We start from the raw sequence: 55,258 nt of genomic DNA on the forward strand, positions 1-55,258 counted from the left end.
CACAGATGGCGCATGGACTAAGAAATTTCACGCAGGCTGGTCGGCACATAATGGCATTATTGCAGCAAAAATGGCTCAATCCGGTTTTGAAGGGCCGACGACCATTTTCGAAGGGAAATTTGGCTTTTTTCAAGCATATGCCTCGGTTTATCACCCAGAAAAACTTACCGAAGATTTCGCATCTCCATATAAAATCATGCAAACCAATATTAAACTGCATGCTTGCTGTCGGTATATGCATGCACAAATGGATGCTGCGCTACACATACGAGAAGCACATTTGTTTGAAATAAACGACATTTGTCGTATTGATGTGACCGTCTTAACAGCTGGTGAAGCTTTAGTAGCTTCACCGATTGAAAAAAAACGAGCCCCTCAAAATCGAGTTGATGCTCAGTTTAGTTTGCCATACGGCATAGCAGCAGCATTCGTATTTGGACACACCGGCTATAATCAGTTTGAAAAACAACACACTCAACGTTCTGATATCCAATCACTTATGCAAAAAATTCACGTAACCGTCGACCCTGAGCTGGATCAACGTTATCCAACTAACTGGCCTGCTAAGCTACAAATCACGCTAGCGGACGACACGTGTTTATCTCAAGAAATCGAACATCCAGTAGGAGGTTGGCCGTCATCACTTCCGACAAACGAGCAAATCACTTCGAAGTTTACAGAGTTGACGAGCGACCTGTATGCGGAAGAAACTATAAACCAATTTACTTCTGATGCCTTTCAGTTTGAACGACTAACGTCCATTCAACAATTGCTTACTCATCTTAGAACTTCCCAGACTGTCTACTAGATTCCCCTTTATCATAAGAGACATTAACAAGTGTTCCTTATGATTTTAACGCTCTATACCTTTTCTTTGATCTACAAGATTATCATTTGCCTCTCAATCGCATCGCAGATAAGTCAAATGTAAAAGTTTTATTAAGAATTTATGAGTGAATACGGAGCGGTGCTTGATAATTGCTGTGAACCCGTGGGAAGTTGTGGGAACTGTTGCTGAATCAGCTTCTTACCACTATACTGAACAAAACATCGAAAACGTAATCCCAAAGGGGAGTAGCATAAAAGTAGCTGTCGTCATTACAGGAGAAATCCTCGGCACTACTGGCAACGAAGTTTGTTGCTTGCGAGACCTTTGTCCATTCATGGTGGGCAAAGGTCTTTTTTCTATCCTTTGCCGCCACTATTAAAGGAGCATGTCATATGAGTAAACTTATGAAACTTCTTAAGTCACAAGCGGTTCGCCAAGGGGTAAAACAAGCACAAAAACACGTTGTTCCACTTGTAAAGAAAGAACTCGCAAAACGAAAAGGACCGAAGAAAGGATAATGCCTTGTCTTGCACCTGCGTATGAGTGGTACGCTCATTCTGTAGCGTTTGAACAGATAAAATCCGGCTATCAAGTGATAACCGCTCATCCAGACTTAACCATTTGTGGCGTTGGTAGAAGTGCAATGGCGTTCAAAATTAAACATGAACCTCGTGTCATTAAAGTGTTTTACCCACCCTATGAAACGGTAGCCAAGAACGAGCAACAGAACTACACAAAAATAAAAGACGATCATCGTTACCCAACACTCTATGAAAGTGGTTCCAATTATTTAGTCATTGATTACATTGAAGGAAGAACATTTTTTCAATGTTTACAAGAAGGCATCTCCATTTTGCCAGAGTATGTTGATCAAGTTGATGAAGCCCTATCCCATGCTAGAAAAAAAGGACTAAATCCTTCCGATATTCACCTTCATAACTTGCTCGTGACGAAGGCAGGAAATGTTCGTATTATTGATATCGCCCGTTTTTCTCAAAAGAAAACATGTTATCAATGGGACGACTTAAAGGCCGGCTACTACAAACACTATCACAAACCTTATTTCCCTCCTAAAGTACCAAAGTGGCTCATGAATCTTGTCGCAAATCTCTATCATCGTTTTCATTGAGAACAAAAGCCAACCGAGAACGGTTGGCTTTTTATCATATTCCACTTTACTCAGTCGTAATATGCCACATATACGAAGCATATGGCGGTACTTTTATCGTTTGAGCGAACATGTTATCCGATTCAGTGGAAATAAGCGTTCTGCTTTGTTTTACACTTGAAACATCGACCGGTAACTCAAACTCCACTTGTTTCGCTGAGAAGTTCGACACAACCACAATCGATTCATGCTCACCTTCTCGCATGTAAGCAAATAGCTCAGGGTGTTGTTCATCAAGTCGCTTGAATGTTCCGCTCGTTAACAATTCTTCTTCTTTTCTTAGATGAATCAGCTTCTTGTAGTAATTGAAAACGGAATCCTCATCGTTTACTTGATCTTCTACATTTATCTCTGGATACCGCTCATCAACTTTTATCCACGGTTCACCTTCTGTAAAACCAGCGTGGTTTGACTGATTCCACTGCATTGGTACTCGACCGTTATCTCTGGAACGTTCTTGAATAATCTTCAGAGCTTCTTCTTTCGATTTGCCATTTTGCTGCATAATCTCAAACATGTTAAGCGACTCAATATCTTTTAGTTCGGAAATGTCATTCCAAACTGGATTTGGCATACCAATCTCTTCACCTTGATAGACGTAAGGGGTTCCTTGTAACCCGTGTAACGTTGTGGCGAGCATTTTTGCACTTTTTTCACGATATACCCCATCATCTGCAAAACGGGAGATTGCCCGCGGTTGATCGTGATTATTTAAAAATAATGCATTCCAACCACTGTTTTGATTCATTCCAATTTGCCACTCTGTCCATAACCGTTTTAGCTCTTCAAAATCGTATGGCTTGAGGGACCATTTATCTCCATTCGGATAATCTACTTTCAAATGATGAAAATTAAACGTCATCGATAGTTCTTTTTCATCAGGGTTCGAATAACGAATGCAATGCTCAAGTGTAGTAGAAGACATCTCTCCTACTGTTACGAGATTGTATGGACCAAACACTTTTGCATAAAGCTCTTTAAGATACTCGTGTACTCTCGGGCCATCGGTATAGAAGATTCGGCCGTCCCCTTTTTCATCGTTCGGGAAATTTTGATCTTTTGATATCAGATTAATGACATCTAGTCGTAAACCGGTCACACCTTTATCTGCCCAAAATTTCACAACGTCCGCTAATTCTTCTCGCACCTCTGGGTTTTCCCAATTGAGATCAGCTTGTGTTTTATCAAACAACGTTAAATAATATTGACCTGAGTTCTCATCGTACTGCCATGCCGGTCCACCAAACTTTGATTGCCAGTTATTCGGCACACCTCCATCGTCTGCAGGGTCTCTCCAAATATAATAATCTCTATACGAATTATCTTTTGATTGAATAGCCTCTTGGAACCATTTATGCTCCGTAGATGAATGATTAATCACAATATCAATCATGAGGTGCATGTCGCGTGCTTTCAATTCAGTAATCAGTTGGTCAATATCTTCCATTGTTCCATAATCGGGATTTACACTTTTGTAATCAGCCACATCATAACCATTATCTCTTTGTGGCGATTTATAAAATGGCTGTAGCCAAATAATATCAATGCCTAAGTCCTTTAAATAATCAAGCTTTTGTATGACGCCTTGTATATCACCTAACCCTGAACCAGTTGTATCGTTAAAGCTTTTTGGATATATTTGATAAACCGTTGATTTGTTCCACCAATTTGTTGGAGCCATTTTTATTCCTCCTACACGACTTGTATATACAAGTATAATAACATATCTACATGGAGAGAGCAAAAAAATGGATGTAGCCTATTTGAAACCATATTTCAGATAACAACATCAAAAATATGTAGATTTTTCGACAATATTTTTATATACTTATGAAAACGCTATCATAAAACTTACAACTAGGGGGTTATGCGGTGTATACATTTTTACTCGGTATCATTCTTCTTATTATTGGTTACTTCACTTACGGGAAAATTATTGAACGGATTTTCGGCGTCAAAGCAGCAAGACCGACTCCTGCTTATGCCAATCGTGACGACATCGATTATCTGCCAATGAGCACACCAAAGAACTCTTTAATACAGCTTTTGAATATTGCTGGCACCGGACCTGTATTCGGACCCATTATGGGTGCACTCTATGGCCCTGTTGCCTTTATCTGGATCGTGGTTGGTTGTATTTTCGCTGGTGCGGTTCATGATTATTTAACCGGCATGATTTCCATTCGAAATAAAGGAGCGCATCTTCCCCAACTAGCTAGCAAGTTTTTGGGCAAATCCATGCGTCATATTGTAAACGCATTTGCGATTCTATTACTTCTATTAGTAGGTACGGTTTTTGTTTCCACACCCGCTAGTTTGCTTCATGTTTTAATGGACGGCCGTATTGCACTTGGTATTATTATTGGAGTGATATTCTTATATTATATTCTAGCAACCCTATTACCAGTAGATAAAATCATTGGTCGCCTCTATCCATACTTTGGTGCCATTCTTATTGTTAGCTCTTTAGGTGTTGGAATCGGCATGCTCGTTACTGGCGCACCTATTCCAGAATTATCTTTAACGAATTTTCATCCTGACAATTTGCCTATTTTCCCACTAATCTTCTTTACCATTACGTGCGGGGCGTTATCAGGTTTCCATGCGACGCAAACGCCTATTATCTCGCGTACAACGCAACACGAAACCCAAGGCCGAAAGATTTTCTATGGCATGATGATCGCGGAAGGAATTATTGCGATGATTTGGGCAGCAGCCGCGATGAGCCTTGTTAACGGTTACGGAGGCTTAAACGAAATGCTTGCTGCAGGTGGACCAGGAGCTGTCGTAACAGAAGTCTCAACTTTATTACTTGGTGCAATCGGCGGAACCATTGCTGTGCTAGGCGTTGTTGTGCTACCAATAACATCTGGAGACACTGCATTTAGAAGTGCACGAATGATTATTGCCGAGTATTTTAATATTGCGCAGAAGAAATTACTAAGCCGATTATGGATTGCCCTTCCATTGTTTGCGATTTCCGTAGTTTTGACGCAGATTGATTTCAACATTCTCTGGCGTTACTTTAGCTGGGCAAACCAAGCGACCGCTGTAATTGCTTTGTTCGTCGGTGCGATGTACCTTTACATTGCGCGCAAGAATTACTGGGTCTCGCTTATTCCAGGAACCTTTATGCTTGTTATGGTCATCACCTACATTTTAAATGCTCAAATTGGCCTTAATCTACCAATGCCAATTTCATGGGTCGGGGGCGTAATTGGTGCGATTGTGTTAGTCGTTTTATTCTTTATTCAAGCGAAAAAGAACCGTGCGAACAATCTACCACTTGAAGTCGAAGTAGATTATAAGCATTCCGCTTAAGCATAAATAAAGCGTTTTACAAAAGATCAGGCGATGCTGCCTGATCTTTTTTTATGCTTCCTGCCCGCCTATTTTTCGTAAAAAATCATTTAACTCAAATTGTTTTACTTCGTACGTCATGGTTCCGGTTTCATCTAGAAGTAAATTTAGAAAGAATAAATAGAAGTAGGATTGTTTAAGCTCAGGCTTATAAACAAGGTTGAACAGCCCGAATAGATCCTTCAAACAGTCATCATATGCTCCGTCCATATATTGATCATAGTAAGAATGGTTTTGATGCACATCCAGTTCATTCCAAATAAATCTGTAGAAATCATAAAAGAAGAGGTATTCTCCTGACTCATCCCAGTCAATATACCATAACACTCGTTTATCCTTGTTTTTTTCTACTAATAGATTCTCGCTCCATAAGTCGCCATGTAGCTTTACAAACGGAAAAGCTTCATCCAATAACGAAGGATAAATGTTGTTAATAATTGTTTCAAAATCATGGCGGTGTACCGTATTTGAACTCGTTTGCAATAGCTGAGACATTGACTGCTTCGTAAATTGAGAAGATTCGATGACTGAACAAAAGTAGTTCTTGTAGTCTCGAAAGAGTGTCTTCAGTATAAATGCATCATCTTGCTGGTCATTTGGTACAAACGGAATAGCTTCTTCTTTGATGATCAAGTTGATATCGTCTTTAAAAAGTTGCTTTGGCAGCTGAAAATCATAAGAGAAGTGCTCATTATTTTCAATTTTTCTAAGATAGTTTTCTTTGTTTGCACAAAGAGTCAACACTTCAGTATTTGAGAAAATCCTTATGTCCCCACTGCTACTAAACCAAAGGATCTTACCAGCAAATTGTTTCTGTTCATCAGCAATGTTCCATACTTCGGTTGTTCCCTCAACGTTTCGACATATCGGGTGATGTTGTTTCGACTCGTGAAAAAAGATTCGAAAATCTGTGCTAAACTGATAGCTTCCCGCCGCTAAATAGGCGCTATATGCCATCACTTTCTCTACTTTTTTTTCCTTCTCTTCATTACTTATCATGGTTGCACACACTACTCTCTGGAGCCACAAGCTCCACTTTTATTCGGTCGGGGTCTTCCACATACACTGCATAGTACCCCTCTCCTCCAGCAAAAGGATGCGTAGCTTCATATAAAATGGGGACCTGCTTATGCTTAAATGCCTCGGTCATTTCATCAATATGAGCGGTTGATTTCGCATGAAACGCAAGGTGATTTAAACCAACACGTTTTCGATGATAAGGAGGGTCCAGATACTTTTCTTCCGTTTGTACAAAGACCATATAGGTATCACCAAGCTTCCAGCTCTTCCCCTCGTCCCATTCTTGATACTTCTCATAGCCTAGCGATTCTAATAACCATCCCCAAAACTCGGTACTTTTCTTTAAATCTGATACGTACAGTTCAATGTGATGCAATAATCCTACTGTCATAGTACGACTCCTCTACAATGTCGTTGGGCTAAGGTGACCTATCTTTTTTATGAATATTCTATCATAAGAACATACATTCTGTATAGCGCAAATAAAAAAACCAAGAGGGGGGTTCCCTACTTGGTTCCATTTGTTTAAACGGTTCTATAGCCCTTACTCCTTTTTACCCCCATTTACAATGAGAGCAATCGCTCCATCCCCTGTAACATTTGTGGCTGTTCCGAAGCTGTCTTGGGCAAGGTAAATTGCAATCATAAGCGCAATCGCAGCTTCATTAAATCCGAGCATGGACGAAAGAATTCCAACTGCTGCCATTACTGCTCCTCCTGGAACACCTGGTGCAGCAATCATAATGATGCCGAGCGTTAATATAACTGGAATCATTCCGATAAAACCAGGAAATTCAAGTCCTGGCATCATATACATAACTGCCGTTGCAGCTGTAAGAATCGTAATGGTGCTTCCTGACAGGTGAATATTGGCACAAAGCGGCACAACAAAATTTGCGATTGAATCTTTAATACGATTTTTCTTGACCGCATTTACGGTTACCGGAATCGTTGCTGCACTGCTCATCGTTCCAAGCGCAGTTACATAAGCCGGAATCATATTTTTCATTAAGCGAAACGGATTTTCTCCGTTGACAATACCAGCAATTGTATACTGCACAATCAGCCAGATCAGGTGCATGCTAATGGCTAAGATAAGCACAATAGCAAAGACACTTAACGTTTCGAATACGGCTCCTTCATAGGCCATTTCTGCCAATACACCCGCAATATAAAAAGGCAATAAAGGAAGAATAACCTTACGAATCACAAGTTCTACAATTTTCTGTCCTTCATCAACAACACGTTTAAACGTTATCGATTCTGTCGCCGCAATTCCAATTCCTAGGACGAAGGCTAAGACTAGCGCGGTCAATACACCAAAGATTGGTTCAAGTTCAAAATCAATCAAAGCATCTAACCCTTCAGGTGCGGTTGCTTCAGTCCCAGAAAGACCAATCATAGGAAAGATAATCATCGCTACTGTAACGGCGAACATCCCTGCTAAAATCGTTGATACATACGCAATACTAATAGTCGCCCCGAGTAACTTCCCTCCTCCTTTTCCGAGATTTGCAATTCCAGCGGCAATAAAAAAGAGAATAATAAGCGGCACCATAAAGAAAATAAAGCTACCAATTACATCACTAATTGTCACCATAAAACGTGCAATATCTTCATTTGCAACAAGTCCTATTATTATACCAAGTACTATACCGAGTAATAAACGTACAATTAACTTCATGTTCCCTCTCCCTTAATCATTCTGTATTTATACAAAGGATGTTTGTCATTATAGCACGGACAAAGTTTAAAAAGCTATTGTCTTTTTTTGTTAAGACTAGTCTTCCTTTACATTCTCTTTTTTTAACACTTCATTCCATAACAACTCTTCATTGATCTCTTCTAAAGGAATACTTAAGGCCTCTTCAAAAGGACAACCCGTTTCTTTCGCCATCTTGTTCTCTCTCTTTCGTCAGCTTCCAGTAGTCTGCAATAAGCGCTTTTATTTGTTGCTTTAGTTGTGTTGGGGTTCCTCCTGTTTGCGCTACTCTTCCTTTATGCCAGTATGACCAGTTCATATAGCTTCTCGTCGCTTCAATCGGCGTGTCGCTCACTTTCACGCCCTCTTGTTTTAAATAACGCTTCATATAATAGAGATCATTGCTTAATAATGCCATCATACGTTGAAGTCTTCTAAGATATGTCGATGTTGAAGGCGCAAGGTTCTCGTTTTGCTCTAAATCGCATAATTGTTTATGAAGAATAGCTTTAGCCATGTTTGTTAATAACAATGTCCGCACGGTAAAAACAATGTCGTCGTTTGTATCTAGATCTTGATAAAAATCGAACAAATCTATTTCCTGTTCATCCTTCATCTTTTACCCTCCAATTGCTTGTAGTATATACGAACGTACATTCTATATACTAGAGGATAATGTTTCCATTATGACAACGAGGTGAAAGAATCCTGCAAAATCTACAAATTGTGAATAGAAAGTTTGTAAAGTTCCGTTTACGCTTGTCCCTCTACTAATAGGGTTGATACAATAACAACAATTCAATTGTTCATGATCGATGACTACTACAGGCGTAGTTAAAGGAGAGGTTCAGATGGATAAATTAAGTAAACAAGTGAGTGAGCTATCTAAGTATGAAGCTGATTTAAAACGCAAAGATTTCAAAGCCATAGCAAAACAACAGCTCTATATTCAATCAAAACTTATTGAAGAGACAAAAATTTTAACGCTAAAAAACAAGTAAATCCCATATAAAAAACCACGCTCTATAGAGAAGCGTGGCATCGTCATTAAACGTTAATTGTATAATTCAGCAAAAATCCAGTCTTTGAATACATAAAACCGCTCATCGTTTAACGGTTGTGGATAAGCCATTACGTTTAATGGCATCGGCTGTCTATCTTCTCCTAGCGCAGGTTGAATGTAGCCGTACGAACTGAAGTGAAAGCCGTTGCGTTCGTAGAAGGCAACACGACGTTGCTTTAATTCGTCATCTGGTGGCTCTACTTCAATGATTACTGGCTTGTTTACTTCTTCAAGCATGTGCTTTAAAAGCTTCCCCCCTAAGCCTCCGTTACGATAGGCTTCTCTAACAGCAAAGTGTTCCAGGAAAACAAAGTCTTCTGTTTCCCACACAGCAAAAAAAGCAGCAATGTCTTGATTCTGCTCGTAAATGTATACATTGTAATTTTCTCTGTCCAATAATCCTTTTTGGACAGTATACGAGCGAAATTCGTCTTGTGGAAAACTTTCCTCAAATAGCTGATAAAGCTCATCAAACTGTTCATCTTTAAGTGTTGTTAACATGCTCGCCATAACCCTCAGTCAATGTAAGTATTTCATTCGAATGCTCGAACGATGTTATTACTAGTATATAAAAAAAGACGTAGCGTCGCAAATGAGGTTCGCTCAATCACCCAAAGAGCAGCATTAGTGGTGCTACTCTTTTTAGGCTTGAGCAATAGGGACAATTCCCATCCTCTATTATAAGTGAATAAAAGTAATAATGTAAGTTTTTATAAGCGTTTTTTTCAATCACTTAAAATCACTTAAAAAGTTTTCTTTCTTCAAAAACAATTTGTACACATGATCCAAGCACAAAAAGTGGATAAGTTACAAGTTATACACATAAAAATGTGGATGTATCCGCTTTATGTGGATAATCTCACCACATTAAATTGAGTTATCCCCAATTCATCTATTAGCCGACTCTCGTTCCATTTGCAACATTCGTCTCAGGTTGAATCAAGACTACATCGTCTTCTCCCGGCACAGCTCCGAGCACGAGAATCTCCGACGTATAGCCAGCAATTTTCATTGCAGGAAAGTTAACAACGGCTAAGACTTGTTTTCCCACTAATTCTTCAGGCTGATAACGTTTTGTGATTTGAGCTGAAGACGCTTTTATACCTAATTCCCCTAAATCCACTTGCAGTTTCATTGCAGGTTTTTGTGCTTCGGTAAATAACTCAGCTTCAACGATGGTTCCTACACGAATATCAAGTTTGTTAAAAGTATCAATTGTAGCCATAAGAACGCCTCCACTTTTTGATTGTCGTTTCATCCATCATATCACAATCGATTAAATGGTTAAGCACAGATGACATTCTTTACAAACGTTACAAAATGAATGGCTCCCCTTTCAATTACATGACACAATCGGTTATTCCTCCTTAACATTTTTCCAATATTTCCTTATAAAAGAAATGACATCTACATATCTGAGATGAAGGTATTTTTGTCGATATTCGTCTGAAATTTTCAGGGCGCCACCTTTATTCATTTTCCCAATCTAACTTCCGTTGTTTTATCAGCATAATTGGTTCAATTCGCTTATTTTTATTGGTTATTTTAGTTATTAATTCTGAAAATCACTCCCATGTTTCCCAATAAAAATGCGCCTTTATGCGTGCTATCGTAATGAACAAGCTAGCGAACACCCATTTTGAACTAGGAGGCGTTACCATTGAAAAAAAGACCACATCTTATTATCGCAGGGACAACGATCGCTATGATTGCTCTGGTAGGAACACCATCTATTTCAGAAGCAGCTGAGGACAAGAAGTCCTATCTAATCGGCTTTGAAGCAGCTGAAGAAGTCGAACAATTCACAACAGATTTAGAAAATGAAGTAGGAATTCAATCTACCGATGAAATTGATGTAACCTATGAATTTAAAGATATACCTGTTCTTGCCGTTGAAATGACTGAGGAAGAATTTAATGAATTAGAATCAGAGAATGGCATTTCTTATATTGAAGAGGATCAAGAAGTAACGACTATGGCGCAAAGCATTCCTTGGGGTATTGATCGAATCGGCGCACCAGCTGCTCAAGCTGCAGGCGTTACTGGCAGTGGCGTAAATGTCGCTGTTTTGGACACTGGAATTGATCCACATCCTGATTTAAATGTTCAGGGCGGTGTGAGTTTTGTGCCTGGAGAAAGTGGTTCCGATGACGGAAATGGGCACGGGACGCATGTGGCCGGAACGATTGCTGCATTAGATAATAACGAAGGCGTCTTAGGCGTTGCACCTGATGTTGATCTTTTTGCAGTAAAGGTATTAAGTGCATCTGGTTCAGGCTCCATTAGTTCCATTGCTCAAGGACTCGAGTGGGCAGCAGATAATGACATGGATGTAGCAAACTTAAGCCTTGGTAGCCCTTCCCCAAGTCAAACATTAGAACAAGCTGTTAACGATGCCTCAGATAGTGGTGTACTCGTGGTGGCCGCTTCAGGAAATTCTGGCACCGCTTCTCTTGGATATCCAGCACGCTACGAAAATGCAATGGCGGTAGGTGCTACGGATCAGTCTGACAATCTGGCAAGCTTTTCGCAATATGGCGAAGGTCTTGACATTGTTGCACCAGGTGTCGGAGTAGAAAGTACGTACCCAGGTGGAGGTTATGATAGCTTGAGCGGTACATCAATGGCAACGCCACATGTTGCAGGTGCTGCGGCGCTTGTCAAACAGCAAAACCCTGGCTGGACAAATGAACAAATTCGCGCACACTTAAACGATACAGCAACAGACCTTGGCGATTCATTCCGATTTGGAAGTGGCTTGTTAGATGCTGAAAATGCTTTGCAGTAATATGATTTCGCACGTAGGAACAACTTACCTGTTTCTACGTGTTTTTTTCATGAGATCCATCATACCTGGTAATGCTACACGTATCATGTAGCGGAGGCGAAAAAAATGTGTGGTCGCTTTACTTTGTTTCATTCTTCAAATGAATTAGAGAAGGTATTTGAAATCTCGTTTCCATCTATTGAACCGAACTATAATCTTGCGCCATCACAACCCATTTTAACCATTTCCAATGAAATGAACGAAGCGAAAGCTAGCTTTATGCGATGGGGCTTAATTCCTTACTGGGCAAAGCGTGAAGACGTTGGACAAAAAATGATCAATGCCCGTTCAGAAACATTGCACGAAAAGCGCAGTTTTAAAAACTTACTTGCGAACAATCGCTGCATCATTCCAGCCAGCAGTTTCTATGAATGGAAAAAAGAAAATGGAAAAAAGCAACCTTATGTCATTGAATCTACGGATCAGCAAGTCTTAGCCTTCGCTGGACTGTGGGATTCTTGGAGAAACACCAAAACCAACGAAACCATTCAATCGTGTACAATTTTAACGACAGTCGCGAGCGAGAACATCAAAACCATTCATCCTCGAATGCCTGTTGTTTTGGAAGAAGGCAATCGACAAGCATGGCTTGACCCTACCATTACGGACTATGATAAACTGTCCTTTTTATTTCAGCCTATTAGTCCTAAGCATCTTCAATCTAGAAGGGTAAGCACCTTAGTAAACAACCCAAAACATAATGGCCCTCAACTAGAGACAATAAAAAAGACAGCGCATTTGTAAAAAGCTGTCTTCCTTCATTATGTATGTATTCTCACTTTTTCATCGAAGCTTAAGATGGTTTAGGTAGCAACTCTTTTTCTTTACATTCTTCACAAAAAATTTCTGCTTGTGCTCGATTAGGTTCAAACACGACCGTTAACCAATCTTCTTCATCGACCTCCCTTTTACAATGCGTACAAAACAATTCATTATGTATCATTCTTCTTAATAACCCCCTTATTCCCATTTACCCGTTCACTGTATAATTAAACATAAAATTACATTTTTTCTAAAAACATATGTACTTCAACCAATTTTTCCCACAGTTTATAACTTGTTTTCTCAGGGTAATTTAAGACTAGAATCGATTTGAAAGGTGATGAACGATGAGCGAAAAAATCTTTATTAGTCCAAGTAAATATGTGCAAGGCCGTGACACGCTAGATAAATCTGGCGAGTATATTTCTGGTTACGGAAAAACAGCAATGGTCATTGCAGATAAAACTGTATGGGATATTGCAGCAACCCGTGTCGCTGGTAGCCTAAAAGAACATGATCTCCATGTAATTGAAGTGATGTTTGAAGGAGAAGCGTCATCAAAAGAGATTGAACGAATTAGCGAACAAGCAAATAAAGAAAACGTTGATATTATCGTTGGTGTTGGAGGCGGGAAAACACTCGATACGGCTAAAGGCGTTAGAGATTCCGTAGAGGGTGCGGCATGCGCTGTTATTCCAACAACAGCCTCTACAGATGCGCCCACAAGTGCCTTATCCGTTATTTATTCCGATAAAGGTGTTTTCGAGCGCTATCGCTTTTATACTAAGAATCCTGACCTTGTCCTTCTCGATACAGCAATCATTGCTGCAGCGCCTCCACACTTCCTCGCAGCTGGCATTGCAGATGCATTGGCAACATGGGTCGAAGCGCGAGCAAGCTTAGAAGCACGTGGGACAACAATGGCTGGCGGACAAGCAACCATTGCTTCAAAAGCTATTGCAGAGAAATGTGAGCAAACGTTATTTGAATATGGACTACTTGCATATGAATCAAATAAACGTCAAGTTGTCTCTTATGCACTTGAACAAATTGTTGAAGCGAATACGCTATTAAGTGGGTTAGGCTTTGAAAGTGCTGGACTCGCACTTGCCCATGCGGTTCATAACGGATTCACCGTCTTAGATGGCGATATCCATAAAAAGAGCCATGGTGAAAAAGTCGCGTTTGGTATTTTAACTCAACTTGCTTATGAAGCACGTGACAAGGAAGAAATCAATCGCTACATTTCACTACTTCAACAACTTCATCTGCCAACGACGTTTGAAGATCTTCATATTAAAGATCTTGATCGTGATGAATTGAAAAAAGTGGCAGAAACCGCTCTTCAAGAAGGCGAAAGCAGCCACAATATGGCAAGTGTTCCAACCGTTGATGATGTTGTCGATGCGATGATAGCTGCAGATCAGTATTCTATTGCTTATCGTGAAAACAACTAAAAAACAAACAGCGCTACCGCCGGCTCTCATTCACTTGGGAGCCGAGTTGTAGCGTTTTTTGTTGCAGGTTAAATTTCAAAACTTCTTGTTTAAAAAGGGTTGGTTCTTCTAGAAACGGATAATGATTGCTTTCTTCAAACAGTTTCAGGTGAGCACTTGGAATAAGCTCTGCCATCTCAATTGAATAATTTACCGGGCACTGAACATCATGCCGCCCACAAAGAATAAACGTAGGCGTCTGAATGCGATAGAGTTGTTTAGTTACATCAAAGATTTTTACTTCTCTACTAAAGAATGCCAATCGTCTTCTATTCAGATCTTTCCTAATTTCTCTATTGAAATATTCATGATATTTCGATGGGTAAAAAAGGGATAATTTTGTTCTCTCAACCTTACTTAACCCTCTCTCTTCAGCTGTTAACGTTACATCAGTGATTTTATTAAGGAGTTGCTGCATTTTCTTATAAGAAGGATGCTGATTATGATAAATACAATCCAATGAATTCGAAGCGTATTCACGGGCTGCCGCACCTACTAGAATTAAACAAGATAAACATTGTGAATAATGGATCCCATATAAAACACCTAGCATCCCTCCTGTTGAATGGCCCGCGAATCCCCACTTGCTTAATCCACAGGCAGTACGTATTGCTTCTAAATCATAGATCGTTTCAACCATACTTAGCTGATACGGTTCCATCATACGTTCAGAATGACCAGCCCCTCTGAGATTTATTAGAAACACCTTATAAGAAGAAGTAAACACTTCAGCAAAATAATCTCCTGATTTATTGAATGTAGAGTAGTGGTGCGTTACGCACAAAGGTGCACCCTTTCCCTTTATAAACACTTCGAATACGCCTCTTTTCGTTACGAGCATTTGTTGTTTCCACATATTGACACCGTCCATTTCGAAAATAAAACACTCCCCTTACCCTTTTCGGTAAGAGGAGCGTGAGTCCTTTATTATTGGTTAATTAACTCAAGTTCAACAGGAATAAAGTCTTCTACCTCTTCGTCATTGAGAACGGAATATGCCGCTTGGACAGCTTCCTCCCCAATAAGTGTAGGTTGTTGTGCAATCGTTCCAGCAAGTTCGCCATTTTCAACGGAAGCTACTGCATCATCGGTAGCATCGAAACCTACCACAACAATATCGTCACGACCTGCTGCTGAAATCGCTTCAAGTGCACCTAATGCCATTTCGTCGTTATGAGCAAATACACCCTCGATGTCTGGATTACTTTGAAGAATATTTTCCATAACGGTTAACCCTTCTGCACGGTCAAAATTTGCCGGCTGACTCGTTGCTATATCAAGCGATTCTTGCGCAACATTGTGAAAGCCTTCTCCTCTTTCACGAGCGGCAGATGCACCAGGAATGCCTTCTAATTCAGCAACAAGAGCTCCTTCCCCTACTAATTCTAGTAAGTACTCTCCAGCCATCTCGCCTCCTGCAACATTGTCCGAAGCGATATGCGTGACAACCTCTCCACCTTCTGCATCACGGTCAACCGTAATAACTGGAATACCCGCATCATTTGCAGATTGAATTGCTGCCGATACGGCCGATGAATCAGTTGGGTTGATCAAAATTAAATCGACTCCACGTTGAATTAAATCTTCTACGTCATTGACTTGTTTGGAACTATCGTCTTGCGCATCAACGGTTTCAATACTCATTCCCAGTTCTTCTGCTTTTTCAACAGCTCCGTCTTCTAATGTAACAAAGAATGGGTTGTTTAATGTTGACACGGATAACCCAACGGTATATTCACCGTTCTCTTCGCTGTCCCCTGAGCCGTTGCCGTTTTCTGCATCGTCTGAACCTGGTGAATCCATCGAACATGCTCCTAAAAATGCCGCTAACCCTACTGTTGCGAATGTTAATGTTACTTTTTTCATCATGATCTCTCCTCTGATTTAAATTAAGCTGTTTTTCTACGATCTAGTAAGACCGCCAGCAAAATAACGCTCCCTTTTACAACTTGTTGAAAAAATGAACTGACACCTAGTAAATTTAATCCATTATTTAAAACACCAATGATTAAAGCACCGATGAGTGTACCTACAATCCAACCTCTACCACCTGTTAAACTTGTTCCACCTAACACAACCGCAGCAATGGCATCTAGCTCATACATCGTTCCTGCTGTAGGCTGAGCAGAATTTAAACGAGATGTTAATATCACACCTGCAACCGCTGCCAAAAAACCCGTTAACGAGTAGACATAAATTTTAATTCGATCCACTTTGATTCCAGATAAGATGGATGCCTCTTCATTCCCACCTACCGCGTACACTCGACGACCAAACGTGGTTTTCTTTAAAATGAAGTAGAGGATTAGAAAACTAATCAGCATCGTAATGGCAGGCATCGGAATACCAAAGAAGTAGCCGCCGCCAATCATTTGGAATAACGTTGAGTCACCTAGACCAGAAACCGGGCGACCATCGGTGAACATTAAGGTTGCACCACGATAAATCGTCATTGTCGCAAGCGTAGCGATAAAAGGAGCTACCTTTCCTTTTGCGATAATGATGCCGTTAATAGCACCTAAAATCGCTCCAACAAGCAAGCCAACAAGAATCGCGAGGACAGTATCCACGCCTGACGCAAGCATTGTAGCTGTCACTGCACCAGAAAAAGCAAGGATGGCACCGACGGATAAATCAATTCCACCTGTTAAAATGACAAACGTCATCCCAAATGCAATGAGTGCGTTAATCGACACTTGTCTAAGGACGTTTAACAAGTTCGCCGTCGAAAGAAAGCTTGGATTTAAAATGCTAATAACAAGAATAATTAAAAATAAGCCAATAAACGGACCAAGCGTTGCAGCAAGTGCTTTAAATCTTTTATTGTCGAACATGTTTTTCTCCTCCAGTCGCTTCATGCATGATGGCTTCTTCCGTTAACTCGTGGCGATCAAGAATCTTCAGCATCTTGCCTTCAAACATGACACCAACTCGACTACTTAATCCAATGACTTCCGGTAATTCTGACGACACCATCAAAATCGCAACCCCTTGTTTTGCTAATTCGTTCATAATCGTATAAATTTCTTTCTTAGCCCCTACGTCTACGCCACGGGTAGGTTCATCCAAAATAAGAACTTTCGGTTTTATTCCAAGCCACTTTGCGATGACAACCTTTTGCTGGTTCCCTCCACTTAGAGATTTCGCTTGCTGATTCGGCCCAGACGTACGTACGCCAAGTTTCTTTACTAGCTCTTCATAGAGCTGCTGTTCTTTTGTCCGCAGCATGATGCCCGATGATGAAACCGCACTCAAATTTGTTAAGCTAATATTGTCTCGCACGGAAAAATCGACGATCAATCCTTTCGATTTACGATCCTCTGAAACGAAACCAATGCCTTTTTCAATCGCTTGAATAGGTTTTTTAAAGATTACCGGTTTGCCGTCTAATTCAACTGTGCCGCTAGCGACCTTACGGTAACCAAATAGGCTCTCAACTACTTCCGACCGACCAGCACCCATTAATCCAGCAATGCCAAAAATTTCTCCAGCTCTGACGTCAAAGGAGACGCTTTCAAATTCTCCTTCTCGAGAGATTCCCTTCACAGCTAACTTAACCTCTCCAGGCTTTAAATCGTAATCTGGAAAGCGCCCACCTAACTCACGACCAACCATGAGTCGGACAATCTCATCAAAATCTGTTTCCTTAATAACCTTTGTCGCCACATACTGACCATCTCTTAGCACCGTAATTCGCTGGCAAAGGGAAAAAATTTCTTCCATACGATGCGAAATATAGACAAATGTCACGCCTTTTGCCTGAAGACCTCTCACAACTTCAAAAAGCGTATCAATCTCTCGATCAGTTAAAGCTGCAGTAGGCTCGTCCATAATAATAACGTCCGCATCGGTCATAAGCGCTTTGGCAATTTCAATAATTTGCTGTTTGCCGACAGATAAATTCCCGGCACGTTCAGTCGCCTTTATATGAAGACCTAGTTCCGCTAATTGCTTTTCAGCTAAACGATTCATTTCCTTCGTTTTTAACCAACCAGTTTTCCAAACAGTTTGCTCATTTCCTAAAAACAAGTTCTCTGCAACTGAAAGCTCAGGCAAAATATTTAATTCTTGGTGAATTACCGTAATGCCATCACCTTCCGCGTCTTTTGGATGAGTATAAGACACATCTTTTCCTTTTACACGAACGTTGCCACCATCACGAGGATAGATTCCTGTCAAGATTTTCATCAATGTTGATTTCCCAGCGCCATTTTCCCCCATCAGTGCGTGAATTTCGCCTTTTTCCAGAGAAAAAAAGACGTTCTTTAACACTTGGTTGCCGCTAAATGCTTTATCAATGTTCTCCATTTCAACAATCAAACGCTTGTCCTCCTTTAGAATAAAACGCCTGCTCGTAAAATGACGTTAGCAAAAGGTGTAGACTCCCCAGTCCGAATAACGGCTTTCGCTTTGGCGGTTTCAACTTTCAAATCTTGATGTGGCAAGTAGTAGGTTGGCAGCCCTTTGCTTTGAATAGCGGCATGAATACACGGATTCTGTTCACTTACTTCTTCCGCCGCAATCATCGCTTCAACTTCCATATCTTCAAGCACTTCTTCCAACACATCAATAAAGGAAGGAAACCCTTTCCGAAGCGATAAATCAATACATTCAACGCCTGAAGGGATTGGAAGCCCACAATCTGCAATGACAATATGATCTGTATGACCTAGCGTTGCCAAAATCCGTGCAATATCTCGATTCAGTATGCCAGTCTTCTTCATTCTATCGCCCTCCAGCTTCCTTCAAGAATCTGTGTACGTGTTCTTCTGTCGGCATCCCCACTTGTGCACCGAACGCTTGTACAGACAACGCCGCCGCCGCATTTGCAAACGAAACGGCATTTTCTAACGGTTCCTTACGAGCGATTGCGACGGCAAGGGCGCCATTAAACGTATCGCCTGCTCCTGTTGTATCAACAACGTTTACTTGATGGCCCGCGATCCATTTTTCGATCCCCTGTTCCATCCACTTCACACCATTTGACCCTTGTGTCACGATGAGCTTATCTTTTAATTGATCATCAAGCGTTAGAAAAAGCTCGTTGTATTCACTTTCGTTTGGTGTTAAGTATGTCGCTTGCTTATACGTTTCAAGTGAAAGCGTCTGAGCCGGTGCCGGATTTAACATAACCGGCACGCCTTCCTCCTGACAGATGTTCATTGCATAGGCAACCGCATCCAGCGGAATTTCTAATTGGACAAGCACGAGGTCACTTTCTTTAATCGTTGACCGGTACGTTTCAAGGTACGCTTGATCAACAGAATGATTTGCACCTGGTGTCACAATGATACGATTATCTTTTTCTGAAAGAAGAATCGTCGCTACACCTGAGCTCTCCTTTTCCACAGCCACGACGCTCGATGTGTGGATACCTTCTTTTTGCAAGCTCTCTAAAAGGAGTTCCCCGAATGCATCTTCCCCTACACGACCGATCATCGTTACGTCCGCACCTAAACGGGCTGCAGCAACTGCTTGATTAGCGCCTTTTCCGCCGAAAGCGGTCTGAAACGCTTCGCCTATGATTGTTTCTCCTTGGTTTGGCACACGTGGCGTTGTTGTGACCATGTCCATGTTTATGCTTCCAATAACTGTGACTTTCGGTTTATTCATATGCCTTCCCTCGCTTTGTCGTCCCACGTAGTTGCAAGACAGGTGGAAACACATAGTGGTGTGTTTCTACATTCTTCTTTTCAATTTGCTCAATCAGTAACGAAATCGCTTTTTCACCGATGCGATAAATCGGTTGTTTCATCGTTGATAATGATGGACTTAACATCTCGCCATAAGCAATTCCGTCAAATCCGATAATTTGTAGATCGTCTGGGATTGCGCGCTTAAGGGTATGAGCTGCTTTCATTGCGCCTGCCGCCGTCACATCACTCCCTGCAAAAATGCCGTCTATTTCAGGCTGATGGCTTAATAAGTTACGCATTTTCGCTTCAGCAGTATGAATATTAAAGCCGGTTTCAACAATAATATGTTTGATGTTATATCGCTCGACCGTTTCTTTAAACCCTTCATACCGATCATCCGCTGTACCAAGTCCTCTTCTCCCTCGTAAATGAGCGAGATACGTACACCCTTGTTCAACAAGGTGTTCGGTCGCAATCCTAGCACCTTCTTTATTTTCGACCATGACCGTCGGCACATCTTCGCTAATATAGCGATCGAGTGCAACGATTGGGACGTTTAAATCTTTGTAATGGTCATAGCTTCCCACACCAGTAGCCGCAATAATGCCATCAACATATTTCTGTTCCAATGTATTTAAGTAATGACGTTCTTTCTCTAATTTGCTATCTGTATTGCATAAAACGACTGTATAACCAGCCTTTAAAGCAACATCTTCAATTGCACGGGCGACTTCAGGAAAGAAAGGATTTGCAATATCGGGAATCAATAGCCCAATCATCCGTGATTTCTTATTGTAAAGCGACCGGGCAACCGCATTTGGCTTATAATTTAATGCTGAGATTGCCTGTTGCACAGCCTCTTCAGCTACTTTACTCACATACCCTTTATTATTTAACACACGCGAGACTGTAGCTACAGATACATTCGCGTATTTTGCTACATCTCTAATTGTTGTCATCGTTTTACCCCTCAATGTGTAACCGGTTACACATAGTATAGTCTCGACATGGCACCTTGTCAATTTCTAAATTATGTAAAAACTCCATTGTTGTTCCTTAAGAGGAGATGGGACGAGAGGATTAAATATTCCCTGCAAATATGAAAAAGAGCGCTATCTCCATAAAAATAAATAGAAGAATGCGCTCTATGCGTTTAACACATCTGTTACTTTTTCTCTGACGGCTATAGGTAATGGTTGTTGTAGGGCGACCCGCAGCTTTTCTGGGTGCCGAACACCTTTATTCCGAAAATAGTTTTCCAGTTGACTAATTTTCCCCTTCCGATTCGGCATCAACAAATAAAACACATACCAATCTTCCAAATACATAAATGGAATCTCATTGCTGCTTATTTCCGTTTTGTCTGTTATGGATGATTGATCAAATGAAAACTCGTATACGCCATTTTCATGAGCAATCGCAAACCCAGCCATTACATCAATTTGGACATTTTCGATGCAATAACTTGAAAAAAATCTTGTTCGAAAAGGTTCTTTATGCGTAACTGGCATTTCTTTTCCTAACGCTTTCAAACAGTGCTGTACTGTCTCTACATGTGATTCAGATAAAATAAGGTCAAGATCATTCACAACATCGACTACATGATGAAAGGAAAGCAACGTCGATCCTCCAACACCAAACGAAACCCCTCTTTCTGTGAGGGCTTCTGCAACAGTGGCTAATACGTCTTTTTTATGGGCATTCATTCGCTTGAATTCACCTTTTCGGCTGACCTATTAATGCTCGCTTCACTTCTCGTACCTCTTCATTAATAATGGATAGAAAAAGACAAGTAGGTTGGCATCTTTCTCGCTTTAATTGTTCTAAAAAAGCCAACTCTTGTTCAATAAGCTTTTTTTCTTCCGCATCCAACACCTTTCTCACCTCTTTTATTTACGATTACTCTGTTTTTGGTCGTCTATGCTTGTACTGTCTAATAAATGCAAAGATGAGCGTCATGACGCCACTTGGCAGTAAAATAAAGAAATAGAATGACCCTGCCATCCCTAATCCTACTTCATTCGTTTGCGTCTCTTCTCCTATTACTAACATGATAAATAAGAGGAAGGCAAGCACAATTTTACTAATTCCCACCCACACAATTTTTGTCGGCTGATGACGAAAGATAATGGCAATTGCCCACCCAATAATGGCTATACTAATTGGTAAAAAGATACCTAAATTTAAGATGAAGTTCATAAAATGATTCCTCCTCCTCCCTCCGTACCCATGATAAAGGCTATTTAATCATTCTTTTACTAATTAGACGTTATTCCAATTTTTTCTTTTGTCACGTAATGGAAGGATTAGAAGTCTTATTTACCGGGAAAATAAACGTGGAGTAATTGACTAGACATTTATGTTTGTTAGACAGGAGCACAGAAAATGAATGCTATAACTGAATACCTTTTGATCTTTTTTGGGGCGATGATCCCATTTATTGAATTTTTATTAACGATTCCGGTGGCAATTATTTTATTTGATTTAAATCCTATCATCGCTACACTTGTTGCTACAGCAGGGAATATCCTATCACTCACACTCTTTATTGTTTTAGGTGAAAAACTAACGTCATTTTTAGCTCGATTTCAACGCGGAAAAGAAAAAGGCCCGTCTAAACGAAGTGAAACCTTGCGGAAGTATTATGATAAATTTGGTGCAGTAGGGCTTTCTTTTTTTGGGAGCTTTCTATTGAGTAGCCAGTTAACAGCAGCAGGAATGGTTCCTCTTGGTACTTCAAGACGGAAAGCTTTTGTCTGGACCAGTCTTGCCGTTGTCATCTATGCCATCACCATCGCCTTACTCTCCTTCTTTGCTGAAAACTGAATTGAAGACTGGCTCAATTTATAAGTGCTACACCATTTTGCGCATCGCGATGCCAACAATTAAATTATAGATGCAGTGGACAAGAATTGGCACAATGAGCGCACCTGTTGCCACGAAAAGATAAGCTAAAAGTAAACCAACGAAAAAGATAATGAGATGTAGAATAGGTAGCCCTCGATATTGCGGAACATGAACAAGCATAAATAAAAGCGCATTGACACCTATTAAAAGCGACACAGGAGCGATGTCTACAAATAAACCAATAAGCACACCACGGAATAAAAACTCCTCGACAATCGGTGCACCAACGACAACTGCAAATAATCCTGCTGGAGAGGATACCATCGTTCGTAAGAGATCCGTTAATTCGTTTCTAGGGAGCGTTGTTTTTGTCACCTTAAGGACACCTAGGGTGACGAAAGCAACAACCAAACCAATCACGAGTCCAGATACTACTTGAAAAAGAAAACTATACCTTTCACTAACAAACAAGGACTGTAAAAAAGGGAGCATTTCTCCAAAACGAAAAAGTAGAATTAACGCCAATCCAATGGCCACAAGAATTAAAAACCCTTGCCAAACAGCCCATTGAAGTTGTTTATCATCATCAGTCAACAAACTCGCTCCTTCATGATTATCTTGTTTCTATTGTACGCTATCTGTCTACAATTGAAAAAAATGACCCAAAGGCTAGCAAGTAAGCTAGATTTGAGTCATCAGACATCCGAGCGTTTTTTTCACATCATTTCAAACAGACGTGTATACCTTTTATCCCTTTTGAACTGCTTTTATAATTGCATCTGTAACTGCTTCCGTCGAATAACTTCCGCCTAGATCTGCTGTTAAGATACCTTGCTTTGTGACTGCTTCAATCGACGATAATAGATGTGTTCCCAGTTCAATTTCGCCAAAGTGGTCAAGCATCATTTTGGCAGTCCAGATTTGTCCAATTGGGTTCGCTAATCCTTGACCGACAATGTCAGGCGCAGATCCATGTACTGGCTCAAACATGGATGGATATTTTCCATTTACATTGATATTTGCGGCAGGAGCGATTCCAATGCTTCCCATGATGGCCGCGCCAATGTCTGTTAAAATATCTCCGAACAAATTCGATGCAACAATTACATCAAATTCAGCTGGCTTCGTCACAAAAAAAGCAGCTAGCGCATCAATGTGCTGCGAATCAGTTTTAATAGCAGGGTATGATTGACTTACCTCATGAAAGACTTGATCCCAAAACGGCATGGAATGCACAATGCCATTTGATTTGGTTGCGCTTGTTACGCGCCCACTTCGTTTGGCTGCGACTTCAAAAGCATAGTGCATCGCTCGTTCCGTCCCTTTACGTGTAAAAATGGCGTTCTGAATCGCAATTTCATCTTCGTTACTATGGATGCGCCCACCTGAAGCACTATATTCACCTTCACTATTTTCTCGAATGACAACAAGGTCAAAATCTTTCGGGTTGACTAACGGAGATTGAATTCCTGCTAATTGCTTCGCTGGTCGCATATTAATTACTTGTTCAAACTCACGTCGAATCTTGATTAGAAGCCCCCATAGAGAAATATGATCTGGAACAAGGTGCTGATTCCCTACTGCCCCTAAAAAGATCGCATCAAACGGCTTCAATTGTGCTAGCCCATCTTCAGGCATCATCACACCATGTTCTAAATAGTACTCACAACTCCATGGAAACTGTGTAAATTCAAACCGCAGTGCTCCATGTAATTCGGCAACCGCTTTCAAAACTCTTTCTGCTTGTGGGACAACCTCTTTTCCGATCCCGTCCCCTGGGATACTAGCAATATGTAACGTCTTCATTTGGCTTCCTCCATTTCTCTATCTACACCTTGCTTTTAGTGTAGCTTGTTTGGATCCATTCGTCACGAAAAGTTAATACTACTTGAGCAACATTCTTTTCTTTTCTAGAAAGGACGTTCATAATGGATATATAAAGTCCACAATAACAGCTAGGAGATGACACCGATGAAATTTTCAAACGTGATGGTAGCAGGAAGCGGCGTCTTAGGAAGTCAAATCGCTTATCAAACAGCGTATAAAGGATTTCAAGTCACTGTGTATGACATTAATGATGAAGCACTTGATAAAGCAAAAGAGCGTGTGGAAAAATTAATGACGCTTTACAAACAAGACTTTGATTTAACCGATGCTGATGTTCAACAAGGATATGAGCGCATGCGGTTTTCTGCCAATCTAAGTGAAGCCGTGCAAGATGCTGACTTAGTCATTGAAGCGGTTCCTGAAAAACTAGCCATAAAGAAAGACTTTTACACAAAATTAGGTGAGGTGGCCCCTGATAAAACGATATTCGCAACGAACACCTCCACTTTACTCCCAAGTCAGTTTGCAAAAGAAACAGGTCGTCCAGAAAAATTCTTAGCTTTACACTTTGCAAACGATATCCGTGTGAAGAACACAGCCGAGATCATGAAGCATGAAGGAACAGATGATCACGTGTTTCAGGCACTGGTTGAATTTGCGGAAGCTATCGGCATGGTGCCACTTCCTATCTACAAAGAACAACCTGGATATATCTTAAACTCACTACTCGTCCCTTTCTTAAATGCTGGACAAGAGCTTCTTGTGAATGATATCGCCGACGCTCATACGATCGATAAGACATGGATGGTCGCAACAGGTTCACCGGCTGGTCCATTTGCGATTCTTGACACAGTCGGTATTCGTACAGCCTATAACATTAGTTATGCAAAAGGAGAAGCTGGTGATGAAGCAGCACAAAAAGTAGCGACATTCCTAAAAGAAGAGATGATTGATAAAGGAAAATTAGGAACAGAATCTGGTGAAGGCTTCTATAAATACCCAAACCCTGCATATTTAGAAAAAGACTTTTTAAAGGCATAAGCAAAGAGAACTCGCTCGCACAAGCTGGCGGGTTCTTTATAAATGTTTTCGTAAAAGAATTTTTGGCTCTTCTCCCTCTTTTTTCTCCACATCGACGACGTCAAATCCAAATTGAATGTTGACGATTAGCATGTCGCGCCAGCGATTCATTGTTTTTGTCTCGATAAACGAGTAGCCAGCTTTTTTTGCTTTTAAGTGTTGCCGATTCATTAACTGTCGCGCGATACCTCTACCACGATAATCTGCATGCACACCACCTAACCAACTGTAAAAAATGGACGTTGACTGTTTGTATCCAATTTTATAACCGACAAGCGTTTGCGCATCATATGCAAGATGTATGACCAAAAAAGGCTTCTTCAGCATCTGATCATAGAGCGAGCGATTTTCAGTAAAGATCTGGTGATGCAGTTGTTCGATTTCACTCATTTTAGATTTTTTAGGCATTCCTTCAATAACGATGTACTTCATACATAACCACTTCCCCCACTTGGTATCTTTTTGGAACCTTTCTTACAAAAAAGTGCGTACTTCCGTGAAAATCTTTTACTAGGTATACTACTAAAAAAGCGAATAGGAAAAAGCAAATGAGCTTATCCTTAAGAAGAAAGTAAAAGGAGAGATTACGATGACAGATTTTTTTAAAGCAATTGAAACAAGACGTTCTTACCATACAGTCGAAAAAGAGGAAATTGTTTCAACTGAGCGCGTTCAAGAAATTGTTGAGCACGCGGTAAAATATGTTCCATCTGCGTTTAACTCACAATCAGCACGAGTGCTTGTTCTATTTGGTAAGGAACATGATACTTTCTGGGAAAAAACAACAGACATTCTTAAAGAGGTTGTTGGTGATGGCGATTTTTCATCTTCTCAAGCGAGAATGGACGGCTTTAAAGGCGGATATGGTACCGTATTATTCTTTGAAGATCAAAGCGTTGTAGAAGGTCTCCAAGAATCCTTCGCGCTGTACGCAGACAACTTCCCTGTGTGGTCAGAACAATCGTCAGGAATGCTACAATTTGCGATTTGGACTGGACTTGAGCTCGAAGGTTTAGGTGCTTCCTTACAGCACTATAACCCTCTTGTTGACGAAATGGTCGCTACTACATGGGACATCCCGAATACATGGAAACTTCGCGCACAAATGCCATTTGGTAAACCAGCTCAAACACCTGGCGAAAAAGAGTTTCAATCGCTTGAATCACGCGTGAAAATTGCAAAATAAGTTTTTAGAAAAAGAAAGGGATTTGTCCCTTTCTTTTTTTGTTTCCAACGTTCAGGTGTACATGATATCTTATAAAAAAACCTCTAAGCTCGTCCGCTTAGAGGTCAACATAGGCAAATACCCATGTATTTATGCATAATTTACAACACGCCAAACATCATTGTCTGCGATAATTAAATCTAAATTGAGTTTTTTTGCCAACAAATTTGCGGCAACAGGATCAGCAAAGGTTTTGTCCAAATAACTATTTGAGTCCTTGAAGGTCTCTGTTACCCCTTCGACAATGCGTTCTACCTTGTACATCGGGGATCAACACCTTTCGAATTAGACTAAATAAGTCTAATATCTATAGTATCTCATAGATCAGATACCAATCATAGGGGATATTCGCAATCTGTTTAACATTCACATATTCTCAGTCATTTTGTTAACAGCTTTTTTACGATTTGATTTTCTTATCCTCTTCAGCCTCCACCAACAGCGGTCAATTCTATCTTAGGAAATCGCTTCCTTAGTAAACCGTTTTTAAGAAGTACGGCACCCTCTCACTTAGTCGTCATAAACACGCTTTTTTTATCATACTTAAAAAAGGGGTTTCAAAAAATTATTGAAAGGGTATTGGTTGAAGTCATTGTTTTTTGTTATGCTTTCTAATTAAAGGGGGATCATCATGAATCATAGACAGAACCAAACAGCATTTACGCTAATTAACAAAATTCAGAATCACCTTCTTAAGAAACACAAATCATGCAAAGAGCTAGATTTATCGTACGCAGATTTAATTTACTATGTCTCTTCTTCTTATCCTGAAGAACTTGAAAAGACGCTTCACCAAAGTATTTCGATTCGAAATCGTGTCTTTCGTTCCGTGTTAATATCGTACAAGGAGCTACAAGCTGTACGTGGGCTTGCACAATCGTTAAAAGTCATCTAATTAAATGAACCAATGTCACCTTTTGAGAGCTGCATGACAGCTTGAGAATAAAAAATCGCGTAAAACGCGTGCCGCTCTCCAAACTTGACAGCTCTCTTTAATCCTTTTTGAATCGTTTCTTTTCATCCATCTCGATGGTAAGATTATTCTAACAATGATGGAAGGGATGATGATTTTGAAACAGCTTACATATACAAAGGGGATTGAAATGTAAGAGCGCACATCTTCTTTTCAATCGTATTCGATTCAATAATGAAAAGAGGAAACCAATGTCTACGGATAACGAACTTGAAATACGTCCTATAAATGAATCAGATCTTGCGACATTATGGGAACTCATCTATAAGGACGAACAACCTGAGTGGAAACAATGGGACGCTCCTTACTTCCCTCATCAATCCATGTCTTACGAATCCTTTCTCGCAAAAAAGGATTCGTGGGTGAACCAGTCTGATCGTTGGGTCATTACCGTGGACCAAGACATTTGTGGAACTGTTAGCTACTATTATGAAGACGTCCAGCAACATTGGCTTGAAATGGGCATTATTTTTTATCAAGCTCAACGTTGGGGGAAGGGTCTCGGCACACGTGCCCTACGACTATGGATCGACCACCTATTTCAGACGACAGATCATGTTCGCGTCGGTCTCACCACGTGGTCTGGCAATACTCGTATGATTCGCGCTGCGGAAAGGCTCGGCATGAAGTTAGAAGCACGAATTCGAAACGTTCGCTACTACAACGGGCATTATTACGACTCCATTCGTATGGGCTTATTGCGAGAAGAGTGGGCAGCAAACGAATAAACCTCCAACGCTCGACCTCTCAAATGAGGCGAGCGTTTTTTTACATTGATTTTTTGATGGCTCCTTGATAAAGTAAACAGAATTGAAAAAGAAAGCTGGGCGAAAGCATGAATTCGTTACTATTTTTTAAAAGACGTTCCGTATGGATCCTCGCACTTTTCTTATTGGCGATCGCTTCTGTTTTATTTGTGTTTAACAATTATTCGTTTTATGACCGCCCGATTGCAACAATACTTGAGACGACTACGTATGATGAGGAATTAGTTGTTGACCAATTTGATAATGAAGATAGGATTTACACGCAGGCTATCGTGGCTGAACTGCGAAACGGCGATCAAGAAGGAGAAATGATTGAACTTACGAACCAATACTCGGACTCAGGTGCGTACGACCACTCTTTTTCTCCTGGAAGTGATGTCTTTGTTTTTATTGAATCTGACGAAGAAGAACGTTTATCCGGATCAATCGTTGATGTCAAACGAGATCATTATCTTGTTCTTGTCGGATGGTTCTTTTTATTTATTCTAATGGCTGTCGGCAAAAAACAAGGCTTCTATTCCGCCATTTCGCTTGGAGTGAATGGTTTAATTCTGTCCTTCGCTCTAGATCTATACATTCAAACATCAAATGATTGGCTTTTGCCAATAAGTGCTGTCAGTGCGGTTTTGTTTACAGTCGTAACGTTACTTCTCGTGAATGGTGCAAATGAAAAAACGTACACCGCGATCTTGTCGACTTTAATTGTGACGGCGATTACGATGGCATTAGCCTATCTTGTGCTCACTTTATTAGATGGACGAGGGTTGCGATTTGAGGAAATGCAATTTTTAACCCGTCCTTATGATACCGTGTTTATGGCAGGTGTGTTAATCGGCATTTTAGGGGCTGTCATGGATGTCTCGATCACAATGTCGGCTTCCATTTTTGGTATGTACGAAGAAAACGAAGCGATTGACGAATCGACTTTAAAAACATCCGGCTTAGAAATAGGCCGAGATGTGATGGGCGCAATGATTAATATTATGTTTTTCGCCTATATAAGCGGCGCGATTCCAAGTATTTTATTATACTTCCGAAATCAAGCTCCACTCGATTTCATCTTATCTCTCAATCTTTCGTTAGAAATTGCTCGGGCACTTGTTGCGGGAATTGGCATTGTTTTAGCGATCCCAGTAGGTCTGTACTTGTCGATCTTTTTTGTTCGTAGAAGGAGGGCGAGAGGATGAATGTGTTAACCGTCTTAACGCTGATTCTTTTTATCCTAATGGTGGCAATTGGCGGCAAAAAAGGGGCTCGTTCTTTTGCGGTGTTGTTTTTAAATTTTATTATTTTATTTGCATCAATTGTCTTCATGACAAACCCTGATGCCAACCCACTCGTCATTACATTTTTTGCGTGTACGCTCATTGCTGCGGCAACCTTATTTATTATTAATGAATGGAGCAGTAAATCCATTACAGCTTTTGTCTCTACGATGATTACGATTAGTCTCTTACTCTTATTTATTTCATTTATGACAAGCCAAACAATGATTCAAGGTTTCGGGGAAGAAGAAATTGAAGAGTTAGGCGCCTTCTCCCTTTTAATCGGACTTGATTTCACTCAAATTGCGGCTTCTGTCATTGTGATGAGTACGATCGGCGCTATTGCAGATACCGCTATTTCCATTGCCTCTCCCATGCAGGAACTTCAGCGTCAGCATCGTGAGACTAGTATAAAGCGACTGTTTTTGTTTGGCATGAAAATCGGACGAGACATATTAGGAACCAATGCAAACACATTGTTTTTTGCTTTCTTCGGCGGCCAACTCGCTCTACTCATTTGGTTCAAAGACCTTTCCTATTCACTCGGTGATATGGTGAATGCAAAAGTGTTCGCCAATGAAATAATTACGATCTTTTGTGCTGGGATTGGCGTGGCACTCATTATTCCCATAACTGCGATTCTTACAGCCCTTCATTTAGTTCGTGACGATCGCAAAAAAAAGACCCGCAATCAATGACGATTGCGGGTTTTGCATTAGCTCGCTTCTTCAATTGCATCAATACGTAAGGAATCATTTTTGTAATCATCATGGTTTAAATCTTTCTTCACTTTTGATGTAAAGATACCAGAAATCATGCTTCCAGAAACGTTCACTGCTGTCCGTCCCATATCAATTAACGGCTCAATCGAAATTAATAAGCCTGCCAGTGCAATTGGTAAATCCATTGCGGCAAGAACGAGAATCGCTGCGAACGTCGCGCCGCCACCGACACCCGCCACACCAAATGAGCTAATAGCAATGACCACAAGAAGCATCGCAATAAACCCTGGCTCAAACGGATTTTGACCAACTGTAGGTGCAATCATGAACGCAAGCATCGCGGGATACACACCTGCGCAACCATTTTGGCCGATCGAAAGACCAAATGAGCCTGCGAAATTCGCTGTGCCTTCTGGTACACCTAATTTTTTCTGCGTTTGAATATTCATCGGCAGCGCCGCCGCACTTGTTCGAGATGTAAACGCAAATGCTAACACTGGAAATGCCTTTTTCACATATTGAACCGGGCTAAGTCCCATAAACAATAAGATGAGTAAATGAACAAGAAAAACAGCTGCTAGTGCTACATAGGACGCAATGACAAATGTTCCAAGTGTTGCCACCGCCCCTAAATCACTTTGAGCGACTGTCGCTGTCATAATCGCCAACACCCCGTATGGCGTTAAGCGTAAAATTAATGTGACGACGCGCATCACGACTGAAAAGATGGCGCCGATAATCTTTTCAAACATTTCTGCCGCTTGCGGTTCTTTGCGACGTACACCTAAGTAAGCTACCCCTAGAAACGCTGCAAAAATCACTACACCTAATGTGGATGTCGCTCGCTCTCCTGTTAAATCAGCGAACGGATTCGTTGGGATGAGCTGTACGATTTGTTGAGGAATGGTTGTGCTTTCCATCGTATCGTATCGCTCTTCCATTGAAAGCCCGCGTTCCTGTTCCGCTGAACCAACTTGAATGTCATCAGCGCTAAGATTAAAGACTGATGCAGAAGTAAATCCAATCGCTCCAGCTATAATCGTCGTTGTCACAAGTAACCCAATGACTAGACCACTAATTTTTCCGACTTCTTTGGCCGCCGTGATCCGTGTAAAAGCAGATAAAATCGCCACAAAAATAAGCGGCATCATAATCATTTGTAAAAATCGTACATAGCCGGTTCCGACTATGCCAATCCAATCCATTGCGTTTACAATGACGTTGGATGCTGGATCAAAGAAAAATTGAAAAATAAAGCCAAGCGCAATCCCTGCCCCAAGAGCGGTTAATACGCGTACTGAAAATGATAAATGTTTTCGCTGCATCCAAAACAGAACTGCAGCAACAATGAATACGGACGCAACGACCGCAATCGTTAAGCCAACTTCCATTGTGAACCCTCCCTTTCGCTCGTTAACATATGTCTATGAATTCGTTCATACTACACTTTATTCCTTTTATCCCGATTAGTCAACTAGGTTTTTAAAGTATATGCAGATTCATTCTTTTTAGTACGTGATAAGTGTAGTTCCTATAGGTTTTTTATCTAATTTTTATGAGAAAATTCTCAACTAAACACCCACATTCTTACACTAGATCCAACGATAAAATGAGGTTTTAATTCGTTTTCTAAGTGGAAAAAAAGAATAACTAGCTTAAAAGATTAAGAGGTGAAATCATGCAACGACCAATGTTTAAAGACTACAAAAATGAAGCTGAAGCTTACCAAGCCGTAGAAAAAATGAAGAAAAAATACGATCGTTCTTGTATCAACGTGATTGTGCCTTTTCCTAAAAGAAAACAAACGAAAGCATCTATGGACTATGACCTGCCAGAAGAAAACGTGACATACGATAAAGATGAATTTCACATCGACAAATCCCTTGAGGGGTGTGGATTTAACACGACCCAATCCAATATATTAAAAGAAACGATTAAAAAAGGCCAAGTATTAGTCGTCATTTGTAAAGACTCATAATAATTGTAGAAGCGATACCTGCCAAATAAATAAGCATCTTTGAAAAGAGAATGACTCACACCATAGAAAGTAGTTGTTACAAATGAAAACGACAAAAAGCCATATTGCACTCGTACTCCTTTCATTCGGTCTCGGTGGTGCAGTGATCACCGGGCTCGCTGGCATTGGCATTCTTTATCTAGTGCGAATGATTTGGGATGACCAGTTATTTGCACCAATTAGCTACCTTGGAGCGTTCTTTATAGCCGCTGTACCAGGGCTTGTTGGATCACTCTATTGGTCTTACTTTTTCATAAAAAAAGAGAGACACGAAACAAAACATTTAGATGATGGAAAATACCAAGATTAGCCGTAACGAGCAAATGTTATTCGTACGGTTCATATAAATAAAAGATAAGCCCTTAGTCAATCGCTAAGAGCTTATTTTTTAATCGATTTCACTCATAAATTCAATTGTATTTCCATCTGGATCATTGATAAAAATTTGATGAAAGCCGCTTGTGCTGAACTTTTTTTTAACAAATGGGATATCGCGTTGCTGTAAAAATTCGATTACTTGATCCACATCTTCTACGCGAAATGCAACATGTCTGCCTCGTGTTTTGATCTCGTCATTCTGTCTGCTTCCTTGTTTATCCTCAATTAAATGAAGTTGCTGTGTACCTAACGCATACCATGCACCTGCAAAATTAAATGGCGGGCGCACTAATCCACGTAGCTGTAAGGTTGCACCATAAAATGCCCGCGCGCGTTCAATATCACTCACAATGAGACTAATGTGATGAATGCCTGTTATTTTCACGGACTTGCCCCCTCTTCCTGCAGTTGTAGCAACAGATCGAGCGCATTTTCTTTCTTATCCGAATCTTGACGGATCGCAGCAATTTGCGTCACGTCATCATGCGTCTCAACATTTTCTAATAATCCGTGCCCTTCAAGCTGCAAGCCAAATAATTGTTCTGCCGATTCATCTTCTAATGCCGCATAAACATGCGCAGATGCAGGAGCTTGCTCAATGATTTCTTCATTAATCTGATCAAGTGGTACAAACATACCTCCTTCAACATACGCATAAAACGTCTCTTCATCAAACACGTACAGATCAGGACGCTCTGTTGCGAGAAGGACCGTCCCCCGTTGCTGAGCCCCGACATCAGCAAGGTTGTCCGTTTCAACCGAGTGATACGTTAATGTCGTAACAACCCGCTCCCAAGCTGGCATCATTTTTAAAATATTCTCCTCCACCAAAGCCTCAGCCTCTTCACCCGCACCAGAAAGAGGATGGAGAAACGAACCATAGAACATGATCTCCACGTTTTCTTCAGGTAATGCTGCAAGTTCTTGTCGCTCCTGGTAGTTCGAATAAATCGTACGCCCAACTGTAGCGAGTATCATGAGTCCGACAACCCCAACGAGCATATGGATTTTGTAATAATAGAAAAAATGGCTCCATTTGTCTTTAACCGTATCTTCTTTTTCTGTACCATAATCCCTAGTGTTGCGAATATATGTATACGCTTCCGTTTTTTCATCTAATGAAATCGTTGAATCCGCCTTATGCTTCCGAATCCACATCATGTATTGTCGCTCGATTTCTTCGTCGGTGGCATCTTCTGAAAGGTTTAAACGACGGTACGCTTCCTCATGGTTCATAGAAATCACCTACCCTTTACATTCTCTCTCTATTATAAAGGATGTCGTTTTGAATGATAAGCGTCGTTGAGCATCTTTTTAATTCTGTTTGTTCGGACGCAGTTCGTTTATCCGCTGCTGCTCTTCCAACTTATTTCGATATTCAAACAAACCAATACGATTTCCCCATGGATCTGAAAATGTTGTCCACTTCACAGGCACTTCATCTCGTGAAAACGCCTCTATTTCAACAATCTCTAACGTCTCTTGCATACGTCTGACTTCATCTTCTAAGTCCACAACCGCCAAACGCATTGGTCCACTCCCTTGCGTAGGTTGCCCTTCCGCCACTTGCAACCAACACCCAGGCAACATTTCCCACTCTGCAAACCCTTCATGAGGAGTAAAATCAGCCTCGCGATTAAAAAATGTCGTATACCAACGTATACCCTCTTCATAATCCAGCACCCGCACCTGATACGTCATTTCAAAAAACATAAACAGCCCCCTCTTCTTCGTTTAACCAATTCTATCATTTACGAAGAAAACAGCGGGCTTATATTCGTATAGGTCTGAAATTTCTTTCGCTCATTCTCATCTTTAAAAAAAGATAGCACGTCTAAAAACGTTTGATCCCTTAATCTACTTAAAAGGATTTGATCCATTGTGTTATCTTCTACCGCAGCTAACACCGTGACATTGCCATAAAGCCACTCAAATGCTTTTGTTTGAAAATGATAGCTTTCATTCCACTCAATGAATAAACGAACGCTGTCACTAAAAACATTCTTTTTCTTTTGTAAAAATTGGCCAACTTCTACTTGGTTCACGCCGTACTCCCCTTTATACCATCTCTTTCTCTTTAGTATAAAAGAGGCAGCGACTTGAAGCGAACGGAGATTACAGGGAAGGAAGGAAAGGTTTTACTTTCCTTCTAAGCGTTCTTCTTAGCTTTTGTAGACGTTTTTTTCTTTGCAGGCGCTTTTTTCTGTTTGGTTTTATCAAGCGATGCTTGCAACGCGGACATAATGTCGGTTACATTTGAATCGGTTTTCGCTTCTTGTGTTGTGGTTACAACCTCTTCCCCAGCCTTTTTCTTTTCAATTAACTCCATAAGCGCATGGCGATAGTCATCTTGGTATTTTTCAGGATCAAACGGAGTAGTCAGTTGTTCAATTAACATTAGAGCTGCGTCTAATTCCTTTTTTACTATTTCTTGTTCTTCAGGTACGTTTGGTACATCTTCAAATTTTCTGACCTCATCTGGAAAGTGAATGGTCTCCATCATTAACCCTGTCTGATAGACACGTACAATCGCCAATTGTTCTTTTGAACGAATCATAATTTTAGCGATTCCAATCTTTTTAGATTTCAGTAACCCTTCACGCAACAAGCCATAGGCTTTACTTCCATTAGAATCAGGGGCGATAAAGTAACTTTTCTCAAAATAAATCGGGTCAATCTCTTCTAACTTCACAAAATCAATAATTTCTACCGCTTTGTCTTCCTGTTCTTTTTTAATTTGCTCTAAGTCTTCCGCATCAAGAACGACAAATTTGTTTTTCGCATACTCATACGCTTTTACAATGTCTTCATTCTTCACTTCTTCTTCGCAATCAGGGCAAACTTTTTTGTAATTGATTGGCGTATGGCACTTTTTATGAAGTTGTCTTAGCTTAATATCTTTGTTTTCCGTTGCGGTATGCAGCTTTACAGGGATATTCACGAGACCAAAGCTAATGCTTCCTTTCCAAACCGTGTGCATGCTTTCACATCCTTTTTCCCTTAATATGTGGGGAACCCTCATATTTTATGTAGACAAGGTCAGACTAAAGGCTTGAGGTGAAAAGATGAAACCGATGTTAGCCACCACAGCATCAGAGCTTCCTGAAGGAGATCATTGGCGTTATGAAGTGAAATATGATGGGTATCGCTGCTTCCTTCATTGGGATGAAAACGGTCCTCGTTTATTTAGTCGAAATGAAAAAGAACTAACAAGCCTGTTTCCTGAAATTATTGATGCTTGTACGGAAATGAAACCAAAAATAAGTAATCATCTCCCGCTTCTATTAGATGCAGAGATCATTTTTAAGGTAAATCCCTATCAAAGTAACTTTTCCATTGTCCAACGACGCGCGAAACTTCGTACGGCGACACAGATTAAAAAATACGCACAGCGCTTGCCTGTGACGCTGATGATCTTTGATCTTTTAGTGGATAAAGGCGTTTCACTGGTAGCGCAACCCTTAAAAGATCGAAAACAAATTTTATCTTCACTTCCTTTCGATTCGCCTGTTTTGCCTATCATTGAAACGTTTCAAACTACGAGCGAGATACAATCAATTATTGAGCAATATCACGGGGAAGGCACGATAGCAAAAAAGGACACAAGCGCTTATGAAACGAAACGATCACGTCAGTGGCTGAAAGTTAAGCACTATCAATACGCTCACGTCATTTTAACCGAATACGAAAAAGGGAACGGCTATTTTCAAGGTGCTGTTTACCGAGGCAATAAGCTCGTTCCAATTGTTCATTTTTCGAATGGCTTAAAAGCTGAAGATCGCTCAATGCTTGCTACTCTTTTCGAGAGAAATGGCACACGTATGAATAAAGAAAAATGGTCCTTGCCACCTTCGATTTGTGTGAAAATTGGTTGCATTGGTTTTGATGGCGTGCACTTACGAGAGCCATTTTTCCACTCTTTTTTACTTGAAGAAGAAGCTGAGCATTGCACGTGGCAATCTCTCTTCCAGCAGATCAATCCCTTGCCTACTAAGGTCGACATTACAAGTGGAGATAAACCGATATGGCCAGCAATCAACATTGAAAAAATAGATTTTTTACAGTACTTGCATACCGTAGCACCTGCTATGCTTCCTTTTTTAACGGAACGGCTGCTCACAACAATTCGCTATCCTCACGGGTCAAACGGCGAATCATTTTTCCAAAAAAACTGTCCTGACTATGCACCTGCTTTTATTGAAACGTATCAAAAGGATGATATTGACTATGTTGTCTGTAACAGTACTGAATCATTGCTATGGCTTGGGAATCAGCTTGCATTAGAGTACCATTTGCCTTTTCAAAAGAAAGATCAGACACGGCCATCAGAATTGGTGTTTGATTTAGACCCACCTGATGTGAACCACTTTTCTTTAGCGGTCAAAGCAGCCATTGCGTTAAAAGAAGTGATCGATTCCTTTGGGTTACAGGTTTATCTTAAAACGTCTGGAAACAAAGGGTTGCAGCTTTATTTGCCTTTACCGGAGGATCAGTTCACTTATGAAGAGACAAGAGTCTTCTGTCGCTTTATAAGTACATATGTCGTGGAACAAAACCCAGACTTGTTCACGCTTGAACGGTTAAAGAAAAATCGAAAAGACCGCTTATATGTGGATTATTTACAACACGATGATGGCAAAACGATTATTGCACCTTACTCACCTCGTGGTCATGTCCGTGGATGGGTCGCCACTCCGCTTTATTGGGAAGACGTGACACCTAAACTTGAACCGTCAATGTTTACATTGCCAACCGTTTTAAAACGTCTCCAAGCAGAAGGTGACCCGTTCCGAACGTTTCGTCACAATTTAGATGAACAAGGTAAACAATTTACACAAGTCCTTCATCAGCTTAATAAACTTCTGGCACAAACGTAAAGACGATCCCTTAGGACCGTCTTTATGACTATCGTGACTCTGCTACTCTTTTTCGAGCTTCAAGTTCATCTTTTGCTTTTTCAAGTATGGTTGGATTCGTAAGGAGCTGATAGCCAATGAGCGCTAGACCTTTGGCGCCTGTTAGTAAGGCTTCATCTCCTTTTTTCGAGGCAGCGGCTTCTCGAAAAGGTACAGTATGTGCAATTAGATCACTCGACCCAATTTTAATATATGGATGAATGGTTGGTACCACTTGACTGATGTTGCCCGTATCGGTTGAACCAAGGCCATCTCTTTCTCCAGGAATAATCGTTTCGCCTAGGGAGGTAAATGTTTCTGTAAACACCTCATTTAACGTGTCATTTGGGATGAGGTTATCAACTTTATTTTGGAACTCAGCAATCTCCACTTCTGCCCCTGTTGCTAATGCAGCTCCTTGCGCAATCGCATCTACTTTCGCACGTACATCATTTGCTTTCGGGCGTGAATCAGCCCGAATGTAAAACCTTGCTCGCGCATAGTCTGGCACGATATTTGGCGCATTTCCGCCATCTGGGATGATTCCATGGATGCGAACATCGTCTGTGACATGCTGACGTAGCGCATTTATGCCGTTAAAAAGCTGAATAACTGCATCAAGTGCATTTACCCCTTTTTCAGGGGAACCAGACGCATGCGCGGAAACACCACGAAAAATATAATCAACAGGATCAACAGCAAGCGAGGCGCCTGACGGTCTTGTTTCGTTCGCTGGATGAATGATCAAGGCAGCGTCAATGCCTTCTAAATACCCTTCCCGTACAAAGCTTCCTTTCGCACTTCCGTTCGTTCCACCTTCTTCAGCAGGTGTTCCAAGCACGACAATACGCCCACCGACCTCTTCTAATTGTTCTGCTAGCGCAATCCCGGCTGCTACACTCGTGGTTCCAATGATATTATGACCACAAGCATGGCCTAATCCCGGTAAAGCGTCATATTCAGCGAGAAAAGCAATCGTTGGCCCAGCGCCTACCCGCTTTTCAGCAACAAAACCGGTTGGGTGACCAGCAATGCCTTCTTTAATGGTGAAACCCGCTTCTCTTAATAACGTTGTTAAGGTTAAAGAAGCAAACACTTCTTCATTTCCGACTTCAGGATTTTCGTGAATTGCATGACTGGTTTTAATATACGTTAAACGATGTTGAATAAAGTGTTCTTGAATCGCTTCTTGAATTTCTTTTATCGCTGTTGGCATCTTGATCACTCCTCACCATTATCTAGGGTAGCTATTTAACTCATCTAATGAAATAGCTGTCGGGATTCGAGCCCCTTTATGTTCTTCTAGAATGACATTCTCCACGTCTTCCGACTGATAAAGCTCGACAAGGCGTTGCAACACAGGATTGTCTTGATCTTTTGTTTGAGCAGCAATGATATTAATATACGGTGTAGCTGTTTCGTCTTCTCTAAAAATAGCATCCTCTGCCGGACTAAGTCCCGCATCAACAGCGAATCCATTATTAATAACCGAAGCATCAACATCTTGCATTAAACGAGGCGCATTGGCCGGTGCGATTTCTGTTAGGGTTAATTCTTTCGGATTGTCTTTAATTTGATCAAGCCCACTTGTCACACCAAAGTCATCTTCTAATTCAAGCAAGCCTGCTTCTGCCAGCAACATTAAGTTTCGAGCTTGATTTGTAATTTCGCGATCGATCGTAATTTCAGCTCCATCTGGGATGTCATCGACATTGTCATATTTATCAGAATACAACCCCATTGGCGCAAGCACCGTTGAGCCAATAGCGGCTAAATCTAAATCGTGTTCTTCTCTAAAATTGTCAAAGAAAGATACCGTTTGGAACGCGTTTATATCAATCGAACCGTCTGCTAATGCTTGATTTGGCTGAACGTAGTCACTAAATCGTACAATTTCCACGTCAATGCCTTCTTCTTCGGCTAATTTTGCAACATGATCCCACTCAGGTGAGTCAGAACCAGTAATGCCTACTTTCACATCAACAGGGTTTTCTGGACTGTAGTCGTCTCCTACATCAGCAAGGGTCGATGTGTCGTTTCCGCATGCTGCTAACGTAAATGTTGTGGCACCTGCTATCAAAAAGGCTTGATGAATTTTTTTCATAATGGATTCTCTCCTTCTCTCTCTATCGTCTTCTTACTTTTTTAGAAGCGATGTTTCCAACTGTTTGAATCACTTGAACCATCAAAATTAAAATCATTACAGTTACAAACATTGTCCCATCATCAAAACGGTTATACCCATAGGCAATCGCAACATCGCCAATTCCGCCTGCCCCAATTGCACCAGCCATAGCGGTTGCACCTACAAGTCCGATCGTAGCAGTTGTCATGCTGAGAATAAGCGAACTCATTGCTTCAGGGACGAGAAATTTAAAAACGATTTGCCATTTCGAAGCCCCCATTGAATCAGCCGCTTCTATAATGCCTGGCTCAATTTCTAACAAAGAGTTTTCGATTAACCGCGCGATATAAGGACCTGCATAAAACACAAGCGGCACAATCGCAGCTGTTGTTCCTAAAGAAGTGCCAACAAGCAAACGCGTTAACGGAATAATAGCAACAAGCAAAATAATAAATGGAATCGACCGCAAGACGTTAATAACCGGATTAATCGCATTGTAGACAACACGGTTTTCCATAATATGACCTGGCCTCGTCACGACAAGAACAATGCCAAGTACGACTCCAAGAATCGCTGAAAATAATAATGACCATGCGACCATATAAATGGTTTCAAACATTGCGTCGACTAAAATATCACTTGAAATTTGCGGGCGTATCGGTTCAGGCAACCAGTCCAGCATAGTTCGTAACCTCCTTTACTTTGATTGAAACCGATTTGAAATAACGTTCAGCCGATTGCTGAGCAGCAGCTTCTCCTTTTAAACTTAGATAAATCGATCCAAACGTCGTTCCACGAATTTCGTGCATCGAAGCATGAAGTAGTGACACACGTAAACCTTGGTGAACTAAATCGTTTAACAGTGTGGATTGATCTGTATCGTCCGTTATATCGAGTTGATAAACCCGCTCATCGCTCCCTTTATTTGCGAGATGTTGCTTCACTTTTTGTGGAAGGTCATCAGGTATAATCGATCGAACAAATTTCTTCGTTGTCTCATGTACCGGCTGTGAAAGAATTGTTTCAACCTTCTCAGTCTCAACAATGTCTCCACTCTCCATCACTGCGACTTTGTTACAGATCTCACGAACAACACCGAGTTCATGCGTAATCATCAAAATAGTAATGTTGTATTCTTTATTAATTTGCTTTAAAAGCTGCAAAATCGAGCTCGTTGTTTCCGGATCAAGCGCCGATGTTGCTTCATCACATAAGAGAATTTCAGGGTTCGATGCAAGGGCCCGAGCAATCCCTACTCGCTGCTTCTGTCCACCTGAAAGTTGATCTGGATAACGTGAAGCAAATGCCTCTAAGCCCACATAGCTTAATAGGTCATTTACACGCTTATTCACAGCCGATTTCTTTGTCTTTACTAATCGCAATGGCGTCGCAACATTTTCAAATACCGTTTTTGACTGTAGTAGATTAAAGTGTTGAAAAATCATCCCGATATTTCGCTTTGCTCTTTGAAGTTGACGAGAATTTAGCTGCATCAAATTCTCTTTATTCACAATCACTTCACCTGCTGTGGGGCGTTCGATTAAGTTAACAGTCCGAATAAGTGTGCTTTTACCCGCTCCGCTAAAACCGATGACTCCATATATATCGCCTTTTTCAACTTGTAAATCAATTTCGCGCAATGCATGGATGTCTTGCCCATTAGATGAAAATGTTTTTGAGACACCTTTGAATTCAATCACACCATTTCCTCCTATCCATATTTGTTTAATCAGATTTTTTGATAAAACGCTCCCTAATATTTTCGTCTTTCCTTTTTAAAATGTAAAAAGCCCCTCTTCCAAAAATGAAAGAGGGGCGAAAAGTCAATGAATTATCCACGCTCTTATCATCCAGGAAGTTTTCCTGCAGGCATTAGCACCTTCCACCATAGTGGGGTTGCTGAAGCGTCATCGGGCCAGTCCCTCCGCTCCTCTTAATAAGAAAAATATTTAATTAGTTGTTGAACGTAGTGTAGCAGATTTTATTTTCAAAATGCAAGAGTTTTTTTAATAATTTTTCACGAAAGCGTTTCATCATAAAGCAATTTCTTTAATTACTTAGCAATTAAAAGAGTGTCCACCATATTTGAATCGCAGACCCTAGAATAAGCAGCGCTAGCAACCATTGCAGGACTTTCGTATTCATGTTTTGACCAAATTTCGCACCAATAGGTGAAGCAATTAAACTCGCAATAATCATAACAAGCGCAGGACCATATAATATTTGGTCGGTCGCCACTTTTCCAACTGTTGAGCCGATTGAGGAGATGAATGTGACCGCAAGAGAGGTCGCAATCGTTACTCGTGTAGGTAACTTTAAAACGGTTAACATAATCGGTACGAGTAAAAATGATCCCGCTGCTCCAACAATTCCAGAAGCAATTCCTACAATAAACGATAAACTAGCCGCAAGCCCTCGATTGAAGGAAATTTGATTGGCGGGTTGTTCAGAAATTTGTTTCTTAGGCAGAAACATCAAAACGACCGCAACCGTCGCAAGAACAGCATAAACAATGTTCACCGAGCTTTCTGTGAAGAAGTTTGATGCAAACGCTCCAATAAAACTTCCGACTAGAATGCTGCTCCCCATATAGACAATCAGTGTGCGATGTAAATACCCTGTACCTCGATAAGCCCACACACCTGCTATGGTAGCGAAGAAGACTTGTATGGCACTAATGCCTGATACTTCATGTGCCGTAAAAGCCGCGAAGCCAAACATTGGTGGTATAAAGAGGAGCATTGGGTATTTTATAATTGAGCCACCAACCCCAACCATTCCCGAAACAAATGAACCAAAAAAGCCAATGATGAAAATCGTGATGATGAACAAAATGTCCATAAATGTCTCCTAACCGAGAGGGATTCCTTTCCCTTCTCTTACTCGCCCTTTTTTATATGAAAGGTGAGAACTCCATCTTCTTCTTTTGACTTAAGCAATTCGTGACCTGTTGACCTTGCCCATGCTTCGAAATCCTTTAATGCTCCTTGGTCGGTTGCTTGCACCTCTAAAATATCCCCTACGTTTAGTGTCTTCATTTCTTTTTTCGTTTTAACAATTGGCATTGGGCATGCCAATCCTTTAGCGTCTAATACCTTGTTTACATTCATCGTAGTAGTCTCCTTTTTTTGTTTATCGAACGGCACAACGGTTTGGTCCAACTTCCATTTCCCGTTGTTCTTCTTCATTTGGTTCTTTTAAACCTAAATTGGTTTCGCGGATTTCTTGATAAGCATTCGGTTGTGGCGGCAGGTTGTCCGTCACCATGGAGCGAAATGTCGTTTTATCCTTCACATTTAAACCATGGTTTTTCTCAAATAAGACGCCCAACTTTTCTCCGACACTGCCATCTTTGTTTAATTCATCCACATTCATAAAATGAGCAGGTAGTACAATTAGCTCTGACGATAAGTCTTTGTATTTGGAATAGAGAGAGTTTCTCAAATCTGCTACCCAATCATCTGCTTTCCCTGCTAAATCTGGTCTCCCAATGGAATCAATAAACAAAATATCCCCTGTTAGTAAATATGCATCGTCAATCATAAAGGACGTTGAACCGATCGTATGACCTGGCGTATACAATGCCTGGATGTCAATTCTTGTTGACCCGACTTGAATGTGAGAACCATCTTCAATTGGCTCGTAATGAAACGTTACCCCTTCTGCATCTTTTGGCGGAAGCCAGTACTTTGCATTCGTTTGTTCCGCAATCGTCCGCCCTCCAGAAATATGATCCGCATGTAGGTGCGTGTCTAAAACATGGGTAATGGATGCTCTTTTTTCGCTAGCAAGAGTTAAGTAAGCATCTGTCATCCGCGCTGAATCGATAACAACAGCTTCACTACCCGAAATCAGCATATAAGAAAGACAGCCTTTTCCAAGCCTAACAAATTGGTATAACTCGCCCCCACTGATGAGGTCAGCGATTTTGATTGGCTCTAAATGCTCACTCCAAGCCTTCATGCCACCTGATAAATAAGAAACAGACAACCCTTCATCCACTAACATTTCTCCAACCATAATCGATGAATTTTCTTTCGCACATACGACTAGTATCGGTTGATCAGACGGGAGTTTCGGTAAAATTCCTTCTACCCCATCTAATAGATCAAAATAAGGAACATTCAAATAGTCAAATTGTATACCTTCCACTTTCCAATCCTCAAATGCATCTTCATTTCGAACGTCTAGAATAAACAATGGTTCTTGCTGAATGACTTTATTTGCTAATTCTTTTGTCGTCATCGCTGTTAAACTCACCTTAATTTCCTCCCTCGGTTTTCCATTGGCTCATACCAGGAATCACATTGACTACATGCTTATAGCCATTCTTCAATAACGTGTGTGCCGCTAATTCGCTTCGATTGCCGGTACGACAAACGACATAGATGGTTTTTTCTTTGTCGACCTCTTGTATTCTCTTTTCTAATTCTCCTAATGGCATTGATTGCGCGCCTGGAATATGAAACTCCTCATATTCATTCTTTTCACGAACATCAAGAATGGTCATAGGTTCGTTATTCTGAATGGCTGTTTGTAAGCCTTCATTGTTCACAACATGAGGAAAAGAAAGTCCTTCCTCTTCATGATCTCCAGCTACACGCAAATAATGTTTAAGGATGTCTCCATCTTCAACGGTGCCAATATAGCTATGCCCAGCTTTTTGTGCCCATGCTTTTAAATCAGCTGTCGAGCCTTTATCAGTTGCTTGGATTTGAACTACACTTCCTGGCTTGATGTCTTTCATCGCTTTTTTTGTCCGTACAATGGGCATTGGGCAGGCCAACCCTTTTGCATCGACGAGTAAGTCATATTTCATTTCTTCCATTACAAACACTCCCTTGATTACATCCATTTTTAGATGAATAGATTAACGTTTCCATCTTCAGCGTCTGCTAAATAAGCAGCAACCCCAGCATATTGACTACTTTCTCGTAATTCTTCTTTTTTTAATCCTAGTAAATCCATTGTCATCGTACATGCAACTAAGTTGATGTCTTGCTCTTCTGCTAGATCAATTAAATCAGCCAAGGGCATCGCATTATGCTTTTTCATAACGTTTTTGATCAACTTCGGACCAATACCAGCAAACTGCATCTTTGATAACCCCATCTTCTCCGATCCTCGTGGCATCATTTTGCCAAACATTTTCTCCATAAAACTTTTATTCGCTTTAATCGGCTCATCTTTACGTAGCGCATTTAATCCCCAAAATGTATGGAAAATTGTTACTTCGTGGTCGTAAGCCGCCGCTCCATTGGCAATGATGTACGCCGCCATCGCTTTATCATAATCACCACTAAATAAAATAATATTGGTTGTTTTTCCTTCACTCATACTATAATCCCTCCGCTTATATACACGTACCCCTATGGGTATTAAAAAATATAAAAATTTTTTCTAAGATAGACAGACTTTCCTGTCTACCTTAGCGGCTTTTCACGAGTAAATTGACAGCTTGATCCACGTATTCTTTCGTGTCTTCGCCCTCTTCAATCGCTTTTTGAACACATTCAACGAGGTTTTCACTAACAATCACACCCATTGTGCGGTCAATCGCTGTTCGAGAAGCAGAAAGTTGAGACACAACATCACGACAATCTTCGCCCTCTTCCATCATTTTTAACACGCCACGAATCTGACCCTCAATGCGTTTTAAACGATTTTTCATCTGATCTGTATATTCCAATCCTTTCACCTCTTTCTAATAACTTGTGACCTTATCATATACCCCTATAGGTATGTTGTCAACTCTTTGACTTCTAATCTCTAATGTTTTCAATTATTACGTTTATAACATATGATATAGACAAGCACGCACGCTTAACTAATAATAACCTTAAGGGGGGATGGTCATGTCACTATATAATTACATAAAAGCCAAGACATGGAATTTAACTGAACAGTGGTATGCTAATTTGGACAAATCAAAAGAAGGTGTATATAGCTCTAACGATCCAGTTAAAATTGACCGTTTAAAGAAACAAAATCATGATTTTCATGAATTATTTTGCGAGCTTTTCCGAGATGATTACAGTACGCAACAAAATGAAGCATTCGAAAAGTGGATTCTTTCTATCGCGAAAGATCAGGCTCATTTAGCGACACCGATTCCTGAGATTATTGAAGAATTTTTAAATGTACAAGAACAATACTTAACGCTTATTAGAGGCTATATCGCTGAAAATCGCGACACCGTCACGTTCGAACAATATGATGGCTGGCACAATATTCTTTTAAAAGGATTTAGAGAAATAGTGATTGCGTTTAGTAGAAGTAACATGGAGCAAGCGGATGAACAGTTACGAGCACAACAAGAAATGATTACAGAGCTAAGCTCACCGATCATTAAACTCCGCCGCCACATTGCCCTATTGCCTTTAGTAGGCGAAATAGATACGCACCGTGCTCAAGTCATTTTCACGCAAACATTAGAAGAATGCGTCTCTAACGATATTCACTCTTTATTAATTGATCTTTCGGGCGTACCTGTTGTGGATACAATGGTTGCCAATCAACTCTTTTCTCTAATTGATGGATTAAAATTAGTAGGAACCAAGGCTTCATTATCAGGGGTTCGACCTGAAATCGCGCAAACATCCGTTACACTAGGAATTGATTTCACTACTACGAAAATCTATTCAACCATTGAACGCGCACTAGACGAACTATTGGAGCGCACGCATTCCTATTAAAAACAAAAGCAATCAATCGCTCATAGCGGCAATTGATTGCTTTTTTTGGTGCATATTGGAAATTTGGTCTTGATCAATCTTTTATTTTGCAATGCCCCATGGAGAAAAGAGGACATATGTACCGATAACGGTAACGACCACAATCGCACTAACCCAATAACGGTGCTTCCAAGGAGTCAGATCAACTTTTTGCTTGCCTGTTTCAAACACAAATGGAGTTGTATTTTTTTGCAAACGACTTACTCCCCATAGAATAAATAAATCTACAAAGAACATCACACTAAATACATATAAATAGTGAACATCTAAAAATAACTGCGTTGCTCCATAAACAACAACATGGAAAATGAATGTAAATTTCGCAGCAAACGGCGTTGCATATTTTGAATAAAATCCTAATAAAACGATGACCAATAGTGGCATGCTGTACAGTCCGTTAAATTGTTGAACAACATGGTATAAACCAGCAGGTGCAAAAGAAATGAGGGGAGCAATAATTGTCGCTGTTAACCCAACACTAATTGTAAAAATTTTACCGACACGAGCAATTTGTTTGTCGGTTTTTTCTTTACCAATTGGTTTATAAAAATCCAACGTAAGCAAAGTTGAAGCAGCATTCAATGCTCCAATAAAGGAACTTAAAATAGCCCCAAAGATAACAGCTGCAAATACCCCAAACATCCACTCCGGTAATACGGCAGATACTAGCATCGGGTAAGCGTTATCTGAATTCGATATGCCATCACCGAACAAATTAAGAGCAATAATTCCAGGAAAAACAAGGAAAAGAGCTCCGAATATTTTGAAGAAACCTACGTATAAAGCACCTTTTTGACCCTCTCGAAGATCTCTACCAGCCAATACTTTTTGCACAATCATTTGATTTGTACACCAAAAAAACAAGTTATTGAAGAACATTCCAAGAAATAACGTCGGCCAAGGTACATATGCAGAATCTACAGGCCCAATTGCATTTAGCATATCAGGGGTATTTAGACGAATCGTTTCAAAACCCGATAACAGGTTCCCGTTTCCCAGCATGATTAACCCTAAAATTGGTACAGAAAGTCCAGCAACGAGTAAACCAATTCCATAGATCGTGTCACTAAATGCCGCTAACCTTAGTCCACCTAACATTAAGTAGGCAAGGCCCACAACGCCAATTGCCCCAGCAATTAAGGCAATAGCCACAAGTGGATCGACACCAAGCATATCATCGATAGAGAAGATTTGGTTGAACACTAACGATCCTGAATAAAGCACTACAGGTAAAAATGATACAACGTATGTAAAGATGAATAAAGCAGACGCAATCTTTTTCGTTGTTTTGTCAAACCGGACTTCTATAAAATCGGTCACTGTATCTACACCGTGCTTCAAATACTTAGGTAGAAAAATTAACGCCAGTGCGACAATCGCTATTGCTGACGTTACTTCCCACGCCATTACTTCCATTCCAGCAACATAGCTTTGTCCATTCTGACCAACAATCTGTTCTGTTGATAGATTCGTACCAATCACAGTACCTGCAATGACAATGCCTGTTAAACTACGCCCACCTAAAAAGTATCCTTCAGAACTCGTATTATCGATTGTCCTACTTTTTCGATAAGCAAATACCCAAATTGCGCCAACAATGAAAAGAAACGTAGCGATCGCAAAAGCGTTCAAAGTCAATCTCCCCCTTTTTTTACGAACCTAGTTGTATGAGGACATTAAGCTTTGTCCTGTTGTAAACTAGCATTTTCAGCTGTAAATTCTTCCATAATAACTTTCTTACCTGTGCGATATGCATGTGTTGCCGCTAGTGCTATTCGTAAATTCTCTGTAGCATCTTGTTCATTGACAAGTGGTATTTCTCCGGTTTGTATACAATGGATAAAGTGTTTTAATTCCTCAATGTATGCGACACGAAATCTTGTTTGAAAATCAGGGAACACTTTGAAACTACTTCCAGATTGATTTAAGACTGTCACCTGCTGTTCTCGCAAACTCCCAACAAATAACGAACCCTCTGTACCAATAATTTCAGCACGAATATCATAACCGTAAGGAGAGTTTCGAGACACTTCCATATCGCCAATGGCGCCATTCGCAAACTCAACATACGTTAACCCCTGGTCGATATCATTCAACTTTTTCATAAAATCATGCTTCAACACATGTCCATGAGCAGAAACAGCCGTTATCTTTGTATTCAATAAGTAACGAGCGATATCATAATCATGAATGGAGCAGTCAACAAAAATACCTCCACTGTGTTTAATAAATTCTGCGGGAGGTGATCCTGGATCCCTAGTGAACGCTTTGAAATAAAGCGGTCTCCCAATTTCTCCATTCTCGATCCTTCGTTTAGCCTCTGCGTATCCTGGGTCAAACCTTCGCATAAAACCTACTTGGCAAATGATGTCTGCGTTTCTTATTGCTAAAGACACTTCTTCAGATTCTTCAAAATTTAATGTTAACGGTTTCTCTACAAAGATATGTTTCTGATACAAGGTTGCTTTTTTGATTATTTCAGCATGTGTACTTGTCGGTGTGACTATTACTACTGCTTCCACGTCTGGATGGGTAAGCGCATCGTCAACAAGTGTAGAATAATGTTTAATTCCAAACTCATTCGCAACTTCTTTAGCCCGGCCTGGCATTGGATCTACAACCATAATTAGATTTGTTCCATGAACTTCCGTTAACAGATTTTTTGTATGAGCATAACCGAGACGGCCTAGTCCCAGCACTGCAATGTTAATATGTCGTTTCATCTTTTCCCCCACCTCTTTAAGACTTTACCGTTCTGGACGTTGCTTTACGTGAGGATCCAAATTCCTTCATTTTCTGTTGGACAGTTCGTTGAACGGCTTCGATTCCCGATGCGAGTAGGGTAGCGGGCTCAAATGCATCAGGTTGTTCAATACATTGTTTTCTTACTTGATCAGACCATGCAATCATGCACTCGGTATTAATATTAATTTTCGCATGACCTAATTGGATAGCTCGTTGTATATCATGATATGAAATACCGGAAGCACCATGAAGGACAAGAGGAATATCTGTTAGCTTCGAAATCTCTCCCATTTCTTTAAAACCTAGCTTTGGTTCACCGTGATAACGACCATGGACAGAGCCTAATGCTGCAGCTAGAGCATCAATGTTTGCTTCTGTTACCAAACGTTTGCACTCATTGACATTCGCATAGGAGACTCCGCCAGTTATACCATCTTCTGTACCGCCGACTGTGCCGACCTCTGCTTCAACACTAACACCATACTTCTTTGCATATTCGGAAACCTTTTTTGTCATTGCAATATTCTCAGTAATAGAAAGATGCGATCCATCAATCATAACCGAGCTAAAGCCAGCATCAATCGCTTGAAAACACGATTCCACCTCTCGCCCATGGTCAAGGTGTAACACAATAGGAACTTTTATATTTAGTTCTTCTCTTAACGAATGAACGACTGAAACGACTGTACGATATCCTCCCAAATATTCAATCATTCGCTCAGATGCAGCTGCAATAACTGGTGATTGTTCTGCTTCTGCGGCAAGAAGAATGGCTTTCGTCCACTGCAGTCCATTGATATTAAACTGACCAATTGCGTACTGGTTCTGTTTTGCTTCTACGAGCAGCTCTTTCATTGAAGCAAACGCCATCTCATCCACTCCTCTCTTTTACAGTGCTTGTGCTTTCGTTTTTTCTTTTTTATAAAAATCAGGACAATCTGGAAGATCAATGTTCTCCCTCATATTTGAAGTCTGAGCTCTCACACACGCATCAGCTGTTACTGCAGCAATATAACCATCCCAAGCTGTCGGTCCAGATACAGTTCCTTTTTCTCGAACGGTATCAATAAACTCTTGAACTTCAACATCATAAGCATGGGCAAAACGTTTTTGCCAATCCATTCCAATATCTATCCCAATTTGACCATCTTTCCTTACTTGAATATGCGCTTCATCTGGCAAACGAATGAGTCCATCTTCACCTACAACTTCACATTGAATGTCATAGCCATACGTGCAATTAACAAAAATTTCAACATTCATGATAACCCCGCTCTTTGTTTCTAACATTACGATTTGTGGATCTTTCAAGTGGGGCAAAGCATGCTTTGTTTTTTTGGGATAGAATACTTGAGCGGATACATAATCGTCATCAATTAACCACCTTAAAACATCAATTTCATGAATCAACGTATCGTGAATCGCCATATCTGTTGAATAACGCTCAGCAACGCTAGCATTTCGATGGGCACAATGCACCATCAACGGTTCCCCAATAACATTTCCGTCAATTGCTTGTTTTAATTGTTTGTAACCGTTATCATAACGGCGCATAAAACCCACTTGCACAAGTGGGTGCCCGTGTGCGATCTCTGCCTCTACAATTCGCATACATCCATCTGCGGTTGTCGCCAAAGGTTTCTCACAGAAAATAAACTTTTTTGCTTCAATCGCTCTTAGGACACTACTCTCATGTGCTTGACCCCAGCTTGTAATAAACACCGCTTCTACATTTGGATCTTCAATTAGGTCAACATCGTCTTTATATAATGTTGCACTTAATTTAAATTCATCAAGGACAGCTTCTGCCGCTTGTTGGTTTACATCCGTGACTGCAACAATCTCCGCCCCTGCTAAACTCTTCGTCACGCGACGAATATGATCTCTTCCAATTGCGCCTGTGCCAATAACACCAATTTTTAATGCCATCTCTAACACTCCAATACTAGTAATCTTCAAACACCAATTGATCCTGTTGTTCTTTTTATTAATCTCGTATCTATATAGTTCTTTGCTCTAAGCGCATATTCTAGTGGGTGAGCAATCTCCGGGTCTTGTTCCGCCTCTACAACAATCCAACCTTGGTAACCCCCCTCTATTAAACGTGAAAAAATCGGCTCAAAATCAATACAACCATCTCCCGGCACTGTAAATATACCTTTTATAAACGACTGTCTAAACGAAAGGCCGCTTTGTTCACATGTTGACATGATTCCACTACGGACATCTTTAAAATGAACATGATTAATTCGATCGAAAAACGTTTCGAGTAGATCAATGTAATGCCCATCCCCATCTGAAATAAACGTATGACCCGTGTCGTACAATAACCCAACGCATTCCGGTTTTGTTCCTTTCATAAGTTGATCGACTTCTTGTTTCGTTTGTACGACCGTACCTAAATGGGAATGATAAGCAAGTTTCAACCCGTAGGAACGGGCAATACCACCTAATACATCCAAGCCTTTGCACAACGTTGTCCACTCTTCATCTATTAGGACAGGTTTTAATGATCTTGAAAACACATTGCTATCTTTGTTTTGAACACTATATGTTTGCTCTGAAACTATAGCAACTTCTGCATTCACTTCTTGTAAAAAAGCACAATGTTGATGAAATAATGCAGCAGTCGAGCTCAAACCATCTCGAATGAGATAACTTGAAAACCATTGCCCTGCAATCTTTAACTGACGAAGCTCAATCTCTTTTTTTAGAATAGGTGCTTCGGGAAAAAAACCACCAACCTCTGTTCCTTCAAACCCCGCAACAACAATATCACCAAGAAGGTGGGCAAGCGTATTGCCTGCTCCAATTTCCGGCATATCATCATTCCGCCAGCCAATGGGTGCAATTCCCCACCTTATCTGTTTGCCGGTCATAAGAATCTCTCCTCAATAGAGCTTTGCTGTCTTTAATTTCGAATGACGATCTTCATGCGCGCGCTGCACGGAGATTTGTGTTGATGTAGCTGCTACACCAACATTCCACCAACTTTCATAGCCATCTGTCATTGTTTTTGGTAGGACTTTTATCTCTATCAATGTCGATACATCTTGAGATTTGCTGTCTTCAACTGCTTCTTCAAGCTCTTTCACTGTGGATACACGATAAACTTTTGCGCCATATGCTTCAGCCACCTTTGCATAATCGATGTTCATAATCGCTCCTGAATGAGTACGAAACTCACAGCCAAGACTGCCGCTACCATGGTCCATTTGCAAATTGCTAATACACCCAAAGCCAGCATTATCAAACAGAACAACATTTAATTTATAGCCATGTTGTATCGCTGTAACCAGTTCTGAATGCATCATCAAGAAACTACCATCGCCTACAAGTGCGTATACTTCTTTGTTAGGCTCTGCTAATTTCGCACCAAAACCACCAGCAATTTCATAGCCCATACAAGAGTACCCATACTCTAGATGATACGTATTTGGCGTTTCGGTCTCCCATAAGCGCTGAAGATCTCCTGGCAACGACCCAGCAGCACATACAATGACAGCATCTTCAGCTATGACTTGATTCAGTGCTGTTACCGCAGTGGTTTGTGGCAATTCCGTTTTTAAAGAATCTGCATATTCATTTAATTGTTGTTGAGAAAATTGACCTTTTATTTCAGGTTCAAATTGGTCACGACTATATGAAATAGATGATAATCTCTCTCTTTCCTGTAACCATTCCGTTTTCCAATACTCAATTGAAGTATGATGACTCTCATAACCTGTTAAATGCTCAAAAAGAGCCAAAAGCGTTACTTTTGCATCTGCCACGATTTGTACAGCATCCATTTTATACGCGTGCATTCGGTTAATATTAATATTCACAAATGAAGCGCTCTCAAATGAAAAAGCCGTTTTCGATGAAGAGGTAAAATCTGTGTAGCGCGTCCCTACTCCAATGATTAAATCTGCTTCTTTTGCTGCAAAATTGGCCGCCTTGGTTCCTGTTACACCGATACCGCCTAAATTATATGGATGTTGACTTTCCACAGTAGATTTACCAGCTTGTGTTTCCACCATAGGGATTTTATACGTTTCAGAAAAAGTAATTAACGCTTCTCTTGATGCTGAATACTTTGCCCCGCCCCCGATAATGAGCAGGGGCTTTTTGCTATGACGTATGGCTTGAGCAGCCTGATCAAGCTCACGATGATTTGGTTCACGTCGATCTACATAATGAACTCTCTTTTCAAAAAAAGAGGTCGGAAAATCGTATGCCTCTCCTTCCACGTCTTGGGCGATACAAACCGTTGCAGGACCAGCTTTTGCTGGATCTGTCATGACTTCAAACGCTCGGAGTAAGCTGCTCATTAGTTGCTCCGGACGGGTAATACGATCCCAATAGCGAGAAACCGGTTTTAATGCATCATTTGTCGTAATCGCTGCACTGTGCTCTTGCTCAAACTGTTGTAAGACCGGATCAGGCTGACGCGTCGCAAACGTATCAGCCGGAAGGAGAAGAACCGGAATATTGTTTGCTAAAGCCGTTCCTGCTGCGGCTACTAAGTTCGCTGCCCCCGGTCCAACTGATGTTGTGACAGCATAGATTTTCTTTCGGAGCATTTGCTTTGAATACGCAATCGCAGCGTGCGCCATTCCTTGTTCATTTTTTCCTTGAATGACTTTAAGATGTCCAGCGTCTTGTTCAAGCGCTTGACCGATGCCAAGTACGTTGCCGTGACCGAAGATGTTAAACATCCCTTCTACAAAATGCTCTTCTTTTCCATCAACTGAGATATACTGGTTGTTTAAAAATTTCACAAGAGCTTGCCCTGTTGTTAAACGAATGGTTTCTGCCATGTTGTCTAGACCTCCTTCTCACACACGCTGCTCGTGCTTCGCCAAGAGCGCTTCAATTTCTTCCACTGTCGGCATTGCTTCAGAAGAGCTATGCTTGCTTACAACAATCGCTGCTGATGCTCCGCCAAATTGCAGCGCCTCACGAACAGATTTTTCATTGAGCAACGCATACAAGAATGCCGAGGCATAAGAATCTCCTGCACCAAATGTTTTTAATACCTTTGACGGATACGCTTTTGCGCGGGTTATCGCACCATTCTTTTCAAACGCAACCGAACCATCTACCCCATGCTTAATGACAACAAGTTCAGCTCGATAAGCAAGAAGGGATTCTGCTGTTTGCTCATCATTATTGCCTTCATGATTTTCAAGAATGTTGTACTCATCGCGCGTTCCGATGACGATGTTTGCTTGTTCAGCTGCCCATTTATAGTAAACCGACGTTTCCTCCGCTGATTGCCACGTGTATGGGCGATGATCCAATTCAAAAACGATCGGAACACCTTGTCTTTTTGCATAATCAACAGCTTGAAACACCGCCTCACGAGAAGGGCTTTGTGCTAATGCCGTTCCTGAGATAAGAAGCATTTTTGCTTGTGCAATATACCCTTCTGATACTTCTTCGGGTCGCAGGTATAAGTCCGCCACATCGGTACGATACATTAAAATGCTGCACTCTTCAGGGCTTTTAATTTCCGTAAACGTTAACCCTGACTTGCGGCCTTCTGTATCCGTTACCATTTGAGACGTGTCAACGCCGACTCGATCCATATACGATTGGATAAACCGACCGTGCTGGTCATCAGACAGTTTTCCAATAAACCCTGTTTTTAGGCCAAGTTTTGATGAACCGATCGCGATATTTGCAGGGGAACCACCTACGTATTTTGAAAACGTCATCGTTTCTTCCATCGGTCGATTGTACTCCGTTGCATTTAAATCAATACAGGCTCGCCCGACCGCAATTACGTCAAATCGTTTATCTGTTGCAAA

General features: G+C 40.8%; 64 protein-coding genes and 1 riboswitch (2 of these 65 cut by a window edge). Of the genes, 19 read left to right on the plus strand and 45 right to left on the minus strand.

Annotation, left to right across the window (positions count from 1 at the left end):
• The 3 genes from ACE1TH_RS12140 to ACE1TH_RS12150 all read left to right on the plus strand — a co-directional run.
• Positions 1-808: the 3' portion of an MmgE/PrpD family protein gene (locus ACE1TH_RS12140; protein ID WP_099302913.1), read on the plus strand. Its footprint begins 587 nt before the window's first position; 808 of the gene's 1,395 nt are visible here — the last part of the coding sequence; the start codon falls outside the window, past its left edge; the stop codon is at positions 806-808.
• Between the two features lie 413 nt (positions 809-1,221).
• On the plus strand, positions 1,222-1,347 hold the full coding sequence (locus ACE1TH_RS12145) for a hypothetical protein (protein WP_255224517.1): 126 nt from the start codon (positions 1,222-1,224) through the stop codon (positions 1,345-1,347).
• Complete coding sequence (locus ACE1TH_RS12150; protein ID WP_099302915.1) at positions 1,347-1,958, plus strand: serine/threonine protein kinase; 612 nt, start codon at positions 1,347-1,349, stop codon at positions 1,956-1,958. The genes ACE1TH_RS12145 and ACE1TH_RS12150 overlap by 1 nt, the downstream gene beginning before the upstream one ends.
• A gap of 46 nt (positions 1,959-2,004) precedes the next feature.
• On the opposite strand, the gene treC is transcribed toward ACE1TH_RS12150, so the two are convergent.
• The gene (gene treC / locus ACE1TH_RS12155; RefSeq protein ID WP_375079125.1) at positions 2,005-3,678 is read right to left on the minus strand and encodes an alpha,alpha-phosphotrehalase; all 1,674 of its coding nucleotides are present in this window, start codon (positions 3,676-3,678) and stop codon (positions 2,005-2,007) included.
• Positions 3,679-3,869: 191 nt separating this feature from the next.
• Here treC and ACE1TH_RS12160 point away from each other — a divergent pair, with 191 nt between their 5' ends.
• Positions 3,870-5,318: a carbon starvation CstA family protein gene (locus ACE1TH_RS12160; RefSeq protein ID WP_099302919.1), complete on the plus strand. Its 1,449-nt coding sequence runs from the start codon at positions 3,870-3,872 to the stop codon at positions 5,316-5,318.
• Between the two features lie 51 nt (positions 5,319-5,369).
• Here ACE1TH_RS12160 and ACE1TH_RS12165 read toward each other — a convergent pair whose 3' ends face one another.
• The 4 genes from ACE1TH_RS12165 to ACE1TH_RS12180 all read right to left on the minus strand — a co-directional run bounded on the left by ACE1TH_RS12165 (position 5,370) and on the right by ACE1TH_RS12180 (position 8,695).
• Positions 5,370-6,356 carry a phosphotransferase gene (locus ACE1TH_RS12165; protein WP_375079126.1) on the minus strand — a complete coding sequence of 329 codons (987 nt, stop codon included), beginning with the start codon at positions 6,354-6,356 and terminating at the stop codon, positions 5,370-5,372.
• Positions 6,346-6,768: a VOC family protein gene (locus tag ACE1TH_RS12170; RefSeq protein ID WP_099302923.1), complete on the minus strand. Its 423-nt coding sequence runs from the start codon at positions 6,766-6,768 to the stop codon at positions 6,346-6,348. The genes ACE1TH_RS12165 and ACE1TH_RS12170 overlap by 11 nt, the downstream gene beginning before the upstream one ends.
• A 153-nt stretch (positions 6,769-6,921) precedes the next feature.
• A complete protein-coding gene (locus ACE1TH_RS12175; protein ID WP_375079127.1) occupies positions 6,922-8,061 on the minus strand; it encodes a dicarboxylate/amino acid:cation symporter in 1,140 nt (379 codons plus the stop codon).
• A gap of 184 nt (positions 8,062-8,245) precedes the next feature.
• Complete coding sequence (locus ACE1TH_RS12180) at positions 8,246-8,695, minus strand: YhjD family protein (RefSeq protein WP_375079128.1); 450 nt, start codon at positions 8,693-8,695, stop codon at positions 8,246-8,248.
• A gap of 235 nt (positions 8,696-8,930) precedes the next feature.
• On the opposite strand from ACE1TH_RS12180, the gene ACE1TH_RS12185 reads away from it, so the two are divergent.
• Positions 8,931-9,080, plus strand: a complete 150-nt coding sequence (locus ACE1TH_RS12185) for a hypothetical protein (protein WP_375079129.1) — start codon at positions 8,931-8,933, stop codon at positions 9,078-9,080.
• A gap of 53 nt (positions 9,081-9,133) precedes the next feature.
• Here the strand turns inward: ACE1TH_RS12185 and ACE1TH_RS12190 are convergent, their stop codons facing one another.
• Together ACE1TH_RS12190 and ACE1TH_RS12195 are read right to left on the minus strand one after the other, a co-directional pair.
• Positions 9,134-9,643 (minus strand): GNAT family N-acetyltransferase, encoded by a 510-nt coding sequence (locus ACE1TH_RS12190; RefSeq protein WP_176554379.1) that lies wholly within the window; start codon positions 9,641-9,643, stop codon positions 9,134-9,136.
• Positions 9,644-10,037: 394 nt separating this feature from the next.
• Positions 10,038-10,367 carry a tRNA-binding protein gene (locus ACE1TH_RS12195; protein ID WP_099302933.1) on the minus strand — a complete coding sequence of 110 codons (330 nt, stop codon included), beginning with the start codon at positions 10,365-10,367 and terminating at the stop codon, positions 10,038-10,040.
• A gap of 480 nt (positions 10,368-10,847) precedes the next feature.
• Here ACE1TH_RS12195 and ACE1TH_RS12200 point away from each other — a divergent pair, with 480 nt between their 5' ends.
• Together ACE1TH_RS12200 and ACE1TH_RS12205 are read left to right on the plus strand one after the other, a co-directional pair.
• Complete coding sequence (locus ACE1TH_RS12200; RefSeq protein WP_375079286.1) at positions 10,848-11,930, plus strand: S8 family peptidase; 1,083 nt, start codon at positions 10,848-10,850, stop codon at positions 11,928-11,930.
• A 105-nt stretch (positions 11,931-12,035) separates the two neighbouring features.
• Positions 12,036-12,713 (plus strand): SOS response-associated peptidase, encoded by a 678-nt coding sequence (locus tag ACE1TH_RS12205; RefSeq protein ID WP_375079130.1) that lies wholly within the window; start codon positions 12,036-12,038, stop codon positions 12,711-12,713.
• Between the two features lie 49 nt (positions 12,714-12,762).
• Here ACE1TH_RS12205 and ACE1TH_RS12210 read toward each other — a convergent pair whose 3' ends face one another.
• The gene (locus tag ACE1TH_RS12210) at positions 12,763-12,912 is read right to left on the minus strand and encodes a hypothetical protein (RefSeq protein WP_176554380.1); all 150 of its coding nucleotides are present in this window, start codon (positions 12,910-12,912) and stop codon (positions 12,763-12,765) included.
• 166 nt (positions 12,913-13,078) lie between these two features.
• On the opposite strand from ACE1TH_RS12210, the gene ACE1TH_RS12215 reads away from it, so the two are divergent.
• Positions 13,079-14,188, plus strand: a complete 1,110-nt coding sequence (locus tag ACE1TH_RS12215) for a glycerol dehydrogenase (RefSeq protein WP_375079131.1) — start codon at positions 13,079-13,081, stop codon at positions 14,186-14,188.
• Positions 14,189-14,201: 13 nt separating this feature from the next.
• Here the strand turns inward: ACE1TH_RS12215 and ACE1TH_RS12220 are convergent, their stop codons facing one another.
• From ACE1TH_RS12220 to ACE1TH_RS12265, 10 genes are all read right to left on the minus strand, one after another.
• Positions 14,202-15,083 (minus strand): alpha/beta fold hydrolase, encoded by an 882-nt coding sequence (locus ACE1TH_RS12220; protein ID WP_375079132.1) that lies wholly within the window; start codon positions 15,081-15,083, stop codon positions 14,202-14,204.
• Positions 15,084-15,154: 71 nt separating this feature from the next.
• Entirely contained in the window at positions 15,155-16,093 is a 939-nt protein-coding gene (rbsB, locus tag ACE1TH_RS12225; protein WP_375079287.1) for a ribose ABC transporter substrate-binding protein RbsB, read from the minus strand.
• A 23-nt stretch (positions 16,094-16,116) separates the two neighbouring features.
• A complete protein-coding gene (locus ACE1TH_RS12230; protein ID WP_375079133.1) occupies positions 16,117-17,061 on the minus strand; it encodes an ABC transporter permease subunit in 945 nt (314 codons plus the stop codon).
• The gene (locus tag ACE1TH_RS12235) at positions 17,048-18,547 is read right to left on the minus strand and encodes a sugar ABC transporter ATP-binding protein (protein WP_375079134.1); all 1,500 of its coding nucleotides are present in this window, start codon (positions 18,545-18,547) and stop codon (positions 17,048-17,050) included. Before ACE1TH_RS12235 ends, ACE1TH_RS12230 begins: the two co-directional genes overlap by 14 nt.
• Before the next feature lie 14 nt (positions 18,548-18,561).
• Complete coding sequence (gene rbsD, locus ACE1TH_RS12240) at positions 18,562-18,951, minus strand: D-ribose pyranase (RefSeq protein WP_099302945.1); 390 nt, start codon at positions 18,949-18,951, stop codon at positions 18,562-18,564.
• A gap of 1 nt (position 18,952) precedes the next feature.
• A complete protein-coding gene (gene rbsK, locus ACE1TH_RS12245) occupies positions 18,953-19,840 on the minus strand; it encodes a ribokinase (RefSeq protein ID WP_099302947.1) in 888 nt (295 codons plus the stop codon).
• Positions 19,833-20,822, minus strand: a complete 990-nt coding sequence (locus ACE1TH_RS12250) for a LacI family DNA-binding transcriptional regulator (protein WP_375079135.1) — start codon at positions 20,820-20,822, stop codon at positions 19,833-19,835. The genes rbsK and ACE1TH_RS12250 overlap by 8 nt, the downstream gene beginning before the upstream one ends.
• Before the next feature lie 186 nt (positions 20,823-21,008).
• On the minus strand, positions 21,009-21,569 hold the full coding sequence (locus tag ACE1TH_RS12255) for a hypothetical protein (RefSeq protein ID WP_375079136.1): 561 nt from the start codon (positions 21,567-21,569) through the stop codon (positions 21,009-21,011).
• 10 nt (positions 21,570-21,579) lie between these two features.
• Positions 21,580-21,738: a hypothetical protein gene (locus ACE1TH_RS12260; RefSeq protein WP_176554381.1), complete on the minus strand. Its 159-nt coding sequence runs from the start codon at positions 21,736-21,738 to the stop codon at positions 21,580-21,582.
• Positions 21,739-21,762: 24 nt separating this feature from the next.
• Complete coding sequence (locus tag ACE1TH_RS12265; RefSeq protein ID WP_255224511.1) at positions 21,763-22,062, minus strand: hypothetical protein; 300 nt, start codon at positions 22,060-22,062, stop codon at positions 21,763-21,765.
• A 186-nt stretch (positions 22,063-22,248) separates the two neighbouring features.
• On the opposite strand from ACE1TH_RS12265, the gene ACE1TH_RS12270 reads away from it, so the two are divergent.
• Positions 22,249-22,689 carry a small multi-drug export protein gene (locus ACE1TH_RS12270; protein ID WP_375079137.1) on the plus strand — a complete coding sequence of 147 codons (441 nt, stop codon included), beginning with the start codon at positions 22,249-22,251 and terminating at the stop codon, positions 22,687-22,689.
• Between the two features lie 27 nt (positions 22,690-22,716).
• Here the strand turns inward: ACE1TH_RS12270 and ACE1TH_RS12275 are convergent, their stop codons facing one another.
• Both ACE1TH_RS12275 and ACE1TH_RS12280 read right to left on the minus strand, forming a co-directional pair.
• Entirely contained in the window at positions 22,717-23,304 is a 588-nt protein-coding gene (locus ACE1TH_RS12275) for a CPBP family intramembrane glutamic endopeptidase (RefSeq protein ID WP_099302969.1), read from the minus strand.
• A gap of 153 nt (positions 23,305-23,457) precedes the next feature.
• Complete coding sequence (locus ACE1TH_RS12280) at positions 23,458-24,516, minus strand: tartrate dehydrogenase (protein ID WP_375079138.1); 1,059 nt, start codon at positions 24,514-24,516, stop codon at positions 23,458-23,460.
• Positions 24,517-24,681: 165 nt separating this feature from the next.
• Between ACE1TH_RS12280 and ACE1TH_RS12285 the strand changes: the two genes are divergently transcribed.
• A complete protein-coding gene (locus ACE1TH_RS12285; RefSeq protein ID WP_375079139.1) occupies positions 24,682-25,578 on the plus strand; it encodes a 3-hydroxyacyl-CoA dehydrogenase in 897 nt (298 codons plus the stop codon).
• A gap of 36 nt (positions 25,579-25,614) precedes the next feature.
• Here the strand turns inward: ACE1TH_RS12285 and ACE1TH_RS12290 are convergent, their stop codons facing one another.
• Positions 25,615-26,049, minus strand: a complete 435-nt coding sequence (locus ACE1TH_RS12290) for a GNAT family N-acetyltransferase (protein WP_099302975.1) — start codon at positions 26,047-26,049, stop codon at positions 25,615-25,617.
• Positions 26,050-26,206: 157 nt separating this feature from the next.
• On the opposite strand from ACE1TH_RS12290, the gene ACE1TH_RS12295 reads away from it, so the two are divergent.
• Positions 26,207-26,803, plus strand: a complete 597-nt coding sequence (locus ACE1TH_RS12295; RefSeq protein WP_375079140.1) for a nitroreductase family protein — start codon at positions 26,207-26,209, stop codon at positions 26,801-26,803.
• 129 nt (positions 26,804-26,932) lie between these two features.
• Here the strand turns inward: ACE1TH_RS12295 and ACE1TH_RS12300 are convergent, their stop codons facing one another.
• Positions 26,933-27,106: a hypothetical protein gene (locus ACE1TH_RS12300; protein ID WP_176554382.1), complete on the minus strand. Its 174-nt coding sequence runs from the start codon at positions 27,104-27,106 to the stop codon at positions 26,933-26,935.
• Positions 27,107-27,473: 367 nt separating this feature from the next.
• Here ACE1TH_RS12300 and ACE1TH_RS12305 point away from each other — a divergent pair, with 367 nt between their 5' ends.
• From ACE1TH_RS12305 to ACE1TH_RS12320, 4 genes are all read left to right on the plus strand, one after another.
• Positions 27,474-27,737, plus strand: coding sequence for a hypothetical protein (locus ACE1TH_RS12305; RefSeq protein WP_099302979.1), 264 nt, complete (start codon positions 27,474-27,476; stop codon positions 27,735-27,737).
• 269 nt (positions 27,738-28,006) lie between these two features.
• The gene (locus tag ACE1TH_RS12310; RefSeq protein WP_375079141.1) at positions 28,007-28,543 is read left to right on the plus strand and encodes a GNAT family N-acetyltransferase; all 537 of its coding nucleotides are present in this window, start codon (positions 28,007-28,009) and stop codon (positions 28,541-28,543) included.
• Positions 28,544-28,650: 107 nt separating this feature from the next.
• A complete protein-coding gene (locus ACE1TH_RS12315; RefSeq protein WP_375079142.1) occupies positions 28,651-29,769 on the plus strand; it encodes a YibE/F family protein in 1,119 nt (372 codons plus the stop codon).
• Positions 29,766-30,545, plus strand: coding sequence for a YibE/F family protein (locus ACE1TH_RS12320; RefSeq protein WP_375079143.1), 780 nt, complete (start codon positions 29,766-29,768; stop codon positions 30,543-30,545). The genes ACE1TH_RS12315 and ACE1TH_RS12320 overlap by 4 nt, the downstream gene beginning before the upstream one ends.
• A 17-nt stretch (positions 30,546-30,562) precedes the next feature.
• Here ACE1TH_RS12320 and ACE1TH_RS12325 read toward each other — a convergent pair whose 3' ends face one another.
• Complete coding sequence (locus ACE1TH_RS12325) at positions 30,563-31,960, minus strand: L-cystine transporter (RefSeq protein WP_099302987.1); 1,398 nt, start codon at positions 31,958-31,960, stop codon at positions 30,563-30,565.
• Positions 31,961-32,247: 287 nt separating this feature from the next.
• On the opposite strand from ACE1TH_RS12325, the gene ACE1TH_RS12330 reads away from it, so the two are divergent.
• Complete coding sequence (locus tag ACE1TH_RS12330) at positions 32,248-32,547, plus strand: hypothetical protein (protein ID WP_099302989.1); 300 nt, start codon at positions 32,248-32,250, stop codon at positions 32,545-32,547.
• 82 nt (positions 32,548-32,629) lie between these two features.
• Positions 32,630-32,896 carry a hypothetical protein gene (locus tag ACE1TH_RS12335; RefSeq protein WP_099302991.1) on the plus strand — a complete coding sequence of 89 codons (267 nt, stop codon included), beginning with the start codon at positions 32,630-32,632 and terminating at the stop codon, positions 32,894-32,896.
• A gap of 78 nt (positions 32,897-32,974) precedes the next feature.
• Here ACE1TH_RS12335 and ACE1TH_RS12340 read toward each other — a convergent pair whose 3' ends face one another.
• The 5 genes from ACE1TH_RS12340 to ku all read right to left on the minus strand — a co-directional run bounded on the left by ACE1TH_RS12340 (position 32,975) and on the right by ku (position 35,944).
• Positions 32,975-33,349 carry a VOC family protein gene (locus tag ACE1TH_RS12340; RefSeq protein ID WP_099302993.1) on the minus strand — a complete coding sequence of 125 codons (375 nt, stop codon included), beginning with the start codon at positions 33,347-33,349 and terminating at the stop codon, positions 32,975-32,977.
• The gene (locus ACE1TH_RS12345; protein WP_099302995.1) at positions 33,346-34,200 is read right to left on the minus strand and encodes a hypothetical protein; all 855 of its coding nucleotides are present in this window, start codon (positions 34,198-34,200) and stop codon (positions 33,346-33,348) included. Before ACE1TH_RS12345 ends, ACE1TH_RS12340 begins: the two co-directional genes overlap by 4 nt.
• A gap of 78 nt (positions 34,201-34,278) precedes the next feature.
• Positions 34,279-34,677 carry a VOC family protein gene (locus tag ACE1TH_RS12350; protein WP_099302997.1) on the minus strand — a complete coding sequence of 133 codons (399 nt, stop codon included), beginning with the start codon at positions 34,675-34,677 and terminating at the stop codon, positions 34,279-34,281.
• Between the two features lie 38 nt (positions 34,678-34,715).
• The gene (locus ACE1TH_RS12355) at positions 34,716-35,009 is read right to left on the minus strand and encodes a hypothetical protein (protein ID WP_099302999.1); all 294 of its coding nucleotides are present in this window, start codon (positions 35,007-35,009) and stop codon (positions 34,716-34,718) included.
• A gap of 104 nt (positions 35,010-35,113) precedes the next feature.
• Positions 35,114-35,944: a non-homologous end joining protein Ku gene (gene ku / locus ACE1TH_RS12360; RefSeq protein ID WP_099303001.1), complete on the minus strand. Its 831-nt coding sequence runs from the start codon at positions 35,942-35,944 to the stop codon at positions 35,114-35,116.
• Between the two features lie 85 nt (positions 35,945-36,029).
• Here ku and ACE1TH_RS12365 point away from each other — a divergent pair, with 85 nt between their 5' ends.
• Positions 36,030-37,841 carry a DNA ligase D gene (locus ACE1TH_RS12365; RefSeq protein ID WP_375079144.1) on the plus strand — a complete coding sequence of 604 codons (1,812 nt, stop codon included), beginning with the start codon at positions 36,030-36,032 and terminating at the stop codon, positions 37,839-37,841.
• A gap of 28 nt (positions 37,842-37,869) precedes the next feature.
• On the opposite strand, the gene ACE1TH_RS12370 is transcribed toward ACE1TH_RS12365, so the two are convergent.
• The 10 genes from ACE1TH_RS12370 to ACE1TH_RS12415 form a co-directional block, all read right to left on the minus strand.
• Positions 37,870-39,075: a M20 family metallopeptidase gene (locus ACE1TH_RS12370; protein ID WP_375079145.1), complete on the minus strand. Its 1,206-nt coding sequence runs from the start codon at positions 39,073-39,075 to the stop codon at positions 37,870-37,872.
• 18 nt (positions 39,076-39,093) lie between these two features.
• A complete protein-coding gene (locus ACE1TH_RS12375) occupies positions 39,094-39,963 on the minus strand; it encodes a MetQ/NlpA family ABC transporter substrate-binding protein (RefSeq protein ID WP_099303007.1) in 870 nt (289 codons plus the stop codon).
• 22 nt (positions 39,964-39,985) lie between these two features.
• Positions 39,986-40,666 (minus strand): methionine ABC transporter permease, encoded by a 681-nt coding sequence (locus ACE1TH_RS12380; protein WP_099303009.1) that lies wholly within the window; start codon positions 40,664-40,666, stop codon positions 39,986-39,988.
• Positions 40,647-41,684 (minus strand): methionine ABC transporter ATP-binding protein, encoded by a 1,038-nt coding sequence (locus ACE1TH_RS12385; RefSeq protein ID WP_099303011.1) that lies wholly within the window; start codon positions 41,682-41,684, stop codon positions 40,647-40,649. The genes ACE1TH_RS12380 and ACE1TH_RS12385 overlap by 20 nt, the downstream gene beginning before the upstream one ends.
• A gap of 140 nt (positions 41,685-41,824) precedes the next feature.
• A riboswitch (SAM riboswitch) is annotated at positions 41,825-41,927 on the minus strand.
• 121 nt (positions 41,928-42,048) lie between these two features.
• Positions 42,049-42,825: a sulfite exporter TauE/SafE family protein gene (locus ACE1TH_RS12390; protein ID WP_099303013.1), complete on the minus strand. Its 777-nt coding sequence runs from the start codon at positions 42,823-42,825 to the stop codon at positions 42,049-42,051.
• Positions 42,826-42,863: 38 nt separating this feature from the next.
• On the minus strand, positions 42,864-43,094 hold the full coding sequence (locus ACE1TH_RS12395) for a sulfurtransferase TusA family protein (RefSeq protein WP_099303015.1): 231 nt from the start codon (positions 43,092-43,094) through the stop codon (positions 42,864-42,866).
• 22 nt (positions 43,095-43,116) lie between these two features.
• On the minus strand, positions 43,117-44,229 hold the full coding sequence (locus ACE1TH_RS12400) for an MBL fold metallo-hydrolase (RefSeq protein ID WP_099303463.1): 1,113 nt from the start codon (positions 44,227-44,229) through the stop codon (positions 43,117-43,119).
• 16 nt (positions 44,230-44,245) lie between these two features.
• A complete protein-coding gene (locus ACE1TH_RS12405; RefSeq protein WP_176554384.1) occupies positions 44,246-44,812 on the minus strand; it encodes a sulfurtransferase TusA family protein in 567 nt (188 codons plus the stop codon).
• 29 nt (positions 44,813-44,841) lie between these two features.
• The gene (locus ACE1TH_RS12410) at positions 44,842-45,321 is read right to left on the minus strand and encodes a DsrE/DsrF/DrsH-like family protein (RefSeq protein WP_255224502.1); all 480 of its coding nucleotides are present in this window, start codon (positions 45,319-45,321) and stop codon (positions 44,842-44,844) included.
• Positions 45,322-45,412: 91 nt separating this feature from the next.
• Positions 45,413-45,673: a metal-sensitive transcriptional regulator gene (locus ACE1TH_RS12415; protein ID WP_099303019.1), complete on the minus strand. Its 261-nt coding sequence runs from the start codon at positions 45,671-45,673 to the stop codon at positions 45,413-45,415.
• 166 nt (positions 45,674-45,839) lie between these two features.
• On the opposite strand from ACE1TH_RS12415, the gene ACE1TH_RS12420 reads away from it, so the two are divergent.
• Positions 45,840-46,679, plus strand: coding sequence for an STAS domain-containing protein (locus ACE1TH_RS12420; protein WP_255224501.1), 840 nt, complete (start codon positions 45,840-45,842; stop codon positions 46,677-46,679).
• 81 nt (positions 46,680-46,760) lie between these two features.
• On the opposite strand, the gene ACE1TH_RS12425 is transcribed toward ACE1TH_RS12420, so the two are convergent.
• The 7 genes in view from ACE1TH_RS12425 to iolC are tightly spaced (at most 44 nt apart) and all read right to left on the minus strand, a layout consistent with a single transcriptional unit that may run on beyond the window.
• The gene (locus ACE1TH_RS12425) at positions 46,761-48,350 is read right to left on the minus strand and encodes a solute:sodium symporter family transporter (protein WP_375079146.1); all 1,590 of its coding nucleotides are present in this window, start codon (positions 48,348-48,350) and stop codon (positions 46,761-46,763) included.
• Positions 48,351-48,394: 44 nt separating this feature from the next.
• Positions 48,395-49,441, minus strand: a complete 1,047-nt coding sequence (locus tag ACE1TH_RS12430; RefSeq protein WP_375079147.1) for a Gfo/Idh/MocA family oxidoreductase — start codon at positions 49,439-49,441, stop codon at positions 48,395-48,397.
• Positions 49,442-49,457: 16 nt separating this feature from the next.
• Positions 49,458-50,333, minus strand: coding sequence for a class II fructose-1,6-bisphosphate aldolase (gene fba, locus ACE1TH_RS12435; RefSeq protein WP_375079148.1), 876 nt, complete (start codon positions 50,331-50,333; stop codon positions 49,458-49,460).
• A gap of 18 nt (positions 50,334-50,351) precedes the next feature.
• The gene (gene iolG / locus ACE1TH_RS12440) at positions 50,352-51,392 is read right to left on the minus strand and encodes a bifunctional inositol 2-dehydrogenase/D-chiro-inositol 1-dehydrogenase (protein ID WP_375079149.1); all 1,041 of its coding nucleotides are present in this window, start codon (positions 51,390-51,392) and stop codon (positions 50,352-50,354) included.
• Between the two features lie 26 nt (positions 51,393-51,418).
• Positions 51,419-52,342, minus strand: coding sequence for a myo-inosose-2 dehydratase (iolE, locus tag ACE1TH_RS12445; RefSeq protein WP_375079150.1), 924 nt, complete (start codon positions 52,340-52,342; stop codon positions 51,419-51,421).
• A 12-nt stretch (positions 52,343-52,354) separates the two neighbouring features.
• On the minus strand, positions 52,355-54,265 hold the full coding sequence (iolD, locus tag ACE1TH_RS12450; protein ID WP_375079151.1) for a 3D-(3,5/4)-trihydroxycyclohexane-1,2-dione acylhydrolase (decyclizing): 1,911 nt from the start codon (positions 54,263-54,265) through the stop codon (positions 52,355-52,357).
• A gap of 18 nt (positions 54,266-54,283) precedes the next feature.
• A protein-coding gene (iolC, locus tag ACE1TH_RS12455) for a 5-dehydro-2-deoxygluconokinase (RefSeq protein ID WP_375079152.1) crosses the window boundary here: on the minus strand, positions 54,284-55,258 show its 3' portion. 12 nt of this gene lie beyond the right edge of the window; the window shows 975 of its 987 coding nt (coding positions 13-987); the start codon falls outside the window, past its right edge — the gene reads right to left on this strand; it ends in the stop codon at positions 54,284-54,286.

Origin of the sequence: Shouchella sp. JSM 1781072 (genome assembly GCF_041949915.1) — a bacterium.
GTDB lineage: Bacteria > Bacillota > Bacilli > Bacillales > Bacillaceae_D > Shouchella.

What these genes read in the sequence shown, in the direction of transcription:
- iolG (WP_375079149.1), bottom strand. Translation starts at nt 51,392, where the DNA reads ATGGCATTAAAAATTGGTGTTATTGGCACAGGCGCAATTGGAAGAGAT.
- ACE1TH_RS12270 (WP_375079137.1), top strand. Translation starts at nt 22,249, where the DNA reads ATGAATGCTATAACTGAATACCTTTTGATCTTTTTTGGGGCGATGATC.
- ACE1TH_RS12285 (WP_375079139.1), top strand. Translation starts at nt 24,682, where the DNA reads ATGAAATTTTCAAACGTGATGGTAGCAGGAAGCGGCGTCTTAGGAAGT.
- ACE1TH_RS12215 (WP_375079131.1), top strand. Translation starts at nt 13,079, where the DNA reads ATGAGCGAAAAAATCTTTATTAGTCCAAGTAAATATGTGCAAGGCCGT.
- ku (WP_099303001.1), bottom strand. Translation starts at nt 35,944, where the DNA reads ATGCACACGGTTTGGAAAGGAAGCATTAGCTTTGGTCTCGTGAATATC.
- fba (WP_375079148.1), bottom strand. Translation starts at nt 50,333, where the DNA reads ATGGCGTTTGCTTCAATGAAAGAGCTGCTCGTAGAAGCAAAACAGAAC.
- ACE1TH_RS12200 (WP_375079286.1), top strand. Translation starts at nt 10,848, where the DNA reads ATGATTGCTCTGGTAGGAACACCATCTATTTCAGAAGCAGCTGAGGAC.
- ACE1TH_RS12305 (WP_099302979.1), top strand. Translation starts at nt 27,474, where the DNA reads ATGAATCATAGACAGAACCAAACAGCATTTACGCTAATTAACAAAATT.
- ACE1TH_RS12325 (WP_099302987.1), bottom strand. Translation starts at nt 31,960, where the DNA reads ATGGAAGTTGGCTTAACGATTGCGGTCGTTGCGTCCGTATTCATTGTT.
- ACE1TH_RS12310 (WP_375079141.1), top strand. Translation starts at nt 28,007, where the DNA reads ATGTCTACGGATAACGAACTTGAAATACGTCCTATAAATGAATCAGAT.
- ACE1TH_RS12295 (WP_375079140.1), top strand. Translation starts at nt 26,207, where the DNA reads ATGACAGATTTTTTTAAAGCAATTGAAACAAGACGTTCTTACCATACA.
- ACE1TH_RS12220 (WP_375079132.1), bottom strand. Translation starts at nt 15,083, where the DNA reads ATGTGGAAACAACAAATGCTCGTAACGAAAAGAGGCGTATTCGAAGTG.
- ACE1TH_RS12290 (WP_099302975.1), bottom strand. Translation starts at nt 26,049, where the DNA reads ATGAAGTACATCGTTATTGAAGGAATGCCTAAAAAATCTAAAATGAGT.
- iolD (WP_375079151.1), bottom strand. Translation starts at nt 54,265, where the DNA reads ATGGCAGAAACCATTCGTTTAACAACAGGGCAAGCTCTTGTGAAATTT.
- ACE1TH_RS12165 (WP_375079126.1), bottom strand. Translation starts at nt 6,356, where the DNA reads ATGATAAGTAATGAAGAGAAGGAAAAAAAAGTAGAGAAAGTGATGGCA.
- ACE1TH_RS12145 (WP_255224517.1), top strand. Translation starts at nt 1,222, where the DNA reads ATGAGTAAACTTATGAAACTTCTTAAGTCACAAGCGGTTCGCCAAGGG.
- iolE (WP_375079150.1), bottom strand. Translation starts at nt 52,342, where the DNA reads ATGACCGGCAAACAGATAAGGTGGGGAATTGCACCCATTGGCTGGCGG.
- ACE1TH_RS12390 (WP_099303013.1), bottom strand. Translation starts at nt 42,825, where the DNA reads ATGGACATTTTGTTCATCATCACGATTTTCATCATTGGCTTTTTTGGT.
- ACE1TH_RS12180 (WP_375079128.1), bottom strand. Translation starts at nt 8,695, where the DNA reads ATGAAGGATGAACAGGAAATAGATTTGTTCGATTTTTATCAAGATCTA.
- ACE1TH_RS12405 (WP_176554384.1), bottom strand. Translation starts at nt 44,812, where the DNA reads ATGGAAGAAATGAAATATGACTTACTCGTCGATGCAAAAGGGTTGGCC.
- ACE1TH_RS12150 (WP_099302915.1), top strand. Translation starts at nt 1,347, where the DNA reads ATGCCTTGTCTTGCACCTGCGTATGAGTGGTACGCTCATTCTGTAGCG.
- ACE1TH_RS12375 (WP_099303007.1), bottom strand. Translation starts at nt 39,963, where the DNA reads ATGAAAAAAATTCATCAAGCCTTTTTGATAGCAGGTGCCACAACATTT.
- ACE1TH_RS12170 (WP_099302923.1), bottom strand. Translation starts at nt 6,768, where the DNA reads ATGACAGTAGGATTATTGCATCACATTGAACTGTACGTATCAGATTTA.
- ACE1TH_RS12195 (WP_099302933.1), bottom strand. Translation starts at nt 10,367, where the DNA reads ATGGCTACAATTGATACTTTTAACAAACTTGATATTCGTGTAGGAACC.
- ACE1TH_RS12210 (WP_176554380.1), bottom strand. Translation starts at nt 12,912, where the DNA reads ATGATACATAATGAATTGTTTTGTACGCATTGTAAAAGGGAGGTCGAT.
- ACE1TH_RS12255 (WP_375079136.1), bottom strand. Translation starts at nt 21,569, where the DNA reads ATGAATGCCCATAAAAAAGACGTATTAGCCACTGTTGCAGAAGCCCTC.
- ACE1TH_RS12380 (WP_099303009.1), bottom strand. Translation starts at nt 40,666, where the DNA reads ATGCTGGACTGGTTGCCTGAACCGATACGCCCGCAAATTTCAAGTGAT.
- ACE1TH_RS12350 (WP_099302997.1), bottom strand. Translation starts at nt 34,677, where the DNA reads ATGTTTTTTGAAATGACGTATCAGGTGCGGGTGCTGGATTATGAAGAG.
- ACE1TH_RS12315 (WP_375079142.1), top strand. Translation starts at nt 28,651, where the DNA reads ATGAATTCGTTACTATTTTTTAAAAGACGTTCCGTATGGATCCTCGCA.
- ACE1TH_RS12330 (WP_099302989.1), top strand. Translation starts at nt 32,248, where the DNA reads ATGCAACGACCAATGTTTAAAGACTACAAAAATGAAGCTGAAGCTTAC.
- ACE1TH_RS12185 (WP_375079129.1), top strand. Translation starts at nt 8,931, where the DNA reads ATGGATAAATTAAGTAAACAAGTGAGTGAGCTATCTAAGTATGAAGCT.
- ACE1TH_RS12265 (WP_255224511.1), bottom strand. Translation starts at nt 22,062, where the DNA reads ATGAACTTCATCTTAAATTTAGGTATCTTTTTACCAATTAGTATAGCC.
- rbsK (WP_099302947.1), bottom strand. Translation starts at nt 19,840, where the DNA reads ATGAATAAACCGAAAGTCACAGTTATTGGAAGCATAAACATGGACATG.
- ACE1TH_RS12190 (WP_176554379.1), bottom strand. Translation starts at nt 9,643, where the DNA reads ATGTTAACAACACTTAAAGATGAACAGTTTGATGAGCTTTATCAGCTA.
- rbsB (WP_375079287.1), bottom strand. Translation starts at nt 16,093, where the DNA reads ATGAAAAAAGTAACATTAACATTCGCAACAGTAGGGTTAGCGGCATTT.
- ACE1TH_RS12335 (WP_099302991.1), top strand. Translation starts at nt 32,630, where the DNA reads ATGAAAACGACAAAAAGCCATATTGCACTCGTACTCCTTTCATTCGGT.
- ACE1TH_RS12250 (WP_375079135.1), bottom strand. Translation starts at nt 20,822, where the DNA reads ATGACAACAATTAGAGATGTAGCAAAATACGCGAATGTATCTGTAGCT.
- ACE1TH_RS12175 (WP_375079127.1), bottom strand. Translation starts at nt 8,061, where the DNA reads ATGAAGTTAATTGTACGTTTATTACTCGGTATAGTACTTGGTATAATA.
- ACE1TH_RS12420 (WP_255224501.1), top strand. Translation starts at nt 45,840, where the DNA reads ATGTCACTATATAATTACATAAAAGCCAAGACATGGAATTTAACTGAA.
- ACE1TH_RS12205 (WP_375079130.1), top strand. Translation starts at nt 12,036, where the DNA reads ATGTGTGGTCGCTTTACTTTGTTTCATTCTTCAAATGAATTAGAGAAG.
- ACE1TH_RS12430 (WP_375079147.1), bottom strand. Translation starts at nt 49,441, where the DNA reads ATGAAACGACATATTAACATTGCAGTGCTGGGACTAGGCCGTCTCGGT.
- ACE1TH_RS12395 (WP_099303015.1), bottom strand. Translation starts at nt 43,094, where the DNA reads ATGAATGTAAACAAGGTATTAGACGCTAAAGGATTGGCATGCCCAATG.
- rbsD (WP_099302945.1), bottom strand. Translation starts at nt 18,951, where the DNA reads ATGAAGAAGACTGGCATACTGAATCGAGATATTGCACGGATTTTGGCA.
- ACE1TH_RS12320 (WP_375079143.1), top strand. Translation starts at nt 29,766, where the DNA reads ATGAATGTGTTAACCGTCTTAACGCTGATTCTTTTTATCCTAATGGTG.
- ACE1TH_RS12410 (WP_255224502.1), bottom strand. Translation starts at nt 45,321, where the DNA reads ATGAGTGAAGGAAAAACAACCAATATTATTTTATTTAGTGGTGATTAT.
- ACE1TH_RS12345 (WP_099302995.1), bottom strand. Translation starts at nt 34,200, where the DNA reads ATGAACCATGAGGAAGCGTACCGTCGTTTAAACCTTTCAGAAGATGCC.
- ACE1TH_RS12280 (WP_375079138.1), bottom strand. Translation starts at nt 24,516, where the DNA reads ATGAAGACGTTACATATTGCTAGTATCCCAGGGGACGGGATCGGAAAA.
- treC (WP_375079125.1), bottom strand. Translation starts at nt 3,678, where the DNA reads ATGGCTCCAACAAATTGGTGGAACAAATCAACGGTTTATCAAATATAT.
- ACE1TH_RS12230 (WP_375079133.1), bottom strand. Translation starts at nt 17,061, where the DNA reads ATGTTCGACAATAAAAGATTTAAAGCACTTGCTGCAACGCTTGGTCCG.
- ACE1TH_RS12400 (WP_099303463.1), bottom strand. Translation starts at nt 44,229, where the DNA reads ATGACGACAAAAGAATTAGCAAATAAAGTCATTCAGCAAGAACCATTG.
- ACE1TH_RS12365 (WP_375079144.1), top strand. Translation starts at nt 36,030, where the DNA reads ATGAAACCGATGTTAGCCACCACAGCATCAGAGCTTCCTGAAGGAGAT.
- ACE1TH_RS12300 (WP_176554382.1), bottom strand. Translation starts at nt 27,106, where the DNA reads ATGTACAAGGTAGAACGCATTGTCGAAGGGGTAACAGAGACCTTCAAG.
- ACE1TH_RS12370 (WP_375079145.1), bottom strand. Translation starts at nt 39,075, where the DNA reads ATGCCAACAGCGATAAAAGAAATTCAAGAAGCGATTCAAGAACACTTT.